The 55,208-nt window shown below is 56.2% G+C and carries 55 protein-coding genes, 1 other RNA gene and 1 pseudogene (1 of these 57 running past the window's edge); 22 read left to right on the top strand and 35 right to left on the bottom strand.

The features are described from left to right. The first annotated feature begins 50 nt into the window (after positions 1-50). A complete protein-coding gene (locus DC3_RS03840; RefSeq protein WP_246130528.1) occupies positions 51-833 on the top strand; it encodes an MBL fold metallo-hydrolase in 783 nt (260 codons plus the stop codon). A gap of 101 nt (positions 834-934) precedes the next feature. Here the strand turns inward: DC3_RS03840 and DC3_RS03835 are convergent, their stop codons facing one another. The 6 genes from DC3_RS03835 to DC3_RS03810 are packed head-to-tail and all read right to left on the bottom strand — an operon-like array spanning position 935 to position 4,347. Next, on the bottom strand, positions 935-1,594 hold the full coding sequence (locus DC3_RS03835) for an O-methyltransferase (RefSeq protein WP_146882474.1): 660 nt from the start codon (positions 1,592-1,594) through the stop codon (positions 935-937). Then, on the bottom strand, positions 1,591-1,860 hold the full coding sequence (locus DC3_RS03830; protein WP_146882472.1) for a hypothetical protein: 270 nt from the start codon (positions 1,858-1,860) through the stop codon (positions 1,591-1,593). Before DC3_RS03830 ends, DC3_RS03835 begins: the two co-directional genes overlap by 4 nt. Positions 1,861-1,908: 48 nt before the next feature. Continuing rightward, entirely contained in the window at positions 1,909-3,075 is a 1,167-nt protein-coding gene (locus tag DC3_RS03825; protein ID WP_146882470.1) for a class I SAM-dependent rRNA methyltransferase, read from the bottom strand. Next, on the bottom strand, positions 3,059-3,547 hold the full coding sequence (locus DC3_RS03820; protein WP_146882468.1) for a peroxiredoxin: 489 nt from the start codon (positions 3,545-3,547) through the stop codon (positions 3,059-3,061). The genes DC3_RS03825 and DC3_RS03820 overlap by 17 nt, the downstream gene beginning before the upstream one ends. A 19-nt stretch (positions 3,548-3,566) precedes the next feature. After that, a complete protein-coding gene (locus DC3_RS03815; protein ID WP_146882466.1) occupies positions 3,567-4,130 on the bottom strand; it encodes a DUF2087 domain-containing protein in 564 nt (187 codons plus the stop codon). Continuing rightward, positions 4,117-4,347, bottom strand: a complete 231-nt coding sequence (locus DC3_RS03810) for a hypothetical protein (protein ID WP_146882465.1) — start codon at positions 4,345-4,347, stop codon at positions 4,117-4,119. The genes DC3_RS03815 and DC3_RS03810 overlap by 14 nt, the downstream gene beginning before the upstream one ends. Before the next feature lie 64 nt (positions 4,348-4,411). Between DC3_RS03810 and tilS the strand changes: the two genes are divergently transcribed. Genes tilS through DC3_RS03795 form a run of 3 tightly spaced genes read left to right on the top strand, consistent with a single transcriptional unit; the run spans position 4,412 to position 6,907 of the window. Beyond that, positions 4,412-5,992 carry a tRNA lysidine(34) synthetase TilS gene (tilS, locus tag DC3_RS03805; protein WP_146882463.1) on the top strand — a complete coding sequence of 527 codons (1,581 nt, stop codon included), beginning with the start codon at positions 4,412-4,414 and terminating at the stop codon, positions 5,990-5,992. Next, positions 5,982-6,431 carry a hypothetical protein gene (locus tag DC3_RS03800; RefSeq protein WP_146882462.1) on the top strand — a complete coding sequence of 150 codons (450 nt, stop codon included), beginning with the start codon at positions 5,982-5,984 and terminating at the stop codon, positions 6,429-6,431. Before tilS ends, DC3_RS03800 begins: the two co-directional genes overlap by 11 nt. Positions 6,432-6,439: 8 nt before the next feature. Continuing rightward, on the top strand, positions 6,440-6,907 hold the full coding sequence (locus DC3_RS03795) for a hypothetical protein (RefSeq protein ID WP_146882460.1): 468 nt from the start codon (positions 6,440-6,442) through the stop codon (positions 6,905-6,907). A gap of 103 nt (positions 6,908-7,010) precedes the next feature. Here the strand turns inward: DC3_RS03795 and DC3_RS03790 are convergent, their stop codons facing one another. From DC3_RS03790 to DC3_RS03755, 8 genes are all read right to left on the bottom strand, one after another. Beyond that, positions 7,011-7,784 (bottom strand): intradiol ring-cleavage dioxygenase, encoded by a 774-nt coding sequence (locus DC3_RS03790; RefSeq protein WP_146882458.1) that lies wholly within the window; start codon positions 7,782-7,784, stop codon positions 7,011-7,013. Between the two features lie 189 nt (positions 7,785-7,973). After that, complete coding sequence (locus DC3_RS03785) at positions 7,974-9,128, bottom strand: FtsX-like permease family protein (protein WP_146882456.1); 1,155 nt, start codon at positions 9,126-9,128, stop codon at positions 7,974-7,976. Between the two features lie 57 nt (positions 9,129-9,185). Continuing rightward, positions 9,186-10,520, bottom strand: coding sequence for a serine hydrolase domain-containing protein (locus tag DC3_RS03780; protein WP_146882454.1), 1,335 nt, complete (start codon positions 10,518-10,520; stop codon positions 9,186-9,188). Further along, entirely contained in the window at positions 10,517-11,290 is a 774-nt protein-coding gene (locus DC3_RS03775) for a MerR family transcriptional regulator (RefSeq protein WP_146882452.1), read from the bottom strand. Before DC3_RS03775 ends, DC3_RS03780 begins: the two co-directional genes overlap by 4 nt. Before the next feature lie 119 nt (positions 11,291-11,409). Continuing rightward, positions 11,410-11,655 (bottom strand): hypothetical protein, encoded by a 246-nt coding sequence (locus DC3_RS03770; protein ID WP_146882451.1) that lies wholly within the window; start codon positions 11,653-11,655, stop codon positions 11,410-11,412. 259 nt (positions 11,656-11,914) lie between these two features. Continuing rightward, positions 11,915-12,577, bottom strand: a complete 663-nt coding sequence (locus DC3_RS29680; RefSeq protein ID WP_146882449.1) for a 3D domain-containing protein — start codon at positions 12,575-12,577, stop codon at positions 11,915-11,917. A gap of 498 nt (positions 12,578-13,075) precedes the next feature. Next, positions 13,076-14,218 carry an N-acetyl-alpha-D-glucosaminyl L-malate synthase BshA gene (bshA, locus tag DC3_RS03760; protein ID WP_146882446.1) on the bottom strand — a complete coding sequence of 381 codons (1,143 nt, stop codon included), beginning with the start codon at positions 14,216-14,218 and terminating at the stop codon, positions 13,076-13,078. A gap of 41 nt (positions 14,219-14,259) precedes the next feature. Then, positions 14,260-15,165, bottom strand: a complete 906-nt coding sequence (locus tag DC3_RS03755; protein ID WP_146882444.1) for a metallophosphoesterase family protein — start codon at positions 15,163-15,165, stop codon at positions 14,260-14,262. Positions 15,166-15,309: 144 nt separating this feature from the next. On the opposite strand from DC3_RS03755, the gene DC3_RS03750 reads away from it, so the two are divergent. Continuing rightward, on the top strand, positions 15,310-16,896 hold the full coding sequence (locus DC3_RS03750; RefSeq protein ID WP_146882443.1) for a peptide chain release factor 3: 1,587 nt from the start codon (positions 15,310-15,312) through the stop codon (positions 16,894-16,896). 40 nt (positions 16,897-16,936) lie between these two features. Here the strand turns inward: DC3_RS03750 and DC3_RS03745 are convergent, their stop codons facing one another. Further along, positions 16,937-18,304: an amidase family protein gene (locus DC3_RS03745; protein ID WP_146882441.1), complete on the bottom strand. Its 1,368-nt coding sequence runs from the start codon at positions 18,302-18,304 to the stop codon at positions 16,937-16,939. A 244-nt stretch (positions 18,305-18,548) separates the two neighbouring features. Between DC3_RS03745 and hpf the strand changes: the two genes are divergently transcribed. The 4 genes from hpf to DC3_RS03725 all read left to right on the top strand — a co-directional run bounded on the left by hpf (position 18,549) and on the right by DC3_RS03725 (position 22,676). Beyond that, complete coding sequence (gene hpf, locus DC3_RS03740; protein WP_146882438.1) at positions 18,549-19,088, top strand: ribosome hibernation-promoting factor, HPF/YfiA family; 540 nt, start codon at positions 18,549-18,551, stop codon at positions 19,086-19,088. A gap of 134 nt (positions 19,089-19,222) precedes the next feature. Next, a complete protein-coding gene (locus tag DC3_RS03735; protein WP_146882437.1) occupies positions 19,223-20,194 on the top strand; it encodes a hypothetical protein in 972 nt (323 codons plus the stop codon). Positions 20,195-20,337: 143 nt separating this feature from the next. Beyond that, the gene (locus tag DC3_RS03730; protein ID WP_146882435.1) at positions 20,338-21,756 is read left to right on the top strand and encodes a CHASE2 domain-containing protein; all 1,419 of its coding nucleotides are present in this window, start codon (positions 20,338-20,340) and stop codon (positions 21,754-21,756) included. Further along, on the top strand, positions 21,753-22,676 hold the full coding sequence (locus DC3_RS03725) for a hypothetical protein (protein ID WP_146882433.1): 924 nt from the start codon (positions 21,753-21,755) through the stop codon (positions 22,674-22,676). Before DC3_RS03730 ends, DC3_RS03725 begins: the two co-directional genes overlap by 4 nt. Positions 22,677-22,739: 63 nt before the next feature. Here DC3_RS03725 and ribF read toward each other — a convergent pair whose 3' ends face one another. The 16 genes from ribF to DC3_RS03645 form a co-directional block, all read right to left on the bottom strand. Further along, positions 22,740-23,627: a riboflavin biosynthesis protein RibF gene (ribF, locus tag DC3_RS03720; protein WP_146882496.1), complete on the bottom strand. Its 888-nt coding sequence runs from the start codon at positions 23,625-23,627 to the stop codon at positions 22,740-22,742. 181 nt (positions 23,628-23,808) lie between these two features. Then, positions 23,809-24,858, bottom strand: coding sequence for a cell division protein FtsZ (ftsZ, locus tag DC3_RS03715; RefSeq protein WP_034338265.1), 1,050 nt, complete (start codon positions 24,856-24,858; stop codon positions 23,809-23,811). A gap of 66 nt (positions 24,859-24,924) precedes the next feature. Beyond that, positions 24,925-26,304 (bottom strand): cell division protein FtsA, encoded by a 1,380-nt coding sequence (gene ftsA / locus DC3_RS03710; protein ID WP_146882431.1) that lies wholly within the window; start codon positions 26,302-26,304, stop codon positions 24,925-24,927. After that, a complete protein-coding gene (locus tag DC3_RS03705; RefSeq protein WP_146882430.1) occupies positions 26,304-26,900 on the bottom strand; it encodes a cell division protein FtsQ/DivIB in 597 nt (198 codons plus the stop codon). Before DC3_RS03705 ends, ftsA begins: the two co-directional genes overlap by 1 nt. After that, on the bottom strand, positions 26,891-27,736 hold the full coding sequence (locus DC3_RS03700; protein ID WP_146882428.1) for a UDP-N-acetylmuramate dehydrogenase: 846 nt from the start codon (positions 27,734-27,736) through the stop codon (positions 26,891-26,893). The genes DC3_RS03705 and DC3_RS03700 overlap by 10 nt, the downstream gene beginning before the upstream one ends. Continuing rightward, on the bottom strand, positions 27,733-29,088 hold the full coding sequence (gene murC / locus DC3_RS03695; RefSeq protein ID WP_246130526.1) for a UDP-N-acetylmuramate--L-alanine ligase: 1,356 nt from the start codon (positions 29,086-29,088) through the stop codon (positions 27,733-27,735). The genes DC3_RS03700 and murC overlap by 4 nt, the downstream gene beginning before the upstream one ends. Continuing rightward, on the bottom strand, positions 29,085-30,173 hold the full coding sequence (murG, locus tag DC3_RS03690) for an undecaprenyldiphospho-muramoylpentapeptide beta-N-acetylglucosaminyltransferase (protein ID WP_146882426.1): 1,089 nt from the start codon (positions 30,171-30,173) through the stop codon (positions 29,085-29,087). The genes murC and murG overlap by 4 nt, the downstream gene beginning before the upstream one ends. Before the next feature lie 264 nt (positions 30,174-30,437). Continuing rightward, the gene (locus DC3_RS03685; RefSeq protein ID WP_146882424.1) at positions 30,438-31,367 is read right to left on the bottom strand and encodes a manganese catalase family protein; all 930 of its coding nucleotides are present in this window, start codon (positions 31,365-31,367) and stop codon (positions 30,438-30,440) included. A gap of 339 nt (positions 31,368-31,706) precedes the next feature. Further along, on the bottom strand, positions 31,707-32,861 hold the full coding sequence (locus DC3_RS03680) for an FtsW/RodA/SpoVE family cell cycle protein (RefSeq protein WP_246130525.1): 1,155 nt from the start codon (positions 32,859-32,861) through the stop codon (positions 31,707-31,709). Further along, on the bottom strand, positions 32,840-34,120 hold the full coding sequence (gene murD, locus DC3_RS03675) for a UDP-N-acetylmuramoyl-L-alanine--D-glutamate ligase (protein ID WP_146882422.1): 1,281 nt from the start codon (positions 34,118-34,120) through the stop codon (positions 32,840-32,842). The genes DC3_RS03680 and murD overlap by 22 nt, the downstream gene beginning before the upstream one ends. Then, the gene (locus DC3_RS03670; protein ID WP_246130524.1) at positions 34,117-35,058 is read right to left on the bottom strand and encodes a phospho-N-acetylmuramoyl-pentapeptide-transferase; all 942 of its coding nucleotides are present in this window, start codon (positions 35,056-35,058) and stop codon (positions 34,117-34,119) included. Before DC3_RS03670 ends, murD begins: the two co-directional genes overlap by 4 nt. Further along, a complete protein-coding gene (locus DC3_RS03665) occupies positions 35,055-35,816 on the bottom strand; it encodes a hypothetical protein (protein WP_146882421.1) in 762 nt (253 codons plus the stop codon). Before DC3_RS03665 ends, DC3_RS03670 begins: the two co-directional genes overlap by 4 nt. Beyond that, positions 35,809-37,056 carry a UDP-N-acetylmuramoyl-tripeptide--D-alanyl-D-alanine ligase gene (locus DC3_RS03660; protein WP_146882419.1) on the bottom strand — a complete coding sequence of 416 codons (1,248 nt, stop codon included), beginning with the start codon at positions 37,054-37,056 and terminating at the stop codon, positions 35,809-35,811. The genes DC3_RS03665 and DC3_RS03660 overlap by 8 nt, the downstream gene beginning before the upstream one ends. A 65-nt stretch (positions 37,057-37,121) precedes the next feature. Then, positions 37,122-38,399 carry an MFS transporter gene (locus tag DC3_RS03655; RefSeq protein WP_146882417.1) on the bottom strand — a complete coding sequence of 426 codons (1,278 nt, stop codon included), beginning with the start codon at positions 38,397-38,399 and terminating at the stop codon, positions 37,122-37,124. Between the two features lie 150 nt (positions 38,400-38,549). Continuing rightward, on the bottom strand, positions 38,550-40,139 hold the full coding sequence (locus DC3_RS03650; RefSeq protein ID WP_146882415.1) for a DAK2 domain-containing protein: 1,590 nt from the start codon (positions 40,137-40,139) through the stop codon (positions 38,550-38,552). After that, the gene (locus tag DC3_RS03645; RefSeq protein WP_146882414.1) at positions 40,132-40,467 is read right to left on the bottom strand and encodes an Asp23/Gls24 family envelope stress response protein; all 336 of its coding nucleotides are present in this window, start codon (positions 40,465-40,467) and stop codon (positions 40,132-40,134) included. The genes DC3_RS03650 and DC3_RS03645 overlap by 8 nt, the downstream gene beginning before the upstream one ends. A gap of 388 nt (positions 40,468-40,855) precedes the next feature. Here DC3_RS03645 and DC3_RS28920 point away from each other — a divergent pair, with 388 nt between their 5' ends. Next, entirely contained in the window at positions 40,856-41,023 is a 168-nt protein-coding gene (locus DC3_RS28920; protein WP_186815797.1) for a hypothetical protein, read from the top strand. Between the two features lie 3 nt (positions 41,024-41,026). Beyond that, entirely contained in the window at positions 41,027-41,527 is a 501-nt protein-coding gene (locus tag DC3_RS03640; RefSeq protein WP_146882412.1) for a hypothetical protein, read from the top strand. 70 nt (positions 41,528-41,597) lie between these two features. Here the strand turns inward: DC3_RS03640 and ald are convergent, their stop codons facing one another. From ald to truB, 3 genes are all read right to left on the bottom strand, one after another. Further along, positions 41,598-42,716 carry an alanine dehydrogenase gene (ald, locus tag DC3_RS03635; protein WP_146882411.1) on the bottom strand — a complete coding sequence of 373 codons (1,119 nt, stop codon included), beginning with the start codon at positions 42,714-42,716 and terminating at the stop codon, positions 41,598-41,600. A 312-nt stretch (positions 42,717-43,028) separates the two neighbouring features. Continuing rightward, entirely contained in the window at positions 43,029-43,826 is a 798-nt protein-coding gene (locus tag DC3_RS03630) for a MerR family transcriptional regulator (protein ID WP_146882409.1), read from the bottom strand. A 63-nt stretch (positions 43,827-43,889) separates the two neighbouring features. Beyond that, positions 43,890-44,822 carry a tRNA pseudouridine(55) synthase TruB gene (truB, locus tag DC3_RS03625; RefSeq protein WP_146882407.1) on the bottom strand — a complete coding sequence of 311 codons (933 nt, stop codon included), beginning with the start codon at positions 44,820-44,822 and terminating at the stop codon, positions 43,890-43,892. 168 nt (positions 44,823-44,990) lie between these two features. On the opposite strand from truB, the gene DC3_RS03620 reads away from it, so the two are divergent. The 7 genes and pseudogenes from DC3_RS03620 to DC3_RS03590 all read left to right on the top strand — a co-directional run bounded on the left by DC3_RS03620 (position 44,991) and on the right by DC3_RS03590 (position 49,532). Beyond that, complete coding sequence (locus DC3_RS03620) at positions 44,991-45,434, top strand: GbsR/MarR family transcriptional regulator (protein WP_146882405.1); 444 nt, start codon at positions 44,991-44,993, stop codon at positions 45,432-45,434. A gap of 9 nt (positions 45,435-45,443) precedes the next feature. Beyond that, positions 45,444-46,346, top strand: coding sequence for an ABC transporter ATP-binding protein (locus DC3_RS03615; RefSeq protein ID WP_146882404.1), 903 nt, complete (start codon positions 45,444-45,446; stop codon positions 46,344-46,346). After that, positions 46,330-47,133: an ABC transporter permease subunit gene (locus DC3_RS03610; RefSeq protein ID WP_146882402.1), complete on the top strand. Its 804-nt coding sequence runs from the start codon at positions 46,330-46,332 to the stop codon at positions 47,131-47,133. The genes DC3_RS03615 and DC3_RS03610 overlap by 17 nt, the downstream gene beginning before the upstream one ends. A 148-nt stretch (positions 47,134-47,281) precedes the next feature. Continuing rightward, entirely contained in the window at positions 47,282-47,632 is a 351-nt protein-coding gene (locus DC3_RS03605; protein WP_146882400.1) for a hypothetical protein, read from the top strand. After that, positions 47,632-48,228, top strand: a pseudogene (locus tag DC3_RS03600) (pseudouridine synthase); the annotation flags it as partial. The gene DC3_RS03605 and the pseudogene DC3_RS03600, both read left to right, overlap by 1 nt. A gap of 148 nt (positions 48,229-48,376) precedes the next feature. After that, positions 48,377-48,812, top strand: an RNA gene (rnpB, locus tag DC3_RS03595) — RNase P RNA component class A. A gap of 144 nt (positions 48,813-48,956) precedes the next feature. Continuing rightward, positions 48,957-49,532 (top strand): CDP-alcohol phosphatidyltransferase family protein, encoded by a 576-nt coding sequence (locus DC3_RS03590; protein WP_146882398.1) that lies wholly within the window; start codon positions 48,957-48,959, stop codon positions 49,530-49,532. Between the two features lie 40 nt (positions 49,533-49,572). Here the strand turns inward: DC3_RS03590 and DC3_RS03585 are convergent, their stop codons facing one another. Beyond that, a complete protein-coding gene (locus DC3_RS03585) occupies positions 49,573-50,208 on the bottom strand; it encodes a glycosyltransferase family 2 protein (RefSeq protein WP_146882397.1) in 636 nt (211 codons plus the stop codon). 225 nt (positions 50,209-50,433) lie between these two features. On the opposite strand from DC3_RS03585, the gene DC3_RS03580 reads away from it, so the two are divergent. The 4 genes from DC3_RS03580 to DC3_RS03565 all read left to right on the top strand — a co-directional run. Next, on the top strand, positions 50,434-51,165 hold the full coding sequence (locus DC3_RS03580) for an ABC transporter ATP-binding protein (RefSeq protein WP_146882395.1): 732 nt from the start codon (positions 50,434-50,436) through the stop codon (positions 51,163-51,165). Continuing rightward, positions 51,155-52,414, top strand: coding sequence for an ABC transporter permease (locus DC3_RS03575; RefSeq protein WP_146882394.1), 1,260 nt, complete (start codon positions 51,155-51,157; stop codon positions 52,412-52,414). Before DC3_RS03580 ends, DC3_RS03575 begins: the two co-directional genes overlap by 11 nt. 219 nt (positions 52,415-52,633) lie before the next feature. After that, the gene (locus DC3_RS03570) at positions 52,634-54,208 is read left to right on the top strand and encodes a tetratricopeptide repeat protein (RefSeq protein ID WP_146882392.1); all 1,575 of its coding nucleotides are present in this window, start codon (positions 52,634-52,636) and stop codon (positions 54,206-54,208) included. 453 nt (positions 54,209-54,661) lie between these two features. Next, on the top strand, positions 54,662-55,208 hold the beginning of the coding sequence (locus DC3_RS03565; RefSeq protein ID WP_146882390.1) for an ABC transporter substrate-binding protein. The gene runs 1,028 nt beyond the window's last position; the window shows 547 of its 1,575 coding nt (coding positions 1-547); the start codon lies at positions 54,662-54,664; the stop codon falls past the right edge of the window.

The following is a 55,208-nucleotide window of genomic DNA, read 5'->3' as shown; positions in this document are numbered from 1 at the left end:
TCAAGATGGAGTCACTGGACTCTCTTGTTGTTGTTTTTCAAGGAGATCAAGTGCCAGAACTTGTTTTCATGGGCACCTCGGATTCAAAAGGTGTTCCGAGATATTACTGTGAATGTGAAATCTGCACTGAAGCCAGGAAGACAGGGGTCAATCGCAGAACCCGTTCCAGCCTGCTCATTCAGGGAGAACAGAACACCCTCATTGATGCTGGCCCGGATTTTCATGCCCAGACCACTCGAGAGGGCTTCACTGAAATTCATCAGCTGCTGATCACCCATGCCCACAATGACCATGTGCTGGGCCTTGGAGACCTCCTGGATTACAGAATTTATGCCAGGGGTGACCTGCCCATGTACGCTCCAGAAGAGGTCATCCCGATGGTCAAAGCCCGCTTTTCCTACGTGAAACTGCCAGACTGGCTGAAGCCTGTGGCTTCTGGTCTGCAGCTGGAAGGTTATCAGGTCAGCACCTTCGGGGTGCCACATGGTGCCAACGGGTTCAGTTATGCGTACCGTTTTGACCGTCCAGATTTTTCGTGGGTGTATTGCCCGGACAGCATCAACATCCCTGAGGAAACCGAACAGACCCACATGATGGATCTGGATCTGCTGATTCTGGGCACCTCCTTCTGGCAGGAACCTTACCCCATGCAGTACCGGAGCGTTTACGACATTCAGGAGGCTCTGCAGCTGGCTGCAGTGAAGTCCGCAAAGCAGGTCATTTTCACCCACATGAGCCATGACATCGACGCCAGACGGGTTTCAAAAGGTGAAGCCAGACTTCCCGATAGGGTGCGTCTGGCTTTTGATGGCATGCGGGCCAGGGTGCCTTAGACATTTTGCTCTTGCAGACAAGAAAGTCCCTGTTGAAGGGGGACAGCACAAGCGAAGCGAGTGCAGGGAGGGGGGGCGTAGGGCGAGCCGGCGGCCCGCCACTACTTCACCCGCACCACCAGAAAACCATCCAGGCCCTTGGCGGTGAAGGTTGGAACCATGATGGCTTCCACACGGGGGTCAACGCCAATGAAGGCATTCAGTTCCCGAACCTTGCGGTGGTGGATGTCCCTGAGGCTGCTGTCGAGCACCTTGCCCTGTTGCACCACGTTGTCCAGCACGATCAGGCTGCCGGGGCGCACCATGCGCATGGTGAATTCGTAGTACTCGGGGTACTGGCTCTTGTGCCCGTCGATGAACACGAAGTCGAAAGTGCCCTGACCCAGCAGTCCTTTCATGGTCTGGATGGCGTCTCCTTCGATCAGCTGCACTTTTTCGGAGAGGCCTGCAGCTGCAAAGTTCTCACGGGCCACCTGCGCAGCGTGGGGATCAATTTCCAGCGTGATGAGTTTTCCATCTTCGGGAAGGGCACGGGCAAGCCAGGTGCCGCTGTACCCGCCAAGTGTGCCGACCTCCAGAATGCGTTTTGCTCCGTGGACCTTGACCAGCAGGTGAAGCAGTTTGGCCTGGGCAGGACTGAGCTGGATGTTGCGCAGGCCTGCAGCCTCACTGCGGGAGAGGATCTCTCTCAACACCCGGTCCTCGTGGGCGTAGTGCTTCTGGATGTAGCTGTCGAGGGCCAGCAGGGTTTCTTCGGTCACAGGTCACGCTCCAGCCACTCCAGTTTGCCGCCTTCTCGCTCCAGCACCCCTTCGATGTTCTTCAGGAATCTGGATTTCGCTGCTTCATAATCCGGGTGGTCTCTGAGGGTTTTGAGGAAGTCGAACAGCACCACGTTTTCGTGTTTCATTCCATCCACGGTGACATCCGTCCGGTAGGAGGTGTAGTGGTCCAGCAGCCGATATGCGGGCTCCAGTGCGCAGGACGCATCGAATGCTGGGGGTTCGGGGGGAGTGAACTCGATCATGGCTTTAAATTACCAGTTCTCTGTGCTGCGAGGGTGAAAAGGGAACAGTCAATCGACCCGCAGCAGGATGGATTTCAGGTACAGGCTTTCCGGGACCAGCAGCATCCAGGGGTGGTCCGCAGGCTGGTAGGTCACGGTGACCACTTCTGCGGTGCGTCCGGTGTCTGCCATGGCAAGGCGTGCGGCATCCAGCATGTCCTCCACCCGGATGTAGTGGGCGCAGGTGCTGACCAGAACATTGCCACCGGGTTCAAGCATCTTGAAGATGTGCCCGAGGCCTTCAGAAAAAATGCGTTTGGCCTGAGGAACGTCATCCTTGCGTTTCGCGAGGGTGGGGGGGTCAAACACTGCATGCTTGAAAGTGCGTTTTTCTTTCTGCAGATCAGCAAGCACCTTGATTGCATCTCCGAGCCGCATGCCCACCTGGCGGTCCAGGCCGTTTCTCTGGGCAACCTTTTCCAGGGTGGCGAGTGCCGTGGCATCTTTGTCGATGGCAAGAGTCTTTGCGCCCTGCTTTGCTGCGTGCAGGCTGAACCCCCCTGTGTAGCTGTACACGTCCAGAAAGTGGTCTCCCTCTTTGACCAGACTGGCCATGAGGGTGCGGTTGTCTCGCTGGTCCAGGAAGAATCCGGTTTTCTGGCTTTCCAGGGGCTTGAAGGAGAATTTGACTCCTCCTTCGGTGAATTCCACTTCCTGGGGAAGGTCTCCCCAGAGGACTCCCGTGGTCTGGCTCATGCCTTCTTTGTTGCGTTCGACGGTGTCGGAACGCTCGTAGGCTGCGGCGGCACCTGTCACCTGCTTCAGGGCACCCAGAATGATGTCCCGGTGTTTCTCAACGCCAGCATTGCGGAATTGCACACTCAGGACCCCGCCAAAATAATCCGCAACAACACCAGGGGTGCCATCTGCTTCGGCGTGCAGCAGACGAAAGGCTTCGGCTTCGGGCATGCGGGATTTGCGTTTCTCCCAGGCCTGCTGGATGCGGGCACGGTAGAACTTTTCGTCGATGTTCTCCCGCTTCAGGGTGAGCATCCTCAGGGGAATGCTGCCGGAGGGATTGAAGTACGCCCGGCCAATGAACATGCCGCCTTCTGCGTGCACATCCACGACACTTCCGGCTTCCAGATCGGGAATTTCGATCAGGTCCCCGATGTAGGCGAAGGGGTAATGGTTCAGCAGTTTCTTTTCTTTGCCGCTTTTAACTCTGACTTTCACGGGTCTCAGTGTACCCTGTCAGACGCTGAAGTTGCTCCAGAACCTCTGAGGCATGGCTGAAGGGATTCACAAAACGCCAGTGCCTTGCCACCTTGCCCTCCGGGTCAATCAGGAAGGTCTGGCGGTCTGCCTGTCCGGTCAGGACACTGAGGAGGCCCAGCACCCCATACTTTGTGCAGATCTTTTTGTCACTGTCAGGAATGAGGGGAAAGTGCAAGGTGCAGCCCTGACGGAATTTGGCCTGATGGGCTTCGGTGTCGGTGCTGATGCCAATGACCTGCGTGTTCAGGCGCTCGAAATCGGGCAGCAGGGTTTCAAAACCTCTGGCCTCCACACTGCAGCCCCGTGAACCGGCTTTTGGATAGAAAAAGAGCAGAACCCATTTTCCACGCAACGCTTCAAGGTCAAGCGTCTGACCCTGGTCACTGGTGGCAGAAAATGGGGGAGCGGGGTCTCCGACGTGCAAAGCCATGCCTGATATTGTAGGCAATTCAGGCCTTTTCTGCAGCAGATGGGAGCCGAACACGCTGGTAGATGCTGTTGTCGCGGGTCATCAGGCCCTCTGTGATCATCATGCGGCGGAGGGTGGCGACATCCTCGTTGAATTCGATCAATACGCGGTTCACTTCCAGCTCGGTGTAGGTGCGTTCAAAGTCGAAGGCTTCCACGAGTTTCTCGAGCACGATACGTTGCTTTTTGTTCTGTGAGGGGAACTTGATCAGCCTGCCATCTTTGAAAAAGGCGTGCAGCACTTTGTCTCTTTCGCTGTAGGTCTGGGTTTTTTCGGTTTTGAAGTTCAGCAGTTCCATGATGGATGGCTCCAGGGTGCGGGTGTTGAGGGAATAGACCTGGTAGTACTGGTCTTTCTGGGCGGTCACGAGGTTCTGCTCTGCCAGCAGACCCATGTGGTGCGAGACGGTGGCCGGGCTCAGGTTCAGCAGCGTTGCAAGCTCCTCACCGTGGCGGGATTTCTGTTTGAGCAGGGCCAGAATCAGCAGTCTTGAGGGGTGCCCGAGGGCTTTGAAGAAGGCAGCGGTCTGTTCAGGGGTTCCCATGTCTGGCCTTTCTCACCTGCATCAGGACAGATTCCAGCATGTGTTGTGCGGTTTTCATGACCTCGGCTTTGATCTGTTCCCGAATGACAGCCTCTCTGGCTCCTTTTGCCCGGGCCAGCTCCATCTGGTCGGTGCAGTGCTGGATGAAGGGTGTGGACTGTTTCAGGAAGAGGGTTTGCACCAGCTGTGCACCTGGTGTGTTTTCTTTGATGTCCATGAAATCAATTCTAATCTGATTAGATAAACTTCGAAATAGATCAAATGGTGTAGGCTGAATAAGCATGAACGACCTGCTGATTCCCCTCCAGCCTCATGTCGGGCAGCATGTGCTTCTTGCCCTCTCGGGTGGCTCCGATTCTGTGGGACTTCTGCGGGCAGCCCTGGAAGCAGGACTGCATGTGACAGCAGCACATTTCAACCACCAACTCAGAGAGAACGCAGGCGCAGACGAACAGTTTGCCCGTGACCTGTGTGCCCGTCTGAATGTGCCTCTGGCGGTGGCCCGGGCAGACGTCCGCACCATCAGTCGGAAAAAAGGCCAGGGCATCGAGGAAACCGCAAGGCAACTGAGGTACAGCTTTCTGACCCGTACGGCAAAAGAGCACCGCACCGACTGCATTTTCACCGCCCACACCCTGAACGACCAGGCCGAAACGGTGCTCTGGCAACTGGTCCGCGGTACATCCAAAGCCACAGGCATTCCACCTCAGCAGGGCAGAATTCACCGCCCCTGGCTTGGCGCCAGCAAAGACCGCATCCAGGCGTACCTGCAGGCTCTGGGTCAGGACTGGAGAGAAGACGAGTCCAATCAGGACCTGACCTACACCCGCAATTACCTCCGGCATGAGGTGATGCCCCGCCTGAGGGAGCTCAATCCCCGGGTGGAAGAGGCGCTGGCCCGATTTGCCCGTTACAGCAGGGAAGACGATGCCTTGCTCCTCGATCTTGCTGGCAAAATGACCCCCTATTCGCGCTGGGACAGCGAACCTGACCCGATTCAGCGCAGGCAGATTGCCCTCTGGTTGCAAAAAGTCGGAATCGAATTTGACCATCAGCACATCGAGCAACTTCAGGAAGCCCTGAAATCCCCTGTCGTGCAGCATTTCACCCTGCCTGGAAACCACCAGGTGACTGTGCAACAGGGAAAAATTGCCACACCACAGGTGTATCCCAGACCTGATTTTTCATATCCACAGCACTGGCAACTCCGATACCGCCAGGATGGAGACCGGATTCGCCTGTCTGGAGGCACCCGCAAGGTTTCCGATGTGCTGACCGACCGGAAAATCCCCAGATCAGATCGGGATCGGGTGTGGCTTCTGGCAGAAGGCCAGCAGGTGCACTGGATCGGTCTGACTCCTGCCGTGTGGAGTAAAGGCTTTGAAGCCCCTAAAGGAGATGTCCACTGGATGAAACTGGCCCTGCAAGAAGCAGAGAAGGCCAGAGATCAGGATGAGGTCCCCATTGGAGCAGTGATCGTGCAACAGGGAGAGGTGCTTGCTGTCGCCCACAACCAGTGCGAGGCCCTGCACGACATGACCCGACACGCAGAACTCGAAGCCATCCGCAGGGCCAGTGAGAAGCTGGGAGGTCACCTGACCGGATGCACCCTCTATGTCACCCTGGAACCCTGTCCAATGTGTCTGGGAGCCATTCTGGAAAGCCGCATCACAAAAGTGGTTTTCGGGGCGAAAAACCCCAAAATGGGCGCACTGGGAGGGGTCATGGACCTGCTCAGAAGCCACTGGGGACACCGACCCGAAGTGGTCACAGGCGTGCTGGAGAAGGAATGTGCAGCCCTGCTGAAAGCGTCGTTTGCCCGTCTGCGCCAGCACGCAAAAGGAGAAACCCATGGAACTTGAACCCCTGGAATTGCCAGCAGACCTCAAAGCCCGGGTGGATGAACAGATTGATCAGGCCCTGGGCCTGGAAGAGCAACATCTTTTTGCAGAAGCCACCCGTGTCTATAAAGAGACCCTTTCACTCATCCCAGAGCCCAGACACGCTTACTGGGAAGCCATGCGGATTTATGTGGGATTTGGAGAAATCCACTTTGCACAGCAGCAATTTGAACAGGCCATGCCCTTCTACCGGGAATGTTTCAAGATGCCAGAAGGGTACCTGAATTCCTTTGTGCTGCTCAGGGTGGGAGAGACCGCTTTTGAGCTTGAAGACTTCATCACTGCTGCAGAGCACCTGACCCGGGCGTTGATGCTGGATGGACCGGAGATCTTTGAAGAAGACCCCAGGTATTTTGATTTCCTCAAAACCGTACTGAAAGCCCCTCCAGGAGGATGGTGACCTGAGACATGAAAACAATCGAGATCAACAGGGCATCCAAAGTGGTCTGGCTTCGTCTGATGCTGCTGCTCCTTCTGGGGGTTGGCCTGACCTTTCTGGTCATGTTCCTGTACCCCTTTCTCATGAACCACCACACCGAATTGCAGGTCAAAGCATTCACAGGCTCGCGTTTCGAAATTGTTCACACCCTTGAGTCCACTGGATTCGGAAGGAATGGCTACCACATCCTTTCCCTCAGGGACCCTGCTTCAGGACGCTCGATCAGATTTTTGACCATCCAGAATGGGTTCCCAGGCATCAAGAATGTTCACCTGTCAGGTCAGCGGATGGTTGTGGAACTGGACCCAGAAGACCAGGAAGCCCTCACCTTTTGTGTGACTTCAGAGGGCAAAGTGGACCGACATGTGCAGTACTTTGATGGAGAACTTTACAGGATCAAAAGGCTGATTTCAGACCAGAACAGGTCCTCATGCTGAAACCGTAAGCCAATCGCATCACAGATGTTTGATTTCTGCTGTGGGAAGGCATTTGCTCTGGTCTCAGGTTCAGCGGAGATTTTTTCTGTGAGACGCCCCAGCCTCACCCAATGTTTAACCCGATGTCAAAAGTTGCAGTGTACCCCTTCTCGGGACTTCCCGTCAGTTTGAGCATCATCTGGCTGCCTCCATTTTTGTACAGCATGTCTGAACTGTTTGGGGTGTCCCGTTTTCCTTTGTCCTTGTAGGGCCTGACAGCATGAACCCTGTCTGTGACGGATTCATCAAAAAACAGCTGGGAAGCGAAGTCACCCGTGACCTTGCCATTCTGCAAAGTGCGCAGGCGGTAGTGGATGTGCACGGCACGGCCAGAGTACCAGCCTGGATAAATGGTCTTGAAGGTCGCCTCTCCTTTGGCGTTGGTCAGCTGGTAACCCCTGAGGAAGTTCTGTCCTCTGGTGTCAAAAGAGCGGTCACTGGCGTCTGAGTAGATGCCATCTGCGTCACAGTGCCAGATGTCCACCATCACACCACTGCGGGGCTCACAGGTTTTCAGGGCCACGCGGGACACCTGAAAGACCAGGGTGAGGGGAACCCCTGCTTTAACGACTCCGGTTCTGGTGTCCTTTCGAACGTCACTGCGGTTCAGCTTTTCATCCACCCAGTAGGGGCCTTCCGTCATGGCTGGGCGGACCACACAACCCGGAAGTCCCTGCACACCACTGCTGCCAGCACTGCTGCCTGCCCCTGTCTGCCGCTGGGCGAGGGCCTGTCCAATGGCTGCTGCGCCCACAGCACTGCCTCCTGCCAGACCAAAGAGCCTGAGGGCCTGCCTGCGACTGAGCACCTTGCCGATGGGTTGATCATCATTGTCCATGAGAATTCCTCCTTGTTGCGTTGATCGGCAGTATGGCATCAGGCTGTTAAGGAGCAGTTAAGAATTAAAGAAGACCTTCAAAATGGTCCACACCTGGAGGGGTGAACCCCTATCATCCGTTGTTGCTCTCTGAAAAGATCAAATCCCTGCAAGAGGCGGACTGCTGAATGCGGATGGCTGAGTGCTCATTCAGCGGATGACTTTGGCAGGTTCAATGCGTGCAGCTTTGCTGGCGGCTGCAAATCCAGCAAGCAGGGTGGTGGCCAGACTCACGATGTTCACCCAGACAAAATCCTGGGCCTGGATCTGCACGGGCAGACTGGAAATGAAATACAGATCTCCGGGAAGGCGGATCGGGTAGAGCTTGAAGTAATAGCTGACCGCAAGGCCCAGAAGGTTCCCGAGAATCAGGCCTCCTGCCCCAAGGATCAGGCCCTCCAGCATGAAGGTTTGCAGAATCCATTTCTCCGGGGTGCCCATGGCCCGCAGGATGGCAATTTCCTGGGTTTTCTCGAACACGCTGAGGATCAGGATGTTGGCAATCCCGAAGGCCGCCACAATCACGATCAAGAAAACCACAATCCCAATCACTCTTTTTTGCAGCGCCATCTGCTCAATCAGGGTCGCGTTGATGTCCTGCCAGGGTTGGGGAGTGTAATCCTGAAATTCACGGGCAATCTGATAACCAAAATCACGGGCCTGCAAGGGGTCTTTCAGGTTCACCCGGTAACTGATGGGACTGTCCGGGTTCAGCTTCTTGATGGCGTCCAGGCTCATGAAGGCGTACCCCTGATCGATCAGGATGTAACCCGAGCGGAAGGTGCCTTTGACTTTCAAGATGGCCCGTTTGTACTGGCTGTTCAGGAGGCGCACTTCATCGCCAGGGAAGGCTCCGATGGCCCGGGACAGCACCTCTCCCAGTACAATTTCATCGTCTTTGAGGCTGGAAATCAGTTTGATCTCTTCGGGCCTGAGGTTCAGGATGCCCGATTCCTGTGGGGTTACCCCGAGCAGCGTCGAGAAGTCCACCCCTGCTGGAAGCCCCTGTGTGGCAGGCCTTGTGATCAGGGCCTTGTCTGCAGCAAAAGAACTGAATGCCACCACATTGGGGTCTTTTTTCAAGGCAGCTTCGAGTGCCTTGCTGGGCTCCTTTTCACGGGTGATCAGGGCAAGGTGCGGAATGGTCCGCAAGGTTGCATCAATCAGAGACTGGGTGAATCCATTGGTGAGGGAAAGTGCGGTGACCAGCACCATCACACCAACAGCAATGCCAATGATGGTCAGGGCATTCTGGGTGCGTCTCCTGCGCAGGTGCGAGAGGGCCAGGGTGAGAATGAGTCGCATGTCGCTCTCAAGCTTACCCGAGGTCAGTGAGAGAAGCACCGCACCACCTGATGGACGCTAGAACCTCCCCACCAGACGGCTGAGTCCCATGTCGATGGCCACCACCTTCTGTTCTGCAATGTCCAGTCTGCACAGCACAGGTTGATGGGGGTCATCGATTTCAAAGAGTTGACCTCCACGGGGTTTGAGCAACACCCCTTTTCTCCAGGGGCCAGTGAGGGTCCTGAAAAAAAGCTGCCCTTCCCGGGCAACCAGCCTGATGCCTCCAGGCTGTCCCAGCAGGGAGATCACCTTCTCCAGACCGTAAGCGGGTTCTGCATAGCTGTGTGCAAACTTCAACGTGTCAACGGCAATGGGTGTGGAAGATTCAGATTCAGGTGTACCTGCAAGCGCCTCTCTGATGAACCGACCGGGAAGCGCAAGAATGTCATGTGCCTCGGAGTTGGACATCATGATCACAGCTGCCCCTTTTCCAGGACAGACAAAAAGGGCACTGTTGTACCCGATCCACCCTCCAGTGTGAAAATACACTTCTTCACCTGCGATGTTTTCCAGCACGAACCCAAGCCCCATTCCAGTCAGCTCTGCATGAGCCTGATACTGCCTCCTGTACATCTCTGCAAAGCTGTCTCTGCCAAGCAGGGCAGGAGAGAAGGTCAGAAGGCTTCTGGCATAGGCCAGCATGTCTTCCAGACTGGCATAGACCGAACCTGCAGGTTTCACGATGATGTCGAGATCTGGAGCAGGCTTGAAGGCTTTGCGTTGCCTGAGGTAAGGCATGGCACGTTCCTGGGGCCTTTGCAGGGTGGCAGTTTGCATTCCAGCGGTCCTGAGCACCTGAGCTGTGAAGGTGTGCTCGAAAGGCTTTCCAGTGACATCTTCAACCAGCTGCCCCAGCAGGGCAAAGGCATGGTTGGAGTAAGCCCAGCGGGTCATGGGGGCACAGATGGGTGTGAGGCCTTTCTGGTAATAATCCTTCAGCCCGGGGGTTACCCCCAGCGTTCCCAGGGCTCCAGCAGGCAGCAACAGGTCTTTCCAGCTGCGAAAGTACCCCAGTCCGGAGGTGTGGGTCAGCAGGTGCCGGACCCGGATGGGATTGTTCAGGTAAGGCTCATGGATCTGGATGCTCTTGAGGTGCAGTTTCACAGGATCATCCAGCTGGATTTTGCCTGCTTCCACAAGCTGCATCACATGAATGGCCGTCATGGTCTTGGTGATGGACCCGATGCAGAAACGTGTGGTGGGGACCACGGGGATCTTCTTCTCAGCCTGTGCCCATCCAGCAGTGTGCTGGTAGACCACCTCTCCGTTCCAGAGCACCGCCACGGCATTTCCTGCAGTTCGGTCCTGAAAGGGAGAGAAAAGCTTCTGGGCAAGTTCGGTGATGTTCATGGCAACCTCCGGGTCAGGTGGTGTTTCACACGCTCAAGCACCCAGCCTTCTTTGCTCTCGGCAGGCAGCAGGGCCTGGGTCAGGAAGTCTCCATGTCGGTCCTGCACGGCTCCAGGCTGTCCAAAGAGTCCCCTGAGCCACTCGCTTTGTGCCAGTTCCAGGGCAAGGTGGTCCAGTTCTGCTGGATCATCGGTCTGGTCCACGCGTGAAGTCCAGTCGAGCAGCATCTCCTGCACTTCAGGATGGTCCTGCATGAACTTCATGTCGGCTTCCAGCTGTTCAGGGCTTTGCAGGGCAGGCAGGCTCAGCATTTTGCCCATCAGGGCCTTTTCGCGTTCAAGGGCCTGCTGTGGGATGCGTCCCTCCAGGGCATCGAGGTGCACTTTCCAGAAGTCAGGAATCTTCTCTTCCAGCAGGGTCTGCAGAGGATTTTCCTGTTTGATCAGGTGCTTTGCCCGTTTTTTGCTTTCCTGCAACTTCTGGATCTCCCGCTCCATTTCCTGAATTTTGAGTTTCAGCAGTTGCTTGAGGACCTGTTCTGGCTTCTCGCTTTCCAGCACAAACCGCACTTCATGGAGCTTCAGTCCAACCTGTTGCAGGTCACGAATCTGCCTGAGCCTTTCCAGGTGTCTCGGTGTGTACAGGCGGTATTTGCCATCGGTGCGTTCCGGTTCTTCAATCAGGCCGAGTTTCTGGTAATGCCGCAGGGTTTTGGTGCTGACCCCCAGCAGGGTGGCAATTTCTCCAATTTTCAGCCAGGCTTCGGGCATGTTTCTGACCTCGAAGGCAGCATACAACCTTGCCCCGGGGTCAAAGTCAAATGTTCACAGTGGGCAAACCACAACAAAAATCTCCCCGTGAGGGGAGCTGGTGTCAAGTGATCTGCAGATCAGGCAGGACGGATTTCAATGCTGCAGAGCGCATCTTTGAAGGTGAAGCTGAAGTGGGACTGGATGAAAGTCTGCAGGGCGTCGAGGGTGGCCCGGATCTGCAGAATAAACGTGGGACGGTCTGCAGCAGGGGGGAGCACACTCAGGCTGTAGCCTTCCTCCTGGGCTGCTTTTGTCAATTTCCGAATCAGCCGCTTCAGGCGACGGTGGTGTGAATAAGGAAAGGTCAATTGCAATTTGTGCACGGTGATGCCTCCTGCACCAGACATACCCCGGCTGAAACTGCGCTGAAACGGGGTTTTGTCAGGTACGGCCACAGTCTAGAAATCAAATGTCTTAGAAATGTTAGCTGTCTGCTGTGCCTTCCTCAATGCTCCCTTCATTTTGATTCATGTGAAGAAAGACAGTGTCACAGCACAGTTTTTGAATGTGCTCTGATCGGCATTTAACAGCAGAGAAGAGGCCTGGGGTGCAGACCTCTCCAGAATCAAAAGATGTGCTTTTTTATCTCAGGACTGTGAGCCTGACCTGGCGCACACCCCAACTGCGAGCCTCACTCATGGATCGCATCCAGATGTCCACCTGCCCATACTTGCGAGGGTGCATGGTGTCTTCGACCACAAAGACCGTCTGGGACAGCAGTCGATTGTAGTAGGAAGCTCCCTTGCCAAGCAGCTCAATTTTCACCTTGCTGCCGTAAGGAATTTTTCTGAGCATGTCACGGCTCAGGGCAACAATGCCAAAGCGGGTTCTTGCACCTGTGGCTGTGATGTGAGGGGTGCTGTCCGTCTGGCCTGCAAAGCTGTTGTAAGCAGTGGCCTTCAGAATGAAGCTGCCGCCTGTTCTGTACTGTGCAGGAGCAACTTTGGCTGTCTGAGGTTTGGCCACGGTTTTGGTGGTTTTCTGTGGGGTTTTCTGAACCGTCTTGGCAATCTGGGCCACTTTGGTCTGGGCCACCACAGTTTTGTTCTGTACGGCAGGCGCAGTGGCCTGGGTCAGGTCGAGGGCTTTTTCAGCCAGGCTGTCTGCAGGCAGAACAGGGTCCACAGGGACCTCGACTTTCAGTGATTTGGTCTCGGCTTCGCTGTATGCAGCGGTGCTGAGGTTCAGGGCGCTGCACAACAATGCAGTCCCGATCAGGGTGAATCTCAGGGTGCTTTTCGCCATAAGTCAATAAGTCCTCTACCCACCTGTTGTGGGTGATGTAGATGCAGGTTGTGCTGCTTTAGGGTCGATGCGCAATTGCAAAGTCAGGGGGCATCTTGCGCTGGCTTTTCCCGAGGACTGGTACGCCTTTGGTGCAAAGGCAATTCTAGACTTGCCTAACTTAAGGTAAGCTGAGCCCCTGAGCGAATTCTAAGAAAATAAGGTTTTGTTACTCATTTTTTTCTCACATACATGCTTATTTTGATGTTGAACCATTGAAAAATCGCTGATATCAGCAGAAAAAATAACATGATAAAACATTAAAACCAAAAATTAAGCTTCTCATGTTACATCAAATGTAAGGGCTGGTTTTGGCGGGTTTTTAAGGCTTTTAAGACCTCTAAAGACCAGAATAGGCCATTTTGACAGGGCAGGCATGTCAAAATGGCCCAGGTGAACTTCCCAATCCTCAAGCGCGCTCATAAAGCTTTCATTATGTTTACGGTGAAATATGAGAAACTATTCGGTCAGTAGATCTTCGTACACTCTTAAATATTGAGGAACGATATGATGCGGCTGAAAATGATCCACCGCCCGTGACCGAGCACGGCCCCCCATTTCGCGGTGGAGCGTTTCATTCTGGAGCAATTGCAACGTTGCATGGGCCATTCCATCGACATCACCGACCGGGCACATGAACCCTGTTTCACCCTGGATGTTCACTTCAGGAATGCCTCCAACGTTGCTGCTCACCACTGGTACGCCGCAGGACATGGCTTCTAGAGCCACCAGCCCAAAAGACTCCTGGCTGGAAGGAAGGAGGAAGACATCCGCAATGCCCATGATGGTTTCCACCGATGGGTACGACCCCAGAAAATGCACCCGACCAATCACACCAAGTTTCTGGGCCAGCTCAAATGCCCTTGAGCGGTCCGGACCGTCTCCGACCATCAGCAGTCTGGAAGGCACTTCCGATTGCACGCGGGCAAAGATTTCAATCACATCCAGTGTGCGTTTGACCCCCCGAAAATTCGACAGGTGAAGCAGGATCTTCTCTTCCGGATGAGCAAATCTGGCCCGGTAGCGAGCATCTGTGTTGCGCTGAAAACGGTGAATGTCCACAAAGTTGTAGATCACTTCAATGGGAACATCCAGTTTGAACAGTTCACTGGTGTGGTTTGCCAGAAACTGTGACACTGCCGTCACCCGACCCGATTTCTGAATGGCGTGACGGGTGGAGTGCCTGAACGCCGGATCAAGACCCACCAGCGTGACATCTGTACCATGCAAGGTGGTCACCACTTTGGTCCTGCCTGTGATGTCCTGGGCCATCAGGGCACTGGTGGCGTAAGGAATCGCATAATGGGCATGGGTGATCTGGATGTCATGTTCCTGAATGACTTCAGCAAGGGTGTTTGCTGTATTGATGGTGGTGAGGGCCTGTTCAAAAAGCGGATACTCATAGCGTCCCACCTGATGAAAAAAAACATTGGTGCAACAGTCCAGTGCGGACAGCCTGAAAGGCTGTGCCGTGGAGACAAAATGCACTTCATGATCGTGCTGGGCGAGTTCCACCCCGAGTTCGGTGGCCACCACACCCGAGCCGCCGGCAGTGGCATGACAGAGAATGGCAATGTTCACGCGTTCGATTATAGGCCTCATGTGTCAAGGTCATCGTTGATCAGTGAACGATTGAGCGGATCTCAAAGCACAATGCTGCTGGCCCGTTTGAGGCCCTGCAGGACTTCGTGTGGCGTGTGCCTGTTTTGCATCAGGGTGTGGATCTCTCTGGGGGTCAATTCATGTTGCAGAAACTCCAGCAGCAGGGGCAGGTCCAGGGCCCGTTCCAGTGCATGTCTGTTCCTGTAGCGCCCAAATTCACGCAGGGTGGAGCGTCCCAGCAATGCTCCCAGATAAATCAGAGTGCCGATCACTCCGGTTTGCTGCAAAAACCCGCTCTCATGGTAACTGTGGTGAAAAGCCTCCAGATCGTAGACCGTTTTTCTGAACTCAATGTTCCACTTGCCCTGCTGTCCATGCAGCATCACATAAGAGGCTTCAGAGGTGCCATCCACCGGGAAACCAACAGACCCCACCGTGCACAGGGTTTTTCTGCCCAGATTTTTGAGCATTTGCCTGTGGGTGTGGCCTGCAAAAAGGAAGGGGGCTTTCACCTCCTGACACAGGGCTTTCAGTTCGCTGTCGGATTTGAGGAGAATTTCGTCGAAAGCACTTCGAGGGCTGGCATGACAGAAGTACAGGTCTGGCAGGCCTGAAAAGCTGAGGGTGAGGGTCCCGGGCCAGGACTCGATCACTTCTTTCCAGCCTGCAAGTTGCCCTGCCCAGAAGCGTGCTGGAGCAAAACTGTCACTGGTGTAGGCCTCCACAGGGGCCTGCCCGGTCAGGTGGTCGAGCAACATGATTTCATGGTTTCCTTTGAGGGTTTGTACATTTTTGCTCTGAATCCGCTGCAGCACTTCTGGTGAATGCATCCCCCAGTTCACGTTGTCTCCGAGCAAGATGATCTGGTCTGCGTCTTTTGCATCGTTCAGCACAGCCTCAAAGGCCTGTAAATTTCCGTGAATGTCTGAGAGCACAGCAATCTTCATGGAATCCCCCTACCCATGAGTGTGTTGTGTAACATGATGATAATAGTGAAGACACTCAAAGAATTTTGAGGTCTGCGAAATCGGGTATAATAAAGTGTTATCGCCCTTTTCTCGCGGGCGTTTTTTCTTGCAGAGGTCGAGCCTATGACAACCCTACCCCATGAAATTCAGCGCAGACGCACGTTTGCGATCATCTCCCACCCGGACGCCGGTAAAACCACCATGACCGAAAAACTCCTGCTCTACGGAGGCGCCATCCAGAGCGCAGGTTCGGTCACTGCCAAGCAGAACCAGAAACAGACGCAGTCCGACTGGATGACCATCGAGCAGCAGCGTGGAATCTCCATTTCCAGTTCTGCGCTGGTGTTTGACTACCATGGCTACCACATCAACCTGCTGGACACCCCCGGGCACCAGGACTTCAGTGAGGACACCTACCGCACCCTGATGGCCGTGGACAGTGCCCTGATGATGCTGGACGCTGCCCGTGGTGTGCAGGCCCAGACCGAGAAACTGTTTGCCGTCTGCCGCAACAAGAACATCCCCATCATCACCTTCATGAACAAGATGGACCGTCCGGCCATGGACTTCTTCGAGCTTCTGGAGCAGGTGGAGAGCACCCTGAAAATCAAAGTGGTGCCCATGACCTGGCCCATCGGCTCCGGTCCGGACTTCAAAGGGGTGTACGACCTGCAACAGAAACGGGTCTTCCTGTTCGAGCGCACCGAGCACGGCAAGAAACGCGCACCTGTGCAGGTGGCAGACCTGAATGACCCCCAGCTTGAAAGCCTGCTGGGAAGTGACGCCCTGCAGATCCTGCAGGACCAGGTCGAGATGGTTGAGGGCGTGCTTGATCCCTTCGACATGGAGCTCTTCCTGAAAGGGGAGATGACCCCCGTGTTCTGGGGAAGCGCCATCACCAACTTCGGGGTGGAAAACTTCCTGGATGCCCTTGTGGAGCTTGCCCCATCTCCGCATGCCATTGAAACCACCCTCGGCACACTGGAACCCACCGAGGAAAGCTTCACCGGGTTTATCTTCAAACTGCAGGCCAACATGAGCAAGCAGCACCGGGACCGCACCGCCTACATGCGCGTCGCCTCTGGCACCTTTGAGCGTGGCATGGCTGTGACCCACACCCGCACAGGCAGGGAAATCCGCCTGTCCCGAGCCCACACCCTGTTCGCACAGGACCGTGAAAGCATCGAAGTGGCCTACCCTGGTGACATCGTGGGTCTGGTGAATCCAGGTGTCTTCCAGATCGGTGATGTGGTCAGCGTGAACCCCAAGATCCGCCTGACCGACTTCCCCCGTTTCACCCCAGAGCACTTTGCCACTGTGTCCCCCAAGGATGTCAGCAAGCGCAAAGCCTTCCGCAAGGGTCTGGAACAACTTTCTGAAGAAGGGGTGGTGCAGATTTTCTACCCCACTGACGGAGCCAGAGATCCCATCCTGGGCGTGGTCGGACAGCTGCAATTTGAAGTCTTCGAGCACCGCATGCTGGAAGAGTACAACGTCGCCATCGACCTGATTCACTCCAGCTACAAACTGGTGCGCTGGCTTGCTGGTGAACCCAGTGCCCTGGCCCGTTTCGCCAAGCACGTCGAAGACGACAGGGGACGCCCGGTGATGCTGTTCAGAAACCGCTTCGATCTGGATTTCGCACTCGAGCAGTACCCGGATCTGGAGTTCCTGCCCCAGCCCAGAGACATGACGGTCATTCAGGACTGAACCCACATCCAAAAAAGACGGCGGACACGTCCGCCGTTTTCTATTTTTCCAGCAGCAACCCCAGCGACAGCAGCAGTGGCTCTGTCCAGGCCGTGCTGGTGAAGGTCAGGTTCACACCCATGCCATCTTCCCTGAAGCCCACAGGGACGGTCAGGCTGGGGTAACCTGCCTTTGCAGGCACATCATAGCCATACCATTTCGGGTAGATCAGGGCTTCCAGCTGGTGTTCCCTCAGCAGATCATCGATGCCGAGGTCTCTGGAATACAAGAGGTCCAGTTTGCGAGAGCGGTTGTATGCAGGGTTGCTCAGGGTGCCCGTGGTGCTGTTGGCGGCCAGCAGCAGAACCTGACCATACCTGAGGCCCTCTTCGGCATGCTCATCGTAAAAATCAATCAGTTCGGTCATGGAGCGGGGACCCTCTGTAACTGTGGAAAGGTATTTGTTCAGGCCCTCTTTGAATTCATGGGTCAGCACTTCCCAGCGCCACTGGTGGCTGAGTTCTGGGTGGCGGTATTCCACATCCACCAGAGCGATTCCAGCCTCTGTGAGCTTTTGCAGGGCCTGTTCCAGAAAGCCATTTTCCTCTTCAGTGAGGAGCTTGAAGCTTTCCCGAAAAACCCCGATTCGCATTCCGGGCTGGATTTCAGGCAGACGAAAAGCACCAACAGCCCTGGACTGTGGATCTGCAGGATCATGGGCAGCCAGCACCTGATACAGCATGGCGGCATCTTCCACCGTGCGGGTCATGGGTCCTGCGGTGTCCTGACTGAACGAGATGGGAATCACGCCCCTTCTGGAGATGCTGCCCACCGTGGGTTTCAGACCCACCACCCCACTGTGGTTGGCCGGATGGATGATGCTGCCACTGGTTTCCGTTCCGATGGCCATGGGAGCAAGCCCTGCAGCCACCGCCACCCCACTGCCCGAACTTGATCCTCCAGTGTCTTGGCCTTTCAACCGAAAGTTGACAGTCTGGCCCCCAAGCGAACTGTACCCGTTGGGCATGTCGATGGTCATGAAATTGGCGAACTCGGTCAGGTTGGTTTTCCCCAGAATGATGCACCCTGCAGCTTTCAACCTTTGCACCAGGAAGGCATCTTCCTGAGGGACGTGGTTTTTCAGGGCAATGGAACCTGCCGTGCAGGGAACACTGGTCACATCGATGTTGTCTTTCACAAGCACAGGAATGCCATGCAATGGGCCACGCAGATGCCCTGCTGCACGTTCCTCATCGAGAAGGCTTGCCTGCTGCAGCGCTTCTGGATGGGTGCTGATGACGGCATGCAAGTCCCCATTGAGGGTTTCGATGCGCTCCAGAAAATGACGGGTGAGGTCCACACTGGTGGTCTGGTTTGACCGCAGCAGGTCAGAGAGTTCGCGGGCAGACAACTGGTCCGGGGATTCCATGGGGCCAATCTAACAAATTCATGAGGGCACACAGTAAGGGTTCTTGCCTACTTGCCGATTCCAGTTGATTTTTTCAGGCTTTGGGACGTTTGTTTCCTGCGTTTCAGTGAACTGGGACAAAAGGTCTGGTGTTTTCATGGAGATGTGTTAAGATATGAACACCAAAAGCGGTGAAGCCTCGAAAAAGGCGTATGGGACAACATGCGTCGGGCCGCTTTGGCGTTATACATAGAGGGGTGATCGTGTGAACATCTATAAAATCTCTGGACGTAACCTTGAAATCACCGAGGCCCTCCGCGATTACGTGAGCAGCAAACTCGACCGACTGGACCGCTTCAATGAGAACATCACTGAAGCCCGTGTGGTGATGAGCACGCGTGACTCCAAGGACACCCACCGCAGAAACCGCATTGAAGTGCAAATCAACATTCCCGGCGGGATCATCCGTGCCGAGGAGTCGAACAGCGACATGTATGCTGCCGTGGACCGCGTGGTGGATGTGCTCGAACGCCAGCTGCGCAAATTCAAAACCAAACTGCTGAAACGCCGCCACGAGACCGTCCCCGCAGACGTGGTGCCCCACGAAGAAGAAGAATTCCAGAACCCCGAAATTGTGCGCTCCAAGCGCTTTGAAATGCGTCCCATGAGCCCAGAGGACGCTGCTGTGCAGATGGAGGCCCTGGACCACGACTTCTACGTGTTCCTCAACAGCCAGACCAGTCATGTGGCTGTGGTTTACCGCCGCAAAGACGGTCACTATGGCCTGATCGAGCCCAACGTCTGACCTTCTCAACCTGACATCCATGAAACCCCTGAATGACCTTCAGGGGTTTTTCCTGATCTCTCCCATCACATCCTGGACACACAATAACCTCTAAACTGCAGAAAACGCAAAGAGTTTCATGCCTGGAGGGAACAGTGACAGAGGTCCTCAAAGAAACGCCTGCCATCCGGACTGTGTCCGGTGATTTCCAGCCGCTCTGGCGGTTCAGCGGCTCATCGCGCCAGTTCAGGCTGCATGCCAACTACCTGCAGACCCTCCATGAGTTTCAGGCCCTGGCAGGCCGTCAGCCTGCCGTTCCCAGCCCGATCAACTGGCAGACCCAGGTCCGTGAACTGCTTGAACTGGTGATGCAGGCCATGCAGCACCGGGCCCTGGACCTGGGCTGGCGTCTGCTGAAAACCGCCCAGCGGTATCTGGTCTATGGCTTCACCCAGGAGGAAATCCAGATCAAAGCTGCAGAGGTGCTCCGGGAGATCTCTGATCCCAAGATCAACTCACCCTGGCGCAAGGACGCTGCCCGCAGCATCCTGACCGATTGCGATCAACTGCGGGAGAACATCAGCCCCCAGGCCCTCGCAGAAGTGATGCAACTGCTGCATGACTACCAGAACAGTGTCTACCATGTGCTGCACCTGCAGAACCGCAGATTGCAATTGCTCTCCCTGTACACCACTGGGGCCGTTCTGGCGTGGGTTTTGCTGGGGCCAGACATCAAAGCCTTCACCACCTCACAGGTTTATCCCCTCACCCAGCCGAAACTGCAATGGCTGATTGTGCTGCTGCTCAGCTGGATTGGGGCAGCCATCAGCGGTTTTGTCAGTTCCTTCAAGCAGGTGCGCTCCAACACCATCCCCAGTGAGATCTCCGAATACACCCTCACCTTTGCGCGGTTTGCTCTTGCGGGCCTGTCCAGCATTGCCCTGTTCACGGTGCTTGGGGCAGGGATCATCGACCAGAGCAAGCTCACCTACGATGTGCTGCTGGCACTCGCCCTCGTTTCAGGATTCTCTGAACGCCTGGTGACCCGTGCTGTGGAGATTTTCATGGAAAGAACCGTTCCCCTGCAAAATGCCCAGCAGGTCAAGGAAATCAAAGTCAAACCGTAAACCCTGAAGCACAGGTGGTCAGGGCGGCCTGTTGCATCGTCCTGACGTGAGCATGCTTCAGATCCCGATGTGATGACAGCAGAACTGTTTCAGCTTCTGATCGCTATGATGAAAGCTGTAACACATCACACGAGGAGCCCCATGTGCTGACCCGGGTCAAAAGCTTTTTCGTTCGGTTCTGGACCAACCACCACGCTCAGGTCAAAGACAGTGCCCTGAACACCCTGCTGGTGGTGGTCATCTCAGCGGTTCTGGCCCTCTTTGTGGCTTTTGCAGATGGACCTGGAAAGAACTTCACACCCGTGACCCTGCTGGCAAGCTCACTGAACAACATCAGTGACCAGGCTTTTGACACCATCAACTTTGTGCAGTCGGGCATGGCCCTTTCTGCAAGGCAGGATGAGAAGGTCTTCCTGATCGATCTGGACGATGAGGCAGTGAAGCAGGCCTCATTGCAGCAGTCCAGACAGAAGCACTGTGAATTCAAAGACCCTGGCAAGTGTGGCGCAGGTGAGATGCTGTACTTCAACCGGGATGCCCTGGCCAGCATCCTGGGGAACCTTACCCGCTTTCCAGAGAAACCCAAAGCGGTTTTCATTGACCTGGACTTCTCCTACCCTGATCCCTACTCGGATTCCCGTGCCCTGATGCAGGCCCTCCAGACCGCACCTTTTCCGGTGTTCCTGCCCTACCAGAAAGGCAGGGAAAACCAGACCACCTTTGTTTTCGATGGCCGTTTGCAGAACCTGCAGGACTACCCAAACCTGTGCTTCGTGAACCATGACCTGCTGCTCGATGAGGGCAGTTTCATGGTCCGTCAGCTTGCCGGCACCAAAGAAGGTTACCCCTCGGTGGCAGAGGCCCTTTACCGTGTGGGTCAGGGCCAGCAGGTCACTGCAGGAAACCGGGCCTGCAACAGGGCAGGGGAGAAGGTCAAAGCAGAACCCACAGAGGTGGATGCCCTGGTCTTCAAAAAAATCGACCGCTCTGCCGAACTGCAGTACTGGGATGGTCTGGAAGTTCGCAAAGCCAACGAAATCCTGCAGCACCCCGGCGACCAGCACATCTTTGATTCTGGTCTGGTGGTGATTGGTCGCACGGACAGGAACAGCGGAGACAACTATTACACCCCCATCAGCCCTTTTGTGAAAGTCCCGACCAGTGGGGTGGAGGTGCACCTCACCAGCCTGATGAACCTGCTGAGCTACAACCACTTCGGCAAAGCAGTCTCTGGGGTGTGGATTGTGGTGTTCGGGGCCGTGACCCTGTTCATCCTGCAACTGGCCGCCACCTTGCTGGTGGACAGCACCCTGAAGCTCAAGAACCTGCTGGGGGACTTCCTGGAAATCGTGCTGGTCTGGATGCTCCTGATGATCCCCGCAGCAGCCATCATGCATCATCAGGGCTACTTTCTGGATTACACGCTGCCCCTGGTGGCCCTCTACCTGCTGAGAACCTTCATGAAGCTGAAAAACCCGGAAGAAGATGCATCTGGGTCCACAGAAGAAACCGAGCCTGTCCCTGAACCCTCACCTGCCCCCACCGAGGAGGTCCCCACATGAACATCCACCCCCGATCCCTGATGCTCATTGCCCTGCTGTGTATGGGGGGTGCTGCTGCTCAGAATGTGCGTCTGGTGGTGACCCCCAAATCCAGCAACACCCGCTACAAGATCATCCTGCCCAACAACACCATCAAAAATTACACAGGCAAGCAGACCCTGACCCTGACCAGAGGATCGCAGGTCTGTGTGGAGAAAGGTTCCATCCGCTACGACCTCTTTGTGGACAACAAAAAGAAACTCTCCAAATCCATGTTCCCGGACTCGGGATGTGAAAAGGTCTGGGCCCCCTCGCCTTCCTTCGGGGAAGCTGTGGCCAATTATTTTGAGGGCGTCACCCGGTTCTTCCTGCCCTCTGATGATGCGGTCACCGTTTCTGGCTCATCGAAAGCCATCTCCACCACCACCTGCTATGACATCAGCACAGATGTGGTCGTGCCCAGCCAGTATCCCTTCAGGGAGGTGATGATCCCGCTCAACCTGCCAGATCACGGCCCCATGATGCTGCAACTCAAAGATCAGGACGACCAGACCCTCAGCAGAATCATGATCGACGATCAGGACACTGAAGCGGTCATTCCCCTGCAGGATTTCAGGCGGGCCAGCAAATATGAAGTTTACGAATACAAAAACTTTCAGCCCACCCTGCTCTTTGAAGGCAAGACCACTTACGGTGACTGGCAGAGCATGGATTTCAGTGCCATGAACACCGAGGAAACCATGAACTGGCTGCTCGAAAGCCAGATCCAGCCTTACAAGGTGGCGGTGTACAGCTTTCTGGCCCACCAGAGCAACCAGCAAAGCCACACTGTGGCCCAGCGCATTGCTGAGGACATCCGGCAGGCGTACATGGCCTACAATCCAGACACGGCCTTTGAGTGCAACAACCTGCTGGACGAAACCCAGCAGCAAACAGAGTGATGCCAGCAAAAAAGAGCCTCTGATGAGGCTCTTTTTGTTTGAGTGCGGCTGTTTTGATGTGTTTCAATGAATCCAGGACAGGGCCAGCTGCCGGTCCCGGTCCAGTTGCCCCTTCAGGGCGTCAAGACCATCAAACTTCTGCTCGGTGCGAATGAAACGCTTGAATTTGACCATGGCTTCCTGACCGTACAGGTCGCCCTGGAAATTCAGCAGGTGCACCTCCAGACGCACATCCTCACCCTCCACTGTGGGTCGTTTGCCCACGTTGGCAATGCCGTGATGGGTCTGGCCGTCCACCACGAAGTCCACAAAATAAACGCCTCTGGGCAGCAGTTTACCTTCGGGCACTGCGACGTTCGCGGTGGGGAAACCGATCAGGCGGCCCCGCTTGTCCCCATGCACCACCACACCGATGGCCTCATATTCACGGCCCAGAAGCTGGTGGGCTTCTTCCACCTGACCCTGGTTCAAAAAACCCCGGATGCGGGTGCTCTTGACGGGCTCACTGTCCAGGCTCAGCATCGGCAGGGCAATCAATTCAGAGGTGATGGTGCGCAGGTCTGGCAGCCCTCCTGCACGCCCCTTGCCAAAACCAAAATCCTGCCCCACCACAATGGTCTTTGGGCGCAGAATGCTGAGGTCCTTGAGGAAGTCTTCCTTGGGCCTTCCTGCAAACTCACGGGTGAAGGGCATGGCAATGACCTCGTCCACCCCAAGCTGCTCTAAAAGCTTCAGTTTCTCGGGCAGGGTGGACAGAAAATCCACCCCCTGAATCAGCACCCGGGTGGGCGGATCAAACGTGAAGACCACGCTGGGCACCTGATGCATTTTCGCCTGCGCAATCAGGGTGTTGAGAAGGCTCTGGTGCCCGAGGTGCACACCATCAAACGAGCCAATGGCAATCACCGTCTCGGTGTCGGGTCTCTGGGAGGGATGCTGGTAGGTGTTCATTGCAGTGGTTTCACACTTGGATTTGAATTTGGGCATCTGCAGGAATGCCCTGCAAACAGCAGATCTCAGTGTACAGGGAAAAGGGAGCAAAAGGGCAGGTCTGTGCAGAAAGGCCGATGGGCAGGAGGGAGGGACAAAAACAAAAAGACCGGGATATCCCGGTCTTTTTGATGGGTTTATTTCAGTCCCGATCGCCGTATCTCAGAAAAGCGGGAATGTCAAAATCAAGCTGATCGACCTTGCCCCGGGTCTGGCGGGCCATGCTTTCGATGGCGCTGCGACGCTGGGTTTGCACGGGGGACTCATTGAATCCGGTGGCGATCACAGTTACGCGCACCTCGTCTCCGGCGTTCTCGTCGAAGGACACCCCGAAGAGCATGTCAGGCTCGTCGAAGCCAGTGGCTTCGCGAATCTTCTCAACGATGGCATTGGCGTCGTCGAGGGAGAGGTCGTAACCGCCCGTGACGTTGACCAGAATGCGTCTTGCGCCTTCGATGCCGCGTTCGAGCAGGGGAGAGTGCACTGCACTGGCAGCGGCCTCTTCTGCGAGGTTGTCCCCGCGTCCAGAGCCGATGCCCATCAGGACCGTTCCTGCGCTGACGAGCAGGTTGCGCACGTCGGCGAAGTCCACGTTGATCATGCCGTCCACGTTGATGACGTCGCTGATGCCCTTCACGCCGTAGTACAGCACACGGTCGGCGATCAGGAAGGCGTCACGGACGCTGACTTTGGGTCCAACGGTGGTGAGCAGGCGCTCGTTGTTGACCACGATCATGCCGTCCACGCGCTCGGCGAGTTTGGCGATGCCTTCTTCTGCCACCCGGCCACGTTTGGGACCTTCGAAGCGGAAGGGGCGGGTCACGATGGCCACAGTCAGGATGCCCATCTCGCGGGCGATTTCTGCAACCACGGGGGCACTGCCGGTTCCGGTTCCGCCGCCCATGCCTGCAGTGATGAACAGCATGTCGGTGCCGTCCAGGTATTCACGGATGCGTTCTCTGTCTTCCAGAGCGGCCTTCTCGCCCACTTCGGGGTCGGCCCCTGCACCCAGGCCACGGGTCAGCCGGTCTCCCAGCTGAATTCTGACCTCGGCATGGCTCTTGGCCAGGACCTGCGCGTCGGTGTTCCCTGCAATGAACTCCACGCCTTCAAGTCCAGATTCGATCATGCGATTCACGGCGTTGTTCCCAGCTCCGCCTAATCCAATCACGCGTATCTTCGCTGCTTGCATTGCTTCTCCTTATCAACACATCCTACTCTATTTTTCCCGTGTGCCAACCTTCTGAGCGTGTGTTGCTCAGAAGAAATCTTTGAAGATGTCCTTCAGCCGATCCAGGAAAGATTTGCCTCCATCGGTGGCTTTCTGCCCCTGTTGCGGCTTGGTTTGTGAGGTCACGGGTTCGTCGAGCACGGTGGTGGGTTGAGGGACCGGAGTGCTGTTGACGACGGGAGTGGGGGTGTGGCTGTGCACTTCCTGCGGGGTGGGTGTGGCGGGGACGGTGGCCTTGGTGCGGGTGGCACCAGAGGTGGGCTGTTCTTCCTGCAGACCTGCGAAACGCAGCAGACCGATGGCGGTGGCATAGCTGGGCCTGGCCACCAGGTCTTTCAGGCCGCCCAGTTTGGTGGGGTTGCCCTGCCGGACGGGGAGCCTGAAGCGGTCTCTGGCCAGTTCACCCATCCCTTTCATCATGTTGGTCCCCCCGGTGAGGATCACACTGGAGGTGATGATCTCAATGGGTCCCAGTGCATGGTCGATCTCGCCGCGCACCAGCGCGAAGATTTCTGCCACGCGGGGTTTGATGATGCGGGAGAGTTCAAAAGGAGAGATGCTGGTCTGCACGCCAGCCTGGGTGATTTCCAGCATGGCGTCTGGATCTGCGAGTTCGGGAATCGCACTGCCGTAGCGTTTCTTGATGCGTTCGGCTTCCTCGAAGGGAATCTTGAGGATCTGGGCGATGTCTCCGGTGATGTGGTCCCCACCGATGGGAATCACTGCGCTGTGGCAGAGGTTTCCGCGACGGAAGACCCCAATGTCGGTGGTGCCCCCGCCAATGTCGATCACCAGCACAGTGTGGTCATAATCCTGCTGGTCCAGCACGGCCAGACCTGCAGCGTATGCCTGAAGCACCAGCTGATTCGGGGTGATGCCGCTTTCCTGCACACAGCGGCGCAGGTTGGCGAGCGGTCCCACCGAGCCCGTCACCATGTGAACGTCCACCTCTAAACGGACGCCCTGCATGCCAATCGGGTTTTTGATCTCTTCCTGACCGTCCACGGTGTATTCCTGCGGCAAGATGTGCAGGATTTCCACGGTGGGGTCAAGGGGTACTGCCTGTGCGTTTTCAATCGCGCGTTCTACATCTGCGCGGGAGATTTCCTGGTTTCTGCGGATGGCTGCTAGTCCGTGACTGGTGAGCGCTTTGATGTGGGAGCCGTTGGCGCTGACGAATGCTTCGTGTACTTTCACTCCTGCAACGCGCTCGGCAGCCGCAATGCTCTGCCGGATGGCTTGAGTGGTCTTGTCTAAATTGACGACCACGCCCTTCTTGATCCCGTCGCTGGGAACAGTGGCTTCACCAATAACGTCCAGCACACCATCGGGTCCGACCTCGCCGATCACCGTTGTGACTTTCGTCGTACCGATGTCGAGACCTACAATGATTTGGTTAACACTCATTACTGGACGCTCACCCCCCAAGGGTAAATGTGGATGTTCTTACCACGCTTCATTTTGACACTGCTCATGTATTTGCGCAAGGAATCGACAGAATCCGCCCAGACGGTGGAGTCCTTGAGTTTCATGCGAATGCCTGCTGGTGTCAATTCTACAACCTGAACGCCTTCACGACGCAACACGAAAGCAGCTTCCAGAGCCTGTTGAATATTCAATTTGCCTTCTGCCTTGATCAGAGGTCCCACTCTGGGGGCTCCAGGCAGTTCCACACCGTCTGCCGAGAGCACCACCTCATGGCTGTTTTTCAGGAGACGGGCCACGGGCACACGCTCCACAATGCTGACTTTCACATCGCTGGGGAACACTTTCGTGACTTTCGCACTGAGCACCCAGGGGTGTTTTTCAAGCCCTTTCAGGCGGTATCTGGTGATCCACAGCCACGGATCTCCGGGGTGCCCATGCACCAGATTCAAAATGTCGCTTTCTTTGAGGTGCTTCAGGCCTGCAACCTGGGTCTGCCGCACGGGCAGGATGAACCAGGATACCACGAGCAGGGTCACCGTGATGAGCATGATCACCAGAAAGCGAATTATTCCCACACTTCATACTCCATTTCCAGTGGAATGCCGATTTTTTCACGCACGATGCGCAACAGTTCCATGACATCTGCAGCGGTCGCTCCGCCCAGATTGATCACAAAGTTACCGTGCTCGTGTGAGATCATGGCATTGCCGACCCTTAAGCCTTTGAGTCCAGCCTCATCGATCAGTTTGCCTGCGCTGACCCCATTGGGGTTCTTGAAGGCACAACCTGCGGTTCGGGCTTTGGGCTGACCTTTGCGGGCGTTGTCTGCAAAGTCCATCTTGGCCTGCACGTCTTCCGGGGTGGATGGGGTCAGTTTCAGGCGCACCCGTGAGACCACCGCCCCCTGAGGCAAGCCACTGGAACGGTACTGATACGGAAAGTCACTGGGGTGATGCACGGTGATCTTCCCTTGATAGGCGATTTCCAGGCAGTAAAGGGCGTCCCACATCTCACCGTAACGGGTGCCTGCATTCATCCAGACGGCCCCTCCGACAGTGGCAGGAATCCCCACGAGACCTTCCAGACCGCTCAGGCCGAGTTTCTGGACCTGGCGCACCAGGGCAGGGAGGGCTTTTCCTGCGCCCACCCATCCTGTGACATGCATTTTTTCGCTGGATAAGGCCGGATCGGCTTCCAGATCAATTTCAGAAAGGCTGCCTTTGAGCAGAATGACCCGCTCTTTGACCCCTGCATCGCTGACCACCAGATTCGAGCCTCCACCCAGAGGACGGTAGGGGGCCTGCATGGCTTCCAGAAGTTCCGTCTGGTCATGCACGGTCCAGACTTCGGATTCTCCTCCGACGCCCAGGGTGGTGAGTTTGGCGAGGGGCAGATGGGACACCTTGATCATTCGAGCAACCTCACAGCAATCCGGGTGACATCTCCTGCACCCAGGGTCAGGAGCAGGTCGTTTTCCTGCAGGGAAGAGAGGGCGAGCCGGATGGCCTCATCAAAATTCTGAGCATAAAACACTGCAGCGAACCCCAGTTCTGTCATTCTGGACTGAATCAGGCCCGAGTGCACCCCTTCGATGGGGGTCTCGCTGGCTCCATAGATGTCCAGCAGAATCACCTCATCTGCGGCAGTCAGGATGGTGGCGTAGCGTTCCCAGGAAAGCTGGGTGCGCTTGTACCTGTGCGGCTGGAAGATCACCCGCACACGACGTCCGGTCTGTCGGGCCGCTTGCAATGCAGCCTGAACTTTGGTGGGGTTGTGGGCGTAATCGTCCACGATCAGGGCACCACTGCGTCTGCCGATCTCCTGCCAGCGGCGACCTGCCCCCCTGAACTGTGCAAGTGCCGTGATGGCCCCTGCCATGTCTCCACCGAGCTCTCCCACCACACTGAGGGCAGCAAGGCTGTTCAGGACGTTGTGGTTGCCAAGCAGGGTCAGGAAAACCCGTCCTCTGTACTCTCCACGAACCAGCAGGTCAAAGCTCTGGCTCTGGTCGGTGGATTCGATGTTGAAGGCTTGATAATCTCCACGGCCAATGCCATAAGAGACCCGATCAGGATGGTTTGCAGTAAAAGCGTCCAGACCTTCCCAGTCAGCGCAGTAAATCAGTTTCTGGGCGTTCTGCACGTACTCTCTGAATGCGGCATGCAGGGATTCCACGGAAGCATAGTAGTTCTCGCTGGCCTGACCATCTGGAGAAACGTGATCATCCTCCAGGTTGGTCATCACGGCAATGCTGACTTTCAGGTGCTGGAACTGTGGATCGGATTCGTCAATTTCGGCCACGAAAGGACCGGAACCCAGACGCACATTGCTGCCCTCAAAGTCGGGAAGCACACTTCCCACAAAAGCACTGGGGTCCAGACCTGCCCCCATCATGGCGACAGCGGTCAGGCTTGTGGTGGTGGTTTTGCCGTGGGTGCCTGCAATCCCTATGCTGGCAGGAGCGCCCTGCATGATCTCATCAAGCACCTGAATGCGCCTCAGGACAGGAATCCCGAGTTCACGCGCTTTCACCACTTCAGGCTCAGAGTCCTTGATGGCGGTGCTGAGAATCAGGGCAGTCAGGTCTTCACTGATGTGGTCTGGATTGTGTTTCTCCCAGACTTCAATCCCTTCAGAGATCAGCTGCTGGCCCATTTCGTTGACTTTCGCATCGCAGCCGGAGACCTGGTGCCCCTGGGCTTTGAGGAGCCTTGCAAGCCCGCTGACCCCGATCCCACAGACGGCCATGAGATGGTAATTCATCCCTGACCTCCTCTGATGCGCAGCACCTCGTCGGCAAGACGGGCAGCCGCTCCAGCAGGGGTGAGGGTGGCGGCAGCGTCGCGCATCTTTTTGCGCTGGTCGCTTGCGAGGGCCTGTTTGAAGACCTCTCCAAGCTTGGTGATTTCGGATTCCTCCACCAGACGGCCTGCTCCGGCCTGTTCCACAGCCTTGGCATTGAAAAGCTGGTGGTTGTCTGCAGAGCTTGAGAGGGGAACAGCAATCACAGGAACCCCATAAAACGCTGCCTCTGCCAGTGTGCCGCTCCCTGCCCGTGTGATGGCAATGTCGGCACAGGACCACGCAGCGGTGCTGTCCACAAAACCCGTGACCTTGTACCAGCTCAGGTGCTGCACTTTGGGCACCATCTCGGTGAGCCAGCGAGGTCCGGTGGAATGGATCACCTGGATGCCATATTCGCCACACAGACCCTCAATGCCGCAGGCCCCTTCCAGGGCTCCGGGAACCGACTGGTTGAGAAAAAGGCTTCCCTGCGACCCTCCCATCACCAGCACAGTGAGGGGGCCTTCCTGCAGGTTCAGGCGGCTGAGGGCCTCCTTGCGGTCCATGCGTTTTTCACGCACAGGCATGCCGACCCACTTGACCCTGGATTCAGGCAACCCCTGGACCTTCGGGTAAGCCGTGGTGACACTTTTTGCGCGGCCCAGAGCAAGCTTCTGGGTGAGGCCCAGACGGGCATTCTGTTCATGCAGCACGGTGGGAATGCCCAGAGACTGGGCAGAGAGCACCCCGGGCAGAGAGGCATAACCTCCGAATCCAACAACAACTTTGGGTTTGATTCGCATCAGGGCAGTGCGGGCCTCTGTAAAGCCTCTGGCTGCCTTGAACACTTCCATGGGATTGGGTTTACTGCGGTCTATCTTTCCAGCGCTGACCCCGTAAAAAGGCAGGTTTTCCTGGCGAGCGATGCGCTCTTCCATGCCCCCATCCATTCCCAGAATGGCGGAAGCATACCCCCTTTTTGCGAGTTCCTGGGCAAGGGCAACGGCGGGATAAATGTGTCCTCCGGTGCCTCCAGTGGCGAGTACGATCAAAGGCTGACTCATCGCACTATACCTTATATGTTTTTCAGGCCAAATTGCTATATGGCTTCACAGGCAAGGTGGGGGTGTTCATTGGGCTGTCAGCCGTCAGCGATCAGCGATCAGCACATGACAATTGGATTTGCAATCGTTTGCTGGCCTGCGGTCAAACGGCCCAGCTTTCTCCTGGATTTCTGGGTTGCCCAGATCACTTGCTGAAGAGTTCCTGAAAACGAAGCAACCTGAAAAGCCCTTCTCTTGCAAGAAGGGCCTGCAGGAATTCAATGTTTATTTGCTGCTGGCTTTTTTGCTTTTGGTGGTCCGTGGGGTCACTTCAATGGTGCTGTCCCCGAGGGCCTGACTGGCGGTCTGCTGAGGACGGACGCCACCTTGCATCTGTTCCAGTTGCGCATGGGCCTGGGGCAGGGGAGGGGCAAGTTTTGGCTCCTGACCCATGGGGGCAATTTTCACGACACTGAACTCACCCTTGCCATCGAGGGAAGGCCCACTGGTGAAGCGTCCGGAGGGAGGCTCAATGCCATCAACAGCTGTGGAGAAGAACGCATAACTGACATCCTGTTTTTCTTTTTCCTGAGGGAAGCTGTTGGGAATGGGCAGCACCCCCTGTTGCCCACCCAGTTCTTCCAGTACGGCAAGCCATTGTTGCTGGTGCATGGTGTCGCGTGCAATCAGGAAGCTCAGCATGTCCTTCATGCCAGGATCATCGGTCAGGTGGTACAGGCGGGTGGCGAGGGCACGTCCGGTGGCCTCGGCGGTCACATTGGCATACATGTCTGCTGCGAGGTTTCCACTGGCATACACATGAGAGCCATCAAAAGGCACCCCGTTGGCGTCACTGGCAAGGGCTGCCATCCCTGCAGAGAGGTACTGTCTGGGGTCCATTCCTCCCATTACAGCCTCCACCAGGGGATTCTGTTTTGCCATCTGCTCTTGCATGCTGCCAGGGGCACCTTCAAGGTTCATGGCAACCGCAGTGGCAAGCATTTCCACGTGAGCGATTTCTTCTGTTCCGGTTTCAAGGAGCATGTCGCGGTACTTGGCCGGGCCACGTGCCCCCCAGGCCTGAAAAAGGTACTGCAGCATGACCCGGATTTCACCCTCCACGCCGCCAATGGCCTGCTGGAGCATGCGTGCAAAACGGGGATCGGGGGTTTCCACCCTTACGGTATACTGAAGTTTCTTGTCGTGATAAAACATGTGTGTTCTCCTTCCAGTGTCAAAGCAATAAGCACCCAGCATTCCTCTGTGAGGAATGTCATCTGCAGTGCAGAAAATGAGGTCTGCATCAGGAATGAACCGATGCCAACCCAAGGGTATTGATGTAACGTGATAAGCAGATGATGGTTTGGATCAAAAACATGTGCTCTGCTGAATTGAAAACACAGCTGCTGATCGAAAACCATGAAGTAAACAAGCGCAAATCTGCACTGTAATATTTTCTGGATTGACAGTGTAATTCATGGCCCTTTTCTGATAGGGAAATCCCTGAGCAACAAAAAAGACGGAAGGACCTCCTTCCGTCTTTTGCAGATGAAATCAGAGTGCTGCAGCGTGCTCAGGGTTGTTTCCTTCTGCCAGACGCACCTCACGCAGAGCAGAGTGAATCAGTCCAAAGGCGATGCCCATTGCCAGCTGGGAGCTGCCGCCATTGGAGACCATCGGAAGAGGAACCCCGGTCACAGGGAAGAGACCAATGGCCACACACAGGTTCACGAAAGCCTGCCCCACAATCATGAACATGGCTCCTGTGGCCATGATGCTTGCAGCGTGCAAATGCGGTCGGAACGTTCCTGCAGAAACCACCATCTCTGCTGCCCCAAGCCCCACGAAAACCACCAGCCAGTAGGCCAGAATCAGCATCGCAACACCCAGAAATCCGGTGGCAAAGGCGACACTTGCCACGATCATGTCGGTGTCTTTGGCAGGGAGCCTGGGCATGCGTCCATCCACCCCTTGACCCCACAGGCCACCGCGCTCCATGGCCTTGCGTGCCTGTTTGACCTGATAACCTGAATCCTGAGAGGTGTCCTGCCCCTTGACGGTGCTCACGTGTCCGGTGAAACGGGCCACGATGTACGGGTGTCGTTCCAGATAGCTGCTCGCAAAGGGCAGGGCCAGCAGGAACAAAGAAAGCACCAGAGCACTGATGCTGGTGAACCGCACCCCTGCAGCGAACATCATCAGGATGCCCGAGGCAAAGATCAGCACACTGGTTCCCAGGTCAGGCTCCAGAATCACCAGACCGACGGTGGCCATGATCATCAGGCTGCTCTGCCAGAGTTTGGTGTTCACCCCTTTGCGGGCAAAGGCACTGCCAAGCTGCATGATCAGGGCCAGTTTGGCCAGCTCAGAGGGCTGAAAGCGGATGGGACCGATGTCCAGCCAGCGTTTTACATCGCTGTCATTGCCCCCTTCGCCAATCACCAGGGTCAGGGCCAGCAGGATGAGGGAAAGCACCCACAGGATCGGGGCAATGCGAACGATGCCTTTGGGTCTGAGCATCGCAAAAAGCCAGGTGACCACAAAAGCAATGATGGTCTGGGGGATGTGTCCGGAGAGCTCAGAAGGGAGGGCTGTGGCAACACCAACCATGCCCAGCACAGCAAGAATGCCCTGGGCCAGCCACAGAAGCTGGTGGTATTGACGGCTTTTCAGGGTCAGGGTGGGTTTCAGGGTTCCTTCGTATAGCACGTGACTGCCTCCCGGAAAGCCCGCTCCCGGTCCTTGTAATCCCGGAACTGGTCGAAACTGGTGCCGAGCGGAGCAAGGAGCACGGTTCCACCCTCTGGGAGCTGCAGGGAGGCGGCTTTCACAGCTTTTTCGATGGTAGCATCCCCGCTGGCTTCAAAGATGACTTCATGGGGAACGTTAAAGGCACCTGCAAATTGTGCTCCAGCTTCACCGATCCCCACAATGTATTTCACCTTCTGCTGCACAACGTCCTGCAGGGGTTCCAGGGCTGCACCCTTGTCTCGACCCCCCACCAGCCACACGATGGGTGCGCGGGCCTGTTCCAGGGCAGATTTCACCGCAATGGTGCGGGTGGCGATGGAATCCACCACGAAATCGATGCCCCGATGGGTGGCGACCAGTTCATTGCGGCCTTTCACAGGCTCAGAAGACAGCAAAGACTCACGCAGGACCGCTGCATCAGCTTTTTTCTGGATCTGCTGGAGGTAGCTCTCGACAGCGTAAATTGCTGCCTGTGCATTCGCTGGATGGATGCCTCTGGGAAGTGCCTCTGCCTCCAGCAGCACCTCCCCTGAAAGCATGCGGACCTGCTCTGGTCTTCTGGGGAAGGTGATGGTCCTGGCTTTTGCAGTTTCAGGGACCTTCAATTCTTCCATCACCACCAGGGTGTCATCGGAAAGCTGGTTTTCCTGAATGCGCCACTTGGCCGCGTGGTACGCCTCGATGGTCCTGTGGCGGTCCAGATGGTCCACATCCATGTTGGTGATGACCGCCACATGGGGCCTGAAGGTGTGGATGCGTTCCAGTTGAAAAGAAGAAATCTCCACCACCGCGACTTCTGCATCTTCAATGATGTCCAGAAAAGGAGGATCGAAATTGCCTCCGATCAGGGCATTCAGGCCACTGGCCCGCAGAAGCTGGGTGATCAGGACGCTGGTTCCACCTTTTCCTGCGGTTCCTGTGATGCCAATCACCGGGGTTCTGCGGGTCAGGAAGCCCAGTTCGAGTTCTCCAATGACTTTTGCGCCCTGCGCACGCAGCTTTTCCAGATCAGGATGGTCGATGGGAACGCCAGGGGCGGCAATCACCCAGGTGTAGGCTCGATCTGCAGCACCCTGTGAGAAACCCAGTTCAGAGACCAGTGCAAGGTCTTCAGGCTGGGGTTTCTGGTCCATCCACTGTGCATCCCAGCCCAGTTTTTTCAGGTATCTTGCCACGCCCCTGCCAGAGCGGCCCAGTCCGTAAATCAGGGCGTTCATTGAACCTTCCCTAAAAGGCCCCAGGCCAGGGCAGTGCAGACAGCTGTGATGGCGAAGAAGCGGCCTGCCACCTTGCCCTCCTGCCATCCACTCAGTTCAAAGTGGTGGTGGATGGGGGTCATCTTGAAGATGCGCTTGCCTCCGGTCTGCCGGAAGTATGCCACCTGCAGGGACACACTGAGGATTTCCATCACGGGAACAATCCCTGCAATGGGGAGCAACCAGGTGTGGTCATAGAGCACATACGCTCCTGCGGCAAGTGCCCCCAGAGCGTGGGACCCCACATCCCCCATGAAGATGCTGGCGGGTTTCCAGTTGTACCACAGGTACCCGATGATGCACCCTGCCATGATCGCCACCACCGGAGACACCCCGATCAGGGGCAGAATGATGATCAGGGTCACCCCGGCGCAGAGCCCATCCACGCCATCGGTGAAGTTGAAGGCATTCACGGCCCCCACCATCACGAAGGTGTTGAAGATCAGGTCCCACCAGAACACCCAGTCCATGGTGGTCGGGTGGGCAAGCCTCGCAGAAGCAATCCCGAAAGCCAGACCGACAGTGATTTGCAGGGCAATTTTGTACCTTGCCATCAGGCCGCCCCGTTCGGCAGCTCCGGTCAGTTTGGCCCGCACAATCATGTAATCGTCAATCAGTCCGATGATGCCCATCAGCACGATGCTGAGGATCAGGACCACTTCCTGGCTTTTGACGGCACCAATTCCCGGTTGCAGGTAGTTGATGATCCACACGAACAGCAGGGCCACCACAAAGGGAGCCCCACCCATGGTGGGCGTTCCCTGTTTCAGGAGGTGGGTTTGTGGACCGTCCTTGCGGACCGTCTGGCCCCATCCCCTGCGTCTGGCGATGCCCAGAAACAGGCCCACAAAAAACCAGGCGGCCAGTGCCCCCCAGACCACGTTGAGAAGGTAGTTCACGAGAGGCTCCCGACTGCGTTCAGCTCCAGATCAAAACGCTGAAAAAATCCGTCTTTACAAACCAGCATGACCTGATCGTACACCACGCCAAAGTTGCACTCCCTTGCCTGATCCATCTTCCAGTCTTTGACCGGAGTGCCATCGGTGAGGGTCAGGCGGACGGTCTGGCCTTCCAGGGTGTACTTCTTGTTCTGCACCTGCATGGTGGGCACCCGTGCTGTCTCGACGCCACCAGAAACAGCATAAACATAAGGATCGGTGGTCTGCCGGATCAGGGTGGCTTTCCCCTCACTCAGTTTCCAGAGGCGGGTGTCAGACAGCACAAAGTCCGTCTGGTCCACGCTGGTGACACTGCGAATGATCCCGGGCACACGGTAAGAGGTCACGACACCAGCAGGGGTGAGGATGTCTCCGGTGTCCAGGTACACCAGATTGGCACTCAGGGCACGGGCACGTCCCAGAGGGCGAATGTCAGACACACCCTGCACCCGCAAGACCCAGTTGGAGGCAGGAAGGCTGGCATACAGGTCCTGATTCCACCACGCCAGACCCGAGACCGGGGCAGGCAGTGTGACTTTTTCCAGTTCATACCTCGGACCTTGCAACACGTAAACGTTGCGCCCATAGGCCCAGGCAACCCCTCTGGAGAAACTGGAAACCACCAGTGAGGGTCCAGCATTCACCTGACTGGCGGTGGGAGCGCAGGACACCAGGGCAGTGAGCAGACCTGCGAGCAGTGGAACAGCCCATCTAAACACCGAACACCTCACGCACGGCATTCACAGCCTGTTCCAGTTTCACCCCTCTGGAAGCCTTGAAGAGCACCACATCCCCGGCCCGCACCTCGTTTCTGAGGGTCTGGATCAGGCCCTGCAGGTCACTGTGGGGATGGGCAGAAAGCTGCTCGGCAAACTCACCCACGCTGAACACCAGATCGGCGTATTGCTGGGCATAGTTGCCAATGCTGCGATGGTATTCGGCAGCATCCTGACCCAGTTCCAGCATGTCGCCCAGCACGGCAAGTTTGCGCCCGGAGTAATGCTTGAGGTTTTCCAGACTGGCCCGCATGGAAATGGGGTTGGCGTTGTAGGTGTCATCAATCAGGGTGACGATGCCCGTGTGTACCCGGAATCGCCCACCAGGAACATCAACATTGTGGATGCGCTCTGCTGCTTCCCTGACGGGAATCCCCAGATCACTGGCGATCCCCAGGGCGAGCACGGCGGCCTCTGCAACCACCTGGGAGGTGGTGGGTACGGTCACGGCATCCCCCATGAACTGAAACTGGCACTGGGAGGGTTCAAAAGTCAGGTTTCTTCCCTGAAAAGTGCCCTGCTCCATGCCGTAAGTCGGCAAACCTGGATAGTATTTCGCACACCTCTGGCTGACCACGCCCAGTTTGCGGGCCTTCAGGATGCCACCTTTTTCGACAGCGACATTCTCTACCGTTCCTAAAAACTCCAGATGGGCCTCTCCCACAGCAGTGACCACTCCATAATCTGGAGCAACCAGAGCCATGAGTTCCTGCATCTCCCCGATGCGGTCGATGCCCATCTCCACAACCAGAGGGGAGGAGGTTTGTCTTGCATGTTCGAGCAGGAAGCAGGAAATGGCATTCAGGGTGTTGAGGTTTCCGGGGGTGCACACCCCATCCACAGCAGCACGCACGTACTCCTTGGCTGTGGTTTTGCCCGCACTTCCGGTGATTCCGATGACCGCCTGGGAATGCAGGTCCCTCTGGTGGCGTGCCCAGCTTCGCAGGGCAACCGTGGCGTCCTTGACCTGCAGACCCCGCTCCACCTCCTGATCGGTGAGGATGAAAGGTGCACCTTTTTCGAGTGCCTGACCAATGAATTCGTTTCCGTGTCGGTTGGCTCCCTGCAGGGCAGCAAATGCTGTGTGTTCATCACAGTCCTGGGCCACAAAGGTGATCCGCTGTGCAGGACGGGCCTCAGGATGACACTTCGCATCAAAAGGAAACTGGTGGGGATCAATCATACAGGCCACATCCTACCGCAGTGACATGAGGAAGGCACAGCCTGCACACCCCAAAAAGAACATTTTCAGGACAGTTGTTTTCTCAGGGTCTGATTTGATTTCCACAGTGCGGGCAGACCCAGCACAATCAGCATCAGAATGAGGCCTCCTGATCCCAGCATCAGACCCTGAATGGAAAAAGTCTGGGTCAGCACTCCAGCAAGAGCAATTCCTGCTGGATGGATGGCCTGCCCGGTCACCCTCAGCAAACCGAAAACCCGCCCTTGCATGTCCTGGGGAACAGCTTTCTGCCACAGGGCGTAATAATGGCTTCCATAAATGGGAACCATCAGGGCAGAAAGCAGGACACCTGCTCCCACCCCCCAGAGTTGCGTGCTGCTTCCGGTGATCAGAAATCCCACCCCCACCCCGATCATGGGCAGCACGATGGACCTGAACCAGTGGGTCTGTTCTTTCCCCAGGAAGGTCAAAAATCCGCCCAGCATGCCTCCCAGGGCCAGCAACACATTGAGGGTGGCATACGAGAAGCTGTAATCGAACCCCTGCACCTGATGCCTTGCCACCAATGGATATGTCACCACCACTGGCGCATAAAGCAGACCCACGAGAGACACCAGAGTAAAAAGCTGCAGCAGGAATTTCTGGGACAGGATGTAGGTCCATGCGGGTTTCAGACTTTGCAACAGTGGCTCTTTCTGAAGTGTGTTGTGGGCAGAGGCATCTGGCACCTTGACGAAAAGCATCACCAGACCTGCCAGTAGAAAGGTGATGGCATCCAGCAGAATGGCCCAGCTCAGGGTCTGGGCTGCTTCTGCCTGATGCGCCTCCTGGACAGAAATCAGGGCTGCGGCGAACATCGGGGCAAGCAGATTTGCCATCGACCAGGTGCTGCGAAACAGCCCTGAAATGCGGGCCAGCACGGAAGCACCTGCCAGCAGGGGAGGAACAGTGAAATACGCCATCCCATGCACTGCACCCACACAGCCCATCAAACCTCCAAGCAGCAGGTACTGGGGCAGATTCAGGACTCCAGTGAACATGCCTGCTGCAACCACGGTTGCAAGAAGACCACTCAGCAGGTCACACACCAGCATGATTCTTCCCCGGTTGAAGCGGTCTGCGAGCACTCCAGCCCATGGGCCCAGCACAATGTGCGGCAGAATGAAGACCAGGGCTGCCAGGGTAATGGCGCGTGCCAGAGCATCTCCCTGTTCTGGATGCGGATAAAGCACCTGGGTGAGCCAGACATTCATGGCAAAGAACATCACCGAAGATCCAAACAAAGAGAGGCTCTGAAAGACCCACAGCACATAAATCTGTGGAGGAATGCGGTTTTCATTCATGGGTGAACCTCATTGGAACAGCTGCGAATCTGATTTTTTCGGGATGCATTATAGGGCTTCTTCTGGCCTGCACCATCTGCAACTTTGCTGATTTGTGATGTTTCCAAAGAAAAACCGCAGCCTCCTGGCTGCGGCATTTTGAGGGGGATGTTATTCCAGCGTCACCAGATAGTCGTACAGGTCCGGTCCTCCAGCATGCACCTCGACCATCAGGTCAGGGAACTGTTCTTGCAGGGTGTTCATCAGAGCATCAATTTGCTCCTGGTCCACATTGGGTCCGGTGAAGATGGTGGCCACCGTCTGGTCGGTGAAGGTGGTTTTGAGCATTTCCAGCACAGCCTCTTCAGGAGTGTCTCCAGCGAAGACCAGTTCATCGTCTTTCAGACCAATGACGCCCCCTTCCTGAATGTCCAGTCCGTTCAGTTCCACACTTCTGGAAGCGCGGGTCACTTCCAGGGTGGTCACCCGACTGGCGCTGTCCTGCATGGACTCCAGCTGCTCTTCTGCACTGGAGAAACTGGAAAAACCAATTGCTGCACTCATGCCCTGTCCGAGGGTGCGGGTGGGCAGCACCTTCACATGGTCTCCGAGCAGTTCTGCTGCTTTCTGGGCAGCCATGATCACGTTCTTGTTGTTGGGCAGAATGATGATTTCTCTGGCTGTCACGGATTTCGCGGCATCCAGAATGTCCTGCACACTGGGGTTCTGGGTCTGGCCTCCTGAGACCACGCGGGCCCCCAGAGAACGGAACACTTTCACCAGACCGTACCCGCTTGCAACAGCCACCAGACCACTCTGGGGCAGGTCCTCTTCTGCACGGGTGCTGGCCCCGGCCATGGAAAGGATTTCGGTGTGCTGCTCACTCATGTCTTCCACTTTGGTGCGCACCATGTTGCCATGCCTTGCCACTGTGGACAGCAATTCGTCAGGCTCGTTGGTGTGGATGTGGCCTTTCACATAGCCTTCCGCACCCACCACCAGCAGACTGTCCCCATAAGGAGCGACGAGCTCACGCACCTTCTCGATGGGCAGGGTACAGTCTTTCATCAGGAATTCGGTGCAGTAACCAAATTCCTCGTGCTCCACCTGCTGCCCCGCATAGGACTCGATTTTGGGGGCTTCTGGCAGGGGTTTGTCCTGCAGGTAGGCCAGCATGCCCTGCAGAATGTACAGGTAGCCCTGGCCTCCGCTGTCCACCACTCCTGCCTGTTTCAGGGCAGGAAGCTGGTCCGGGGTTTTTTCCAGCGCATCCTGGCCGGATTTCAGGGCGCATTCCAGCAGGCCTTCCACAGAACTCACCTTGGCCCTGCGGGCACCGGTTCCCACCTCACGGGCAACCGTGAGGATGGTGCCTTCCACAGGCTTCATGACGGCAGCGTAACCGAGCCTGGAAGCCTGCTCAAAAGCGGTTTTCAGGGTGTCTGGAGAGACGGTCTTCTGGTCGCGAATCGCCTCGCTGAAGCCTTTGAACAGCTGACTGAGGATCACGCCACTGTTCCCACGTGCACCCAGCAGGCCACCATAGGCAATCGCTTTGGCGACACTGGGCATGCTGTCCTCATCGCAGGTGTCGAGTTCACGGCGGATGGATTGCATGGTGAGATGCATGTTGGTCCCGGTGTCCCCATCGGGTACGGGATAGACATTCAGGGCATTGACCTGCTCTTTGTACACACCGAGCCAGTCGGTGGCGTACCTGAGGGCAGCAGCAATTTGCTGGGAGGTGAGGGCTTCAGGCATGGCTGACACCCACAGCATGGACGGTCACGCCGCTCAGTTCAATTCCAGCGTTGCGCTTGATGAAGTCTTTGACTTTCAGCTCGATGTTCTGGGCCACAATGGGAATGTTCACCCCAAAAGCCACAATCACATACAGCTCTGCACTGTAGTGACCACTTGCATCCTTTTTGATGGTCACCCCTTCGGAAGCCTGGGCACGACCCAGAATTTTACGCAGACCATCCCGGATGTTGGCCGGGGACATCCCCACCACGCCGGGAATCTCATGGGCTGTCAGTCCAATCAGGGACGCGAGGGCCCCTTCTGTGATGGTAATGTTTCCTTTCATAGTTATCTCTCAGAGTATACCGGAGTTGCCAAGTGCAAGGCAGGGTGAAGGGATACGCTGCCTGGGGGAGCGCAAAGTCGATGATGGGCCGTTGTCGGCCGAGAAAGCCGTCAGCCCTCAGCGTTCAGCGCACCACCTCAGGTGTGCGTTCACTTCAGCCAGATGATCCAGATGCTTTGTCTTCCAGAACAGTACAAATCTTTCTCTGGCCTCCTGCATGAGCATCCATCCATACTTTGCTGATGGCTTCTTGAGCAGAACAGCACCCATAATGGGGCTTGCTCGCTGATCGCTCCATGCCATATGCATGGCCGGACTTTGCGACCACCCTGGATGTGCTGCTGGTTCTGGGCACAGCCTGACCTGTGGTGCGGGCAAGGAGTTGTTCATGGGATTTTTACAGTCTGGATTCTGTTTTGCTTTCAAGCTTCTGGGATTCGATGCAGCAGGCCAAAAGCAGATGTTTTCAATCATGTGTAAGCCAGATGACTGTGTTGAAAATGAGAAGATTTTAAGTCATACTACCCCAGATGCTTTAACAAAAGCACAAAGGTGATCTATGCTTAGAAATTTTGTATTGTTGGCCCTCACGGTTGGCTTTGTCTCCTGTGCTCCTGCTGCTACTGGCAGTGGAGCAGATGCAGCGCAGAATTATGGTCCCACAGAATCCATTCGGATTCCACATGGAACCTATTACTTTACTGTGTCCTATCCTGTAGGGTATCTGACCGGGAAAAGTGACACTTTTGAGCGAATTGAAGCCTCAAAGGAGTTTGCCACATTTACAGGTGAGAGGGTGAGCCTGGGAAATCTCACCCACCATTTCAAATTGACAGATCTGGAAGAAGACAAGGTGAATTTCCGACTGGTTAAAGTGATGGGCGAACGCGAGATCAAAGATCGCACGGGCAGGTCCATTTATTATCTGGACCACTTGAAGCTCACCTTTGAGGCCACCACCAGTGGGACTGGGTACTCTGGTGAGTATCCCCTGAAATTGACCTACAACAACAGTTATGACCGTACCTTGTCCCTGTTTGTTGTGGAAGGACTGAACTGATCCTTGTTGTAAATTCAAGGTGACAGAAGAAATCCCAGCCGTGATTGGCTGGGATTTCTTCTGTGGGCTCTTAAACCAGAACCTGACGCAGGGCCTGTCCGGGTTCCACAAACTTGAGCCCGAAAGCTTCTGCCACGCCCTCGTTGGTGCACTGTCCCTGGAAGGTGTTGAGGCCTTTGAGCAGGGAAGGATTGCTGGTGAGGGCTTCCAGGCCACGGTCCGCGAGTTCCAGCGCGTAACGGATGGTCTGGTTGGTGAGGGCGTAGGTGCTTGTTCTTGGGACCGCACCGGGCATGTTGGCCACGCCGTAGTGCACCACACCATCGACCACGTAGGTGGGATCGTCGTGGGTGGTGGCATGGATGGTCTCCACACAACCGCCCTGGTCCACGGCCACGTCCACAATCACACTGCCGGGTTTCATCAGGGAGAGCATGTCGCGGGTGATCAGGTGGGGGGCTTTGGCTCCGGGGATCAAAACGCCACCGATGACCAGATCGGCCTGGGCGATGGATTTGCGGATGTTTTCCTCGGTGCTCATCAGGGTGACCATGCGGCCCCCGAAGACATCATCGAGGTACTGCAGGCGTCTGTGGTTCACGTCCAGGATGGTGACCTGGGCACCCAGGCCCATGGCCATCTTGGCAGCGTTGGTTCCGACCACGCCACCCCCTAGGATGGTGACTTTGCCGGGTTCCACTCCGGGAACACCTCCGAGCAGCACACCGAGGCCTCCATTGGGCTTTTGCAGGTGGTAGGCTCCGGCCTGCACGGAGAGGCGGCCTGCCACTTCGCTCATGGGGGTGAGCAGGGGGAGGCTACCGTCTGCCAGTTGCACGGTTTCGTAGGCCACACCGGTGGTGCCACTCTCCATCAGGCGGTCGGTGAGGGGCTGGTCTGCCGCAAGGTGCAGGTAGGTGAAAAGCAGGAGGCCTTTGCGAAGGTACTTGTATTCCTGCTTGATGGGCTCTTTGACTTTGACAACCATTTCTGCGCCCCAGGCTTCGTCTACCGTGACAAGCCGTGCGCCTGCGGCAACATACGCTTCGTCGGAGATGCCCGACCCCACGCCTGCGCCGCGTTCAACCAGCACCGTGTGCCCACGGCGGACGAGGCTGGCTACGCCACCGTCGGTAAGGGCCACGCGGTTTTCTTTGACTTTGATTTCTTTAGGCAAGCCGATGATCATACTGACCTTCCTTCTCAGCACTTCCAGATGGAAGCCTGGTATTGCGAAAGCAAACTGCAAGGGGAAATGCCAGAAGGCATGTATCCTGTATACAGATTGCTTGGATTTCAAGATAACCTATTTTCCATGCAAAAGGGAAGATGGGTTTCTCCCATCCTCCCTGATCTGTGCTCAGCCCAGAATTGTGCAGATAAGTGTCGAATTTACACCAAAAACAACGCTGGCCCTGTACACGAATGGTTTTTATTGTCAATGAAAAGACGCCAATAAGATGTCATAAATATTAAGTTCCTGGCATAAGCATGCAAGGCTTCAAGATTTCTTGCGCACAGGAACATGAATCTCGGTCAGGTGTTCCCGCTCGTCCTGATCGAAGTGCAAATAAACTTCGCGCATGTGACCCGTGCGTTCGTAGTTTTCTTTTTCCAGAAAGGTGGCCAGGGCGGCATACGCATCTCCCAGATTTTCATAGCTGCCTTTGTGCAGCACCACAGCCATTTCCGGAGTGGCTTCTTGCAGGTAGCAGCGGATGCCCTCTGCAACAGGGCTTTCTGCAGCAACAGGGAAGACCAGTTCCAATGTGAAGGCTTCCATGTCTCCATAGTCCCCATACCAGATCACCGTGTCTGGACCTGTGCGCTCAACCGGATGCTGCTCAACGTGCTTGCAAAGCCTGTCCCACAGTGCATTCATGGGAGCAGTGACGTGCTGGTAATCCTGTGCGGTGCCCTGGGTGGAAAGAACAAAACGGGAAGGAATGGAGCGGATCTCGGGACTGTACATGTGAACCTCCTGAAGCCTGTGTTCCAGACGTGAAATTCGGGTCTGAAGCTGTTCAAGTTCCTGTTGCAGTGCTGCACGGTGTTCCCGCAGAAGGATCAGAAAGTCCTCTCTGGAGAGCCCTTCTGTGATGTGCCGGATGCGATCCAGAGGCATGCCCAGATCCCTGAGAGAAAGGATCTGCTGCATCTTCTGCAGGTCGCTTGCGGTATACACCCGGTAGTCGTTGTCAGAGAGGCGGCTTGGAGAGAGCAGACCCATCTCGTCGTAGTGCCTGAGGGTCCTGAGGGTCACTCCTGTGATGCGTGCAAATTCACCGATCTTGAACATGGCTTCACCCGAAGTCAGGTTAGGGGCTCACGTTGCGTGAAGGTCAAGCCTTCTGCAAACCGGTCAGTGCCAGACCCGCAAAACGCGCAGAACACCTTCGGTCACCTCGGCAACAGCGACAAGTGCTCCCTCGTGCAGGATCACGAAACGACCCTCCTGGTCATGGCGGATCTTCTGGCCGGAGCGCAGCCTTCTGGCGAGTTCTGCATCCACGTCCAGCACAGGCAGGTCCAGGGCGGTCACTTCGCTGTATCCTGTGGCTTCTGGAAGTTCATCCAGGGTCACACAATCCTGAAGGTGGTATTTGCCTGCTCTGGTGCGGACCAGGCCTGCAAGGTGGGCAGAGGTCCCCAGGGCCAGACCCACGTCTCTGGCAAGTGCACGGATGTAAGAGCCAGAACTCACGCTGCAACGGACCACCAGCACAGGAAAATCGCCCAGTTGCTCAGGGAAGGTGAAGGTCTGACCTGTGTCTGCGAGCCCCCATCCTGCATCTGAAGGCTGAAACCGCAACTGTTCCATGTCTCTGGTGGTGGTGGTGCCCAGCAAAGTCAGTTCAAACAGGGTGATGTTGCGGGCAGGAAGTTCCAGGGTTCCTCCCTGTCTGGCGATGTCGTAGGCCCTGACCCCTCCCACCTGAATGGCACTGAACTGGGGCGGAATCTGTTGTTGCGGCCCCAGAAAGGTGTTCAGAACCTCCTGGATTTTGTCTGTTTCGGGCAGCTCTGCAGGTGAAGTTTCCGTGATGGGACCCTCAGCATCCAGGGTGAGGGTTGCGGCACCCACTGCAATGAAGGCCAGATAGTCTTTGGAGTCGCTTTCCATGAACTGGACCAGTTTGGTGGAATCTTCGACGCAAAGCACCAGCACGCCTGTTGCCAGAGGGTCCAGGGTGCCAGTGTGGCCGATTTTGCGGGTTTTCAGGAGTTTGCGGGCCCGGGCCACCACATCATGGGAGGTGAAGTTCAGGGGCTTGTCCACAGCGTAAATGGGCATGGCAGTAGGCTACAGGAATGTGCAGGCCATTGGAAGCTTGCCTTTGTTTTTGATGCAATCGAGAAGATTCACGCATGGATGTGACCCCATCCTGATGACACGGGAACCAGACGGGAGTACATTGATTATTGAAATTTCAGTAATTACTGAAATTTCAGAAAGGAGCACATGACTCCTGAACAGGATCAATTCATTCAGCGCATGACACAGGTTTTTGAGGCCCAGGGGGCCCAGCGCATCCTGGGGATGCTGCTCGGGGCACTGCTGATCCACCCTGAAGGGCAGATGAATGCTCAAGAATTGCAGGAAAGCCTGCATGTTTCCAGGGCTGCAGTCAGTCAGGGATGCACCACCCTGGAGCAAATTGGGTTCATCGAGAAGATCAGGGTCAAAGGAGAGCGCAAGAGCTACTACCGCATCCGTCCTGGCGTGTGGGAACGCATTGCCCTGCAGGGCATCAAAAAACTGCAGATGTTTGTGGATGTGGCGGATTACGGGCTGCAACTCGCGCCCAACTCCCAGCTTGCAGACATGAAATCCTTCTTTGAGTACTGGCAGGCCGCCTACCCCAGAATTCTGGCAGAGTGGCACAGCACAAGAAAACAGCCCTAGAGGACAGTTATGAGTGTGATTCAGGTTGAACATCTGGAAAAAAAATACGGACGCTTCAGAGGCATCGAAGATCTGGTCTTTGAAGTCCGTCCCGGCGAAGTTTATGGTTTTCTGGGTCCCAACGGCTCCGGGAAGACCACCACCATCCGCACCCTGCTCGGCATGTTGAAACCCACAGCTGGAAGGGCTTCCATCCTGGGGCTGGACATCCAGCGGGACTCGGTGCGCATCCGGCAGAAAGTCGGTTACCTGCCCGGAGAACTCAACCTGTACCCCGAAATGACCGCTCTGGAGGTCCTGCGTTACTTCGCAGATCTCAGGGGCATGAAGCTGGGAAAAGAAGTTCACGACACCATCGAGAAACTCAAGCTTGATCCCAGAAAACGCATCAGGGACCTCTCCAAAGGGAACAAACAGAAAATCGGGATCATTCAGGCGTTCATGCACCACCCTGAAGTCCTGATTCTGGATGAACCCACCTCTGGACTGGACCCCCTGATGCAATACGAGTTTGACCAGTTGATTCTGGAGGCCAAGAAGCAGGGAAAATCGGTTTTGCTCAGTTCGCACGTGCTTGGAGAGGTGGACAAGACCGCAGACCGGGTGGGCATCCTCAAAGAAGGCCGCCTGATTGTGCAGAGCACCATGCAGGAGCTCAAGTGCCATGCCACGCAGCAGATCGAGGTGGAATTTGTCACGGCACCTTCTCAGGAGGCCCTGGTCAACATTCCTGGCATCACAGACACCCAGGTGCAGGGCAACCGGGCCATCTTCACGGTGTCGGGCAAGATGGACAGTTTCATCAAGACCCTCTCCAGGTTTGAAATCCTCAGCCTCAGGTCCCTGAGTGCCGATCTTGAAAGCCTCTTTATGGACTATTACCGGGAGGACAGCCATGCTCAGCGTGTTTAAGAACACCTGGCTGCGGGCCAGGAAGCCCCTGATGTTCTGGTGCATCGCCCTGGTGTTGTGGGCCCTTGCCGAACTTTCTCTGTTCAAAAGCCTGATGGCAGAAGGGGGCATGGACAAAATGCTGGACGGGATGATGGGCAACATCCCACCGCTCCTGAAAAGGATGTTTTTCAGCATGGACATTGCCACGGCTCCGGGTTACTTCAACGCAAGGCTCCTCAGCCTGACCCTGCCCCTGGTGATGATCATTCACGGCATCAGTCTGGGCAATGCGTCCATTGCTGGAGAAGAACAGCATGGGCAACTTGATCTGCTGCTGTCCAATCCACTGAGCCGCTCAGGGTATTACCTGGGACGCATGCTGGCCATGGTCAGCATGCAGATGCTGCTGGTGGGGGTCTTCTACCTGACCTGCACCCTGCTTGCCCCGATGCTGGGTGTGGACTTCAAGGGAGCCCACCTGCTGGATGCTTTTTCAAGCGTGTTCCTGCTGGCCCTCACCGCATCCACCCTGGCCCTGATGGTGGGCAGTCTGGTTCCACACTCTGGCGTGGTGATGGGTGCAGCCAGCGTGGTCATGCTGGCAAGCTACCTGCTCAATGCTGCCGCTCCGGTGAATCCTGACCTGAAAGTGATTCAGCCCATCTCGGTGTTCTACCACTACAACGATTATCTGCCGATCAAAAATGGCCTGGATGCCAGCAAGGCACTGGTGCTGCTGGGCATTGCGATGGTGCTCAGCACCGTGGGACTGGTCCGCTTCAACACCCGCGACCTGAGCAAATAGAGACCATTTTGACCTTCCAGATCCACTGGACTGCAGCCACACGGCTGCAGTCTTTTGGCATATGCTTGTTGCCTTCTTCTTGCTGCTTTCTGCTTCTAGACCCTCACCCTCTGTCCTCAAACCCACACTGACCCTGTATGATGGTCCGGTGACACGCGTTGTGTACTTCATCAGTGGAAGCGTCTTCATCGCACTGGGTATCTTCTTTTACTTTGTGTTTGCGAATCCCCTGCTGGACGGAATTCAGGTGCTGACCCTCTACCGCATGCTCGGGGCAGCCTACGTGGGCCTCGGGTTCATTGCGTACTTTGCCAGACCCAGCACTGGACTCAGCATCGGTCTGGCAGTCACCCAGTTTCTGCTGGTGGCAACGCTGGTTCCTGCCCTCCTCAGCAAGTACCTGCAGGGTCCCACCACAACAACAGTGTGGGCCGTGTCCGCAGTGTTCGGGGTGCTCGCCATCCTCAACCTGCTTTTCATTCCTCGAAGGGAGATTTGATGCCCAGATTGCAGAAAATTCTGGCCCAGGCCGGAGTGGCGTCCAGAAGGCACGCCGAAGAACTCATCCAGGCCGGACGGGTCACCATCAATGGCCGGGTGGCGACCCTGGGCCAGAGCGCAGAATACAGTGACAGGATTGCCGTGGATGGCAAAACCATCCAGGTGTCCGAAGGCCACAAGACCTACCTGCTCTACAAGCCCAAAGGGGTCATCACCACTGCGTCAGACGAATCTGGACGCAGGACGGTGCTTGAACTCATGCCAGATGTTCCCGGTCTGCATCCGGTGGGTCGTCTGGACCGCCTGACCGAGGGCCTCCTGATCCTCACCACCGACGGGGACCTCACCCTCAAACTCACCCACCCCAGGTACCAGCACGAGAAGGAATACCGCATCTGGACCGAAGACGAAGTCACCGATGAGGACCTGGACCGTCTGGAAGAAGGGGTTGAGCTTGAAGACGGGATCACCCAGCCTGCACTGGCCAGACGTGCTCCCGAAGGTCTGTACCTCACCATCCGTGAAGGCCGCAACAGGCAGGTGCGCCGCATGATGGACGCCATCGGCAAGCCTGTGCGCCGACTGGTGCGCGTCCGTCTGGGTGGATTGACGCTCAGGGGAGTGGCCCCCGGAGAGCACCGTCACCTCACCGAGCGTGAAATTGAGGTCCTTTTGCAGGAAACCTGCAGTCCCCGTGAACGCACCCGTTTGCATGAGGAGTGGGATTATGTAAAATACGGTTTCGGGAAGAGACACGGTCGCGCGCAACCGCGTGAGGAAAGTCCGGGCACCACAGGGCAGGATGCCACGCTAACGGCTGGGCGACGAGCAAACCAGCCTCCGAAGGGCAGAGGTGCGAAGTCGACGGAAAGTGCCACAGAAACCAGACCGCTGCGCCGTCCGCGTTCAGCGGAGCGGGATGTCCGAAACGGAACCCGCCGCAAGCGGTGACAGTCAGGGTGAAACGGTGCGGTAAGAGCGCACCAGACCCCGAGGAGACCCGGGGTGCTGGTAAACCCCATCCGGTGCAAGGTCCGACAGTCGGCGAGGAGCGGCCCGCTCCAGTGACCCGCAGGATGACCGCTTGAGGCGTCTGGCGACAGGCGTCCCAGATAGATGACCGTGATTTTGTGCATTTGCACAAAAGACAGAACCCGGCTTACCATCTTCCCAACCCCCGCAAGGGGGATTTTTTTTGAGTTCACAGTTCACAGTGCACAGGTTAAGAACCCATCTCGCTGTGAACTGTTTCCTGTGAACTGTAAACTTCCTGAGGTGTTCACAACCCTTCCATCCTTCTGATGAACCCTTTAAAATAAACCATGTTCCGCAAATTGAAACGCCCGAATGTGCTGACGGTGCTGCGTATTGTATTGATCGTGCCGCTGTGTCTGGTGTTCCACTCCCAGCAGGTGGGGGCCCTGTGGGCCAGTCTGGGTCTGCTGGCCGTGATGGGCCTCACGGATCTTTTTGATGGTTATTTTGCCCGCAGATACAATGTGGCCCACCGTGAAGGGGAATTGATGGACTCCATGGCGGATGGGTTTGTTCGCCTGAGTGTGTTCCTGCTCTTGCTTGCAGACCACCTGATTCCCCTGTGGATGGTGCTGGTGGTCATGTGGCGTGATCTGGTGTCCTGGTCTCTGCGGTTCATGGATCTGGCGCGGGGCAGGGATGAGGTGCACAAGCGCATTTCTGGCAAAATCAATGGTCTCATTCAGTCCGTGGCGATTGGGGGAATCCTGATTGCCCTGCTGTGGGCAGCAAGCGTCAACCATCCCATCAACCTGGGTGTGGTTCAGATTCTCATGCTGGCTGCAGTGGGAACGGCTTTGTGGTCCACACTGGACTTGCTGTACACCCACAAACAGGCGGTGAAGGCTTTTCTGAGACGCTGAATGCTGTACTTTGTGCAGGGGCTGATAAAGCCCCTGCTTTTCATTTGCGGTGTTGCAGGTGGTACCTGAAGATCTGCCGGAACATGCGGAACCTGGCTTTCGCTCCGGGGATCAGGCCGCTTTTTTCTTCCTTGGTCACCTGCGAGACACCCTCAAGCATCACGTAGGTGATGGGCAGGCCAGCATCTTTTAGAGCATCTGTGAGGGCAACTTCAATGGCGTACCTGAGGTGTTCGGCTTCTTTGAGGTTGAGGAGCAGGGATCTGGGAACCACCCGCTGGCCACTCCAGTGCCGGGTCATCCAGGAGGCCAGGGTGGTGCTTGCCCTGCCCCCTGAGAACAGGCCGACAGTGGTCTGGGTTTTGCCAGAGGTGATGGGCTCTGCCAGTTTGCGCAGGTGGTCTGCCGTGAGTCCTGTGAGGTCTGCATCCAGAAACATCAGGTGCCCGGTCTGGGCTGCGCGGGCTCCAGTCAGCATGGCTCCGGCTTTCCCCAGGTTCTGATGCAACTCCAGCACCTCTGCGCCTGCTGCCCTGGCCACGTTTGCCGTCTGGTCGGTGGAGGCGTCACTCACCACCAGCACCCGGCCCACACCAGACGCAAGGGCTGGCTGGACCACTGCAGCAATGTTTTTTTCCTCGTTGAATGCAGGAATGATCACGGTGAAATCAGGCATGGTTTCATTGTGCCTGTTGCAGATGAGGACAGCCCAGCTTTTTGAGGTAAAGCAAGCTTGACATTTTGCTAAAACTATTTTACCTTGAGTCAAGTAAGCTTGACATCGAAAAGAGAAGCAGGCGTACTTCTCCCATCCAGTCAGAACGCAGTGTCAGCCGTGGATTTCCAGGGTCTGGCAACCCCTGTGCTGCTGTGGGCGTATTCAGGAAATGGAGGCCAGAACATGGTCAGAATTGAACATCTCAGCAAGTCGTATGGAAAAGTGGCGGCACTGAAGGACGTGACTTTCGACGCCCAGGACAGCCAGATCTTCGGGCTTCTCGGGCCCAACGGGGCAGGGAAGACCACCCTCCTGAGGACCCTTGCCACCCTGCTTGCTCCCACACAGGGCACAGCGAGTGTTGCAGGTTTCGACATCCGCAAGAATCCCGAACAGGTCCGCAGAAACATCGGGGTGGTGAACGGTGGCATGGGGCTTTATGACCGGCTTACAGGGCGTGAAATCCTGCATTACTTTGGCGGCTTCTACGACATGAAGCGTCCCCAGATCGAGGAGCGCATCCGGGTGCTTGATGGGTTTCTGGACCTCAAGGAAGTGCTTGATCGCCGTGCCGGAGAGTACTCCACAGGCATGAAGCAGAAGATCGTGGTGGCCCGCGCCGTGATCCACGACCCGAAAGTGCTGATTCTGGACGAGGCCACCAACGGCCTGGACGTGGTCGCCCGCCGTGCCCTGCTGGACTTTGTGAAGTCCTACCGCTCCAGTGGCAAGCTGGTTCTGTACAGCACCCACGTGATGGAAGAGGTGGAGGAACTCTGCGAGAACCTCGCCGTCATTGATCACGGCAGCCTGCTCTTTCACGGCAGCCTGCAGGATCTGAAATTCCGCACCCGCAAACCCAGACTGGAAGAGGCCTTCTTTGAACTGGCCCGAGGAGTGAGCCATGCGCACTGATTTTATTCTGCACGTGCTGGGGAAGGAGATCCTCTCCACCTGGCGTGACCGCCGCACCCTGATGAGCACCATCCTCCTCCCCCTGATCATGATTCCCATCTTCACCCTCGGATTTCCCCTCCTGATCGGGAAAGCCTTCCAGGGCGAAGAACAGGCCCGCCAGAAAGTGGGTGTGGTCGGTCTGGAACGCATGCCTGCCGAACTGAGGACTTTCCTGGAAGAAGACAAAAAAGTGAATGGTAAGGTGGTTTCTGCGGGGGTGGAACTCATTGCCACCAGCAAACCCGTTGAGGACGTGCAGGCCGGAACGCTGGATGCCGCACTGTCCATTCCTGAGAACCTGCCCACCGATGCAGGAGGCACTGCTGCCACCATCCAGATCTATGTGAAGCAGAACAGCCTGAAGAGCGTGGGTGTGATGAGCAAACTTGAAGGTGCTGTGAATGCCTACAAAGACATCCTGGTCGAAAAGAAGCTGACGGCTTCTGGGCTCAGCAAAGAGGTCCTCACTCCGATCCAGACCGAAACGGTGGATGCCAGCACCACGGCAGAGAAGCGCAGCGGACAGCTGGCCTTCATCATCCCGATGTTCATCCTGCAGTTCATTCTGGCTGGGGCACAGCCCACCGCCATTGACTCCACAGCAGGTGAGAAGGAACGTGGAACTTTTGAGGTGCTGCTGGTGTCACCCATCCGCAGGCTGGAGGTGGTGCTGGGCAAACTGGGTGCAGTGACGGTCTTTTCGCTGGTGAGTTCGATCTTCAGTGTCATAGGACTTGTGCTGGCAGGGCTTGCAGCCAAATTCCTGCTCCCTCGCCTGCTGGACGAGCAGGCCGGACAGGAATCGATCAGCAGCACCTTTGGGGGAAGCCTCTCCCTGGACAGTACAAGCCTCCTGCTGCTGCTCGGTGTGGCCCTGACTGTCGCCCTGCTGGTGAGTGTGATCGTGCTGACCATCAGCGTTTATGCCCGAAACTTCAAGGAAGCGCAAACCTATCTGGTACCGTTCTCCCTCGTGGTGGTGATTCCCGCAGTGGCCCTGCAGTTCTCGGACTTTCTGAAAGCCAGCAGTGCCCTGTATGCCACCCCCCTGATCGGTTCGATGCTGTCCATCATGGACATCGTGAAAGGTGCCGTCAAGCCGGACATGATGGCGGTCACCTGCGTGAGCAACCTGGTCTTCACGGGACTGCTGCTGCTGCTGGCCCTGCGATCTTTCTCCAGAGAAGAAGTGATCTTTAGAAATTGATCTGTCAAAAGAATTTTACATTCAGCCTTACAGCTTTCTTGACGGCCCTGGAGTGACGCTCCAGGGCCGGTCTTGTTGTTTGATGGCTGCCGAATCCATGAGACCCTCAAAAGGGCATTGAAAAAGACCAATTCTCTTAAAATTTGGTCTGAGAGTAAAAAATGAATTTGTCATAGTCATGTGATAGAAAAAAACTTATAACAGAAGAAGAGGTGCCTGGTGTCCAGTCTGAATCTCCATTCTGCTCTCCCGCTGTCCCAATCGCTGCACATTCCCGGAGCCTGGGACAGTTTTTTGCGTCACAATTCCCGCCAGCTGGAGCGGGAACTGCTCAGGTGGGACACCGAAACCGCCCGCATCCGGCTGTCACAGCTGTACCAGAGACAGGGCCGCTGGGAGGAGGCCAGGAAGGTGCTGGAGGGCTCTGAACACCTGCTCGCCAGGGCTGAGCGTACAGCCATCCTCCTGCATCAGGGGGAACATGCAAAAGTGATTGAGGCAGGGAAAGACCTTCTCAGCCACTGGCCAGGAGCCACAGACATGCTGGAGGTTGAAGCTTATGGTCGCATGTCATGGGTGCTGGGTGTGGCCATGGGACAGCAGGGCCATGCAAAATCCCGCGACCTGCTGGAATCTGCAGCCAGAACGCTCTGTGTGCTGGGTATAGACCTGAGCCAGGTGCGTCTGGACCTCGCCCTGACCCTCCTGAAACTTGGAGATTTTCAGGGGGCCATCCGGGTGTATCGGCAGGTCCTTGACACCGCCCGCAAAAACCGGGACGCCCGCACATTTGAACGGGCCATGACGGAAGGATGCTCTGCTCTGATCTGTGCCGGAGAATTTGACCTGACCTTTCTGGAGGGCATGTCCAACAAGCCACTGCGCACCTCCCTGAGGAACCTGATGCAGGCCCTGTTTCAGCGCACTTCTTTTTCAGAAGACATGGAAGAGTTGCCAAAACCACGGGATGTGTACGCTGCGCTTGCCGTGATGGTGCGCTGGACCGAAAGGGCTTTTCAGGAGTTTCATCTGGGTCACTTTGGCGATGCACGCAAAACTTCAGAGCGCGTGGTGCAGACTTTTGATCTGGTTCGCCAATCCCGCAGACAGAATGACCACAGTTTTGAGGTGCTTTACGGCATTGCCCTCTACATGAAAGGGCTCTGCGAGGTGATTGTGCGGGATCTGGACGGAGCCCGACAGTCCCTGGAGGAGATGGAGCAGCTCAACTTGCAGAATCCGCTGGTTCGCTGCCTGCGAGGGGTGCTGGTGGCAGAACTGTACAGCATCCGCAAGACCACCTGCGCTTCCTACCCGGTTCAGGACGCCCTGGAAGATGTGGTGGCTTTTTTTGAACAGTCTCCTGCTGCCTCCCAGCAGTTTCTGGCCAGATGGTTGCTGCGTTTTGGCATTGGTGTGCTGGTGGCTGTGGAACTGGTGGGACGGGGCACGCCAGTCATCCGGGAAGCCCTGAGAGAGGTGATGTTCATTACGCCCATCGGGGCTTTCCTGAATTACAGGATGATCAACCACCCCTCTGCCGGAGCGATTTCCCAGAGCCTCTATGAGATTCTGGAAGTGCACCGTGCCCAGGAACCCAAGCACGAGATGCAGATTTACCGACACCGCCTCACCATGCGGGAAAACGATTATCCTCCCATCACCTTCAGCCTGATTGTGGACCATCTGGTTCGTGGTTTTGGGGTGTCCCTGGATGAAACCTCTGACCTGATGTACCTGAAGCGTTTCCTGCCTGAGAAATACCAGAAGTGGAAAGAGGCCCTGATCTCCTGAGGTCCCTGAGTAAGGGATTTCCCCTAGTAAATATCGCGTCTCGCACTCATTTTCCATTTTTTGGTGTCCTGCAAGGGACTTCCCAGAATTTTGAGGGGAAAACCCTACAGAATTGCTGCGGGAAGACGGGACATCTGTAGTAACGCAAGAAAGTGAATTCGGGTACCATCTTACTCGGGTTGAGCGTGATTCACTCCCAGCCCATCCCCCTGTATGTATCGGAATTGCGATTTCCACATGGAACAGGGAACCTTGACTGCACAGACAAAACCTGCGCACACTCCTTGAGGTCACCTTTCCGCATGCTCAGTTTATTTTGTATCAAGCTCCCCCGGAGGTCCCCCTCCGGGGTTTTTCTTATGGAATGACCTGTGGAAGGTGCTACACTGCCACCAAGACAGGGAAGGGTTTGAGGGTTAACCAGATTTTCAATTTTCGGTTAACATGTAATGGATGTTGAAACGTGTCCTGTTCTTTTGTGCTCTTCTGAATGTCTCTCTCGCAAGTGCTGCCACCCTGGTGTACGGAGCCACTGGTGAACCCGTCAACCTGGAAAGCGGCAACATCGTTGAACGCACCAGCATGCTTCCCCAGGTGCAGATTTACGACACCCTGGTGTGGGTGCAAGACGGTCAGATCACCCCCAGGCCCGCCCTTGCCACCCACTGGAAAGGGAATGCCCAGGCAACCGAATGGACCTTCACCCTGCGCAAGGGCGTGAAGTTCCACGATGGCACAGTGTTCAATGCTGACGCTGTGGTCTTCAATGTGATGCGCTGGTGGGACCCCAGCTTTGAACATGGCTACCGTGACAGCGGCAAGGCCTACGGCATCTGGGGCCAGTTGCTGGGTGGCTACAAGGGCTCTGCGGATGGACTGCTGAAAAATGTCCAGAAGCTCAATGAATACACCGTCAAATTTACCCTGAACAAACCCTACGCCAGCTTTCCACAGCTCATTGGTGCAGGGTACTTTGGCATCTCCAGTCCCACCGCCATCA

Origin of the sequence: Deinococcus cellulosilyticus NBRC 106333 = KACC 11606 (genome assembly GCF_007990775.1) — a bacterium.
In the GTDB taxonomy this organism is placed as follows: domain Bacteria; phylum Deinococcota; class Deinococci; order Deinococcales; family Deinococcaceae; genus Deinococcus_C; species Deinococcus_C cellulosilyticus.
Note: the sequence above shows the minus strand (reverse complement) of the source record. Positions and strands in the feature narration are given on the sequence as shown.

What these genes read in the sequence shown, in the direction of transcription:
- DC3_RS03645 (WP_146882414.1), bottom strand. Translation starts at nt 40,467, where the DNA reads ATGAAAGGAAACATTACCATCACAGAAGGGGCCCTCGCGTCCCTGATT.
- DC3_RS03620 (WP_146882405.1), top strand. Translation starts at nt 44,991, where the DNA reads ATGACTCCTGAACAGGATCAATTCATTCAGCGCATGACACAGGTTTTT.
- ftsZ (WP_034338265.1), bottom strand. Translation starts at nt 24,858, where the DNA reads ATGCAAGCAGCGAAGATACGCGTGATTGGATTAGGCGGAGCTGGGAAC.
- bshA (WP_146882446.1), bottom strand. Translation starts at nt 14,218, where the DNA reads ATGAGGCCTATAATCGAACGCGTGAACATTGCCATTCTCTGTCATGCC.
- DC3_RS03700 (WP_146882428.1), bottom strand. Translation starts at nt 27,736, where the DNA reads ATGATCAAGGTGTCCCATCTGCCCCTCGCCAAACTCACCACCCTGGGC.
- ald (WP_146882411.1), bottom strand. Translation starts at nt 42,716, where the DNA reads ATGATCATCGGCTTGCCTAAAGAAATCAAAGTCAAAGAAAACCGCGTG.
- truB (WP_146882407.1), bottom strand. Translation starts at nt 44,822, where the DNA reads ATGCCCATTTACGCTGTGGACAAGCCCCTGAACTTCACCTCCCATGAT.
- DC3_RS03755 (WP_146882444.1), bottom strand. Translation starts at nt 15,165, where the DNA reads ATGAAGATTGCTGTGCTCTCAGACATTCACGGAAATTTACAGGCCTTT.
- DC3_RS03785 (WP_146882456.1), bottom strand. Translation starts at nt 9,128, where the DNA reads ATGCGACTCATTCTCACCCTGGCCCTCTCGCACCTGCGCAGGAGACGC.
- DC3_RS03575 (WP_146882394.1), top strand. Translation starts at nt 51,155, where the DNA reads ATGCGCACTGATTTTATTCTGCACGTGCTGGGGAAGGAGATCCTCTCC.
- DC3_RS03820 (WP_146882468.1), bottom strand. Translation starts at nt 3,547, where the DNA reads ATGGCTTTGCACGTCGGAGACCCCGCTCCCCCATTTTCTGCCACCAGT.
- murC (WP_246130526.1), bottom strand. Translation starts at nt 29,088, where the DNA reads ATGAATTACCATCTCATGGCCGTCTGTGGGATCGGGGTCAGCGGGCTT.
- ribF (WP_146882496.1), bottom strand. Translation starts at nt 23,627, where the DNA reads ATGAACACCTACCAGCATCCCTCCCAGAGACCCGACACCGAGACGGTG.
- murG (WP_146882426.1), bottom strand. Translation starts at nt 30,173, where the DNA reads ATGAGTCAGCCTTTGATCGTACTCGCCACTGGAGGCACCGGAGGACAC.
- DC3_RS03750 (WP_146882443.1), top strand. Translation starts at nt 15,310, where the DNA reads ATGACAACCCTACCCCATGAAATTCAGCGCAGACGCACGTTTGCGATC.
- DC3_RS03580 (WP_146882395.1), top strand. Translation starts at nt 50,434, where the DNA reads ATGGTCAGAATTGAACATCTCAGCAAGTCGTATGGAAAAGTGGCGGCA.
- DC3_RS03790 (WP_146882458.1), bottom strand. Translation starts at nt 7,784, where the DNA reads ATGGACAATGATGATCAACCCATCGGCAAGGTGCTCAGTCGCAGGCAG.
- DC3_RS03745 (WP_146882441.1), bottom strand. Translation starts at nt 18,304, where the DNA reads ATGGAATCCCCGGACCAGTTGTCTGCCCGCGAACTCTCTGACCTGCTG.
- DC3_RS03815 (WP_146882466.1), bottom strand. Translation starts at nt 4,130, where the DNA reads ATGGGAACCCCTGAACAGACCGCTGCCTTCTTCAAAGCCCTCGGGCAC.
- DC3_RS03685 (WP_146882424.1), bottom strand. Translation starts at nt 31,367, where the DNA reads ATGTTTTATCACGACAAGAAACTTCAGTATACCGTAAGGGTGGAAACC.
- DC3_RS03830 (WP_146882472.1), bottom strand. Translation starts at nt 1,860, where the DNA reads ATGATCGAGTTCACTCCCCCCGAACCCCCAGCATTCGATGCGTCCTGC.
- DC3_RS03630 (WP_146882409.1), bottom strand. Translation starts at nt 43,826, where the DNA reads ATGTTCAAGATCGGTGAATTTGCACGCATCACAGGAGTGACCCTCAGG.
- DC3_RS03610 (WP_146882402.1), top strand. Translation starts at nt 46,330, where the DNA reads ATGCTCAGCGTGTTTAAGAACACCTGGCTGCGGGCCAGGAAGCCCCTG.
- DC3_RS03800 (WP_146882462.1), top strand. Translation starts at nt 5,982, where the DNA reads ATGGAACTTGAACCCCTGGAATTGCCAGCAGACCTCAAAGCCCGGGTG.
- tilS (WP_146882463.1), top strand. Translation starts at nt 4,412, where the DNA reads ATGAACGACCTGCTGATTCCCCTCCAGCCTCATGTCGGGCAGCATGTG.
- DC3_RS28920 (WP_186815797.1), top strand. Translation starts at nt 40,856, where the DNA reads ATGGGATTTTTACAGTCTGGATTCTGTTTTGCTTTCAAGCTTCTGGGA.
- DC3_RS03655 (WP_146882417.1), bottom strand. Translation starts at nt 38,399, where the DNA reads ATGAATGAAAACCGCATTCCTCCACAGATTTATGTGCTGTGGGTCTTT.
- DC3_RS03640 (WP_146882412.1), top strand. Translation starts at nt 41,027, where the DNA reads ATGCTTAGAAATTTTGTATTGTTGGCCCTCACGGTTGGCTTTGTCTCC.
- ftsA (WP_146882431.1), bottom strand. Translation starts at nt 26,304, where the DNA reads ATGAGTGTTAACCAAATCATTGTAGGTCTCGACATCGGTACGACGAAA.
- DC3_RS03615 (WP_146882404.1), top strand. Translation starts at nt 45,444, where the DNA reads ATGAGTGTGATTCAGGTTGAACATCTGGAAAAAAAATACGGACGCTTC.
- murD (WP_146882422.1), bottom strand. Translation starts at nt 34,120, where the DNA reads ATGAACGCCCTGATTTACGGACTGGGCCGCTCTGGCAGGGGCGTGGCA.
- DC3_RS29680 (WP_146882449.1), bottom strand. Translation starts at nt 12,577, where the DNA reads ATGGCGAAAAGCACCCTGAGATTCACCCTGATCGGGACTGCATTGTTG.
- DC3_RS03650 (WP_146882415.1), bottom strand. Translation starts at nt 40,139, where the DNA reads ATGCCTGAAGCCCTCACCTCCCAGCAAATTGCTGCTGCCCTCAGGTAC.
- DC3_RS03775 (WP_146882452.1), bottom strand. Translation starts at nt 11,290, where the DNA reads ATGCCCGAAGCCTGGCTGAAAATTGGAGAAATTGCCACCCTGCTGGGG.
- DC3_RS03585 (WP_146882397.1), bottom strand. Translation starts at nt 50,208, where the DNA reads ATGCCTGATTTCACCGTGATCATTCCTGCATTCAACGAGGAAAAAAAC.
- DC3_RS03725 (WP_146882433.1), top strand. Translation starts at nt 21,753, where the DNA reads ATGAACATCCACCCCCGATCCCTGATGCTCATTGCCCTGCTGTGTATG.
- DC3_RS03780 (WP_146882454.1), bottom strand. Translation starts at nt 10,520, where the DNA reads ATGAACATCACCGAACTTGCCCAGAAGCTTTTCTCTCCCTTTCAGGAC.
- DC3_RS03590 (WP_146882398.1), top strand. Translation starts at nt 48,957, where the DNA reads ATGTTCCGCAAATTGAAACGCCCGAATGTGCTGACGGTGCTGCGTATT.
- DC3_RS03810 (WP_146882465.1), bottom strand. Translation starts at nt 4,347, where the DNA reads ATGGACATCAAAGAAAACACACCAGGTGCACAGCTGGTGCAAACCCTC.
- DC3_RS03660 (WP_146882419.1), bottom strand. Translation starts at nt 37,056, where the DNA reads ATGATTGATCCCCACCAGTTTCCTTTTGATGCGAAGTGTCATCCTGAG.
- DC3_RS03795 (WP_146882460.1), top strand. Translation starts at nt 6,440, where the DNA reads ATGAAAACAATCGAGATCAACAGGGCATCCAAAGTGGTCTGGCTTCGT.